56 protein-coding genes (2 of these 56 only partly in view) are annotated in these 55,212 nt (G+C 68.4%); 22 read left to right on the top strand and 34 right to left on the bottom strand.

What is annotated here, in order from left to right; genetic code table 11:
- A protein-coding gene (locus IPF36_RS08595) for an MBL fold metallo-hydrolase (RefSeq protein ID WP_133095011.1) crosses the window boundary here: on the top strand, positions 1-341 show its 3' end. Its footprint begins 736 nt before the window's first position; only the last 341 of its 1,077 coding nucleotides appear in the window; its start codon lies beyond the left edge, outside the window; the stop codon is at positions 339-341.
- A 9-nt stretch (positions 342-350) separates the two neighbouring features.
- Here IPF36_RS08595 and IPF36_RS08590 read toward each other — a convergent pair whose 3' ends face one another.
- From IPF36_RS08590 to argS, 5 genes are all read right to left on the bottom strand, one after another.
- Positions 351-1,184 (bottom strand): helical backbone metal receptor, encoded by an 834-nt coding sequence (locus tag IPF36_RS08590; RefSeq protein WP_135704155.1) that lies wholly within the window; start codon positions 1,182-1,184, stop codon positions 351-353.
- A gap of 2 nt (positions 1,185-1,186) precedes the next feature.
- Positions 1,187-1,990, bottom strand: a complete 804-nt coding sequence (locus IPF36_RS08585) for an SDR family oxidoreductase (protein WP_133095009.1) — start codon at positions 1,988-1,990, stop codon at positions 1,187-1,189.
- Positions 1,991-2,083: 93 nt separating this feature from the next.
- Entirely contained in the window at positions 2,084-2,719 is a 636-nt protein-coding gene (locus IPF36_RS08580) for a thiol:disulfide interchange protein DsbA/DsbL (RefSeq protein ID WP_133095008.1), read from the bottom strand.
- 184 nt (positions 2,720-2,903) lie between these two features.
- Positions 2,904-3,662 carry an SPOR domain-containing protein gene (locus IPF36_RS08575; RefSeq protein WP_135704153.1) on the bottom strand — a complete coding sequence of 253 codons (759 nt, stop codon included), beginning with the start codon at positions 3,660-3,662 and terminating at the stop codon, positions 2,904-2,906.
- Between the two features lie 111 nt (positions 3,663-3,773).
- Positions 3,774-5,570 carry an arginine--tRNA ligase gene (gene argS / locus IPF36_RS08570; protein WP_133095006.1) on the bottom strand — a complete coding sequence of 599 codons (1,797 nt, stop codon included), beginning with the start codon at positions 5,568-5,570 and terminating at the stop codon, positions 3,774-3,776.
- Between the two features lie 278 nt (positions 5,571-5,848).
- On the opposite strand from argS, the gene IPF36_RS08565 reads away from it, so the two are divergent.
- Positions 5,849-6,172, top strand: coding sequence for a DUF1840 domain-containing protein (locus IPF36_RS08565; protein WP_063239886.1), 324 nt, complete (start codon positions 5,849-5,851; stop codon positions 6,170-6,172).
- Between the two features lie 160 nt (positions 6,173-6,332).
- Here the strand turns inward: IPF36_RS08565 and IPF36_RS08560 are convergent, their stop codons facing one another.
- Together IPF36_RS08560 and IPF36_RS08555 are read right to left on the bottom strand one after the other, a co-directional pair.
- Complete coding sequence (locus IPF36_RS08560; protein ID WP_133095005.1) at positions 6,333-6,758, bottom strand: DUF883 family protein; 426 nt, start codon at positions 6,756-6,758, stop codon at positions 6,333-6,335.
- 49 nt (positions 6,759-6,807) lie between these two features.
- The gene (locus tag IPF36_RS08555) at positions 6,808-6,972 is read right to left on the bottom strand and encodes a DUF1328 domain-containing protein (RefSeq protein WP_029047756.1); all 165 of its coding nucleotides are present in this window, start codon (positions 6,970-6,972) and stop codon (positions 6,808-6,810) included.
- Between the two features lie 285 nt (positions 6,973-7,257).
- On the opposite strand from IPF36_RS08555, the gene IPF36_RS08550 reads away from it, so the two are divergent.
- On the top strand, positions 7,258-8,661 hold the full coding sequence (locus tag IPF36_RS08550; RefSeq protein WP_133095004.1) for a CHASE3 domain-containing protein: 1,404 nt from the start codon (positions 7,258-7,260) through the stop codon (positions 8,659-8,661).
- Between the two features lie 30 nt (positions 8,662-8,691).
- Here IPF36_RS08550 and IPF36_RS08545 read toward each other — a convergent pair whose 3' ends face one another.
- The 5 genes from IPF36_RS08545 to IPF36_RS08525 all read right to left on the bottom strand — a co-directional run bounded on the left by IPF36_RS08545 (position 8,692) and on the right by IPF36_RS08525 (position 14,630).
- Positions 8,692-9,099, bottom strand: coding sequence for a response regulator (locus IPF36_RS08545; RefSeq protein WP_135704146.1), 408 nt, complete (start codon positions 9,097-9,099; stop codon positions 8,692-8,694).
- 66 nt (positions 9,100-9,165) lie between these two features.
- Positions 9,166-9,798, bottom strand: a complete 633-nt coding sequence (locus IPF36_RS08540) for a response regulator transcription factor (protein WP_133095002.1) — start codon at positions 9,796-9,798, stop codon at positions 9,166-9,168.
- 303 nt (positions 9,799-10,101) lie between these two features.
- Entirely contained in the window at positions 10,102-10,539 is a 438-nt protein-coding gene (locus IPF36_RS08535) for a hypothetical protein (RefSeq protein ID WP_135704144.1), read from the bottom strand.
- Between the two features lie 265 nt (positions 10,540-10,804).
- A complete protein-coding gene (gene metH / locus IPF36_RS08530; protein WP_135704141.1) occupies positions 10,805-13,552 on the bottom strand; it encodes a methionine synthase in 2,748 nt (915 codons plus the stop codon).
- 16 nt (positions 13,553-13,568) lie between these two features.
- A complete protein-coding gene (locus IPF36_RS08525; protein ID WP_133094999.1) occupies positions 13,569-14,630 on the bottom strand; it encodes a homocysteine S-methyltransferase family protein in 1,062 nt (353 codons plus the stop codon).
- A gap of 208 nt (positions 14,631-14,838) precedes the next feature.
- On the opposite strand from IPF36_RS08525, the gene IPF36_RS08520 reads away from it, so the two are divergent.
- On the top strand, positions 14,839-15,231 hold the full coding sequence (locus IPF36_RS08520) for a rhodanese-like domain-containing protein (RefSeq protein ID WP_133094998.1): 393 nt from the start codon (positions 14,839-14,841) through the stop codon (positions 15,229-15,231).
- Between the two features lie 81 nt (positions 15,232-15,312).
- On the opposite strand, the gene IPF36_RS08515 is transcribed toward IPF36_RS08520, so the two are convergent.
- The 4 genes from IPF36_RS08515 to IPF36_RS08500 all read right to left on the bottom strand — a co-directional run bounded on the left by IPF36_RS08515 (position 15,313) and on the right by IPF36_RS08500 (position 18,663).
- Positions 15,313-15,570 carry a DUF3567 domain-containing protein gene (locus IPF36_RS08515; protein ID WP_133094997.1) on the bottom strand — a complete coding sequence of 86 codons (258 nt, stop codon included), beginning with the start codon at positions 15,568-15,570 and terminating at the stop codon, positions 15,313-15,315.
- A 234-nt stretch (positions 15,571-15,804) separates the two neighbouring features.
- A complete protein-coding gene (locus IPF36_RS08510) occupies positions 15,805-16,647 on the bottom strand; it encodes an alpha/beta fold hydrolase (RefSeq protein WP_135704138.1) in 843 nt (280 codons plus the stop codon).
- A gap of 128 nt (positions 16,648-16,775) precedes the next feature.
- Positions 16,776-17,771 (bottom strand): DUF3108 domain-containing protein, encoded by a 996-nt coding sequence (locus tag IPF36_RS08505; protein WP_368671128.1) that lies wholly within the window; start codon positions 17,769-17,771, stop codon positions 16,776-16,778.
- Between the two features lie 58 nt (positions 17,772-17,829).
- On the bottom strand, positions 17,830-18,663 hold the full coding sequence (locus IPF36_RS08500) for an IclR family transcriptional regulator (protein ID WP_195427779.1): 834 nt from the start codon (positions 18,661-18,663) through the stop codon (positions 17,830-17,832).
- Positions 18,664-18,916: 253 nt separating this feature from the next.
- On the opposite strand from IPF36_RS08500, the gene IPF36_RS08495 reads away from it, so the two are divergent.
- The 7 genes from IPF36_RS08495 to rfaE2 all read left to right on the top strand — a co-directional run bounded on the left by IPF36_RS08495 (position 18,917) and on the right by rfaE2 (position 26,468).
- Positions 18,917-19,879, top strand: a complete 963-nt coding sequence (locus IPF36_RS08495) for a tripartite tricarboxylate transporter substrate binding protein (protein WP_195427778.1) — start codon at positions 18,917-18,919, stop codon at positions 19,877-19,879.
- 91 nt (positions 19,880-19,970) lie between these two features.
- A complete protein-coding gene (locus tag IPF36_RS08490; protein ID WP_195427767.1) occupies positions 19,971-20,951 on the top strand; it encodes a fumarylacetoacetate hydrolase family protein in 981 nt (326 codons plus the stop codon).
- A 130-nt stretch (positions 20,952-21,081) separates the two neighbouring features.
- Entirely contained in the window at positions 21,082-21,918 is an 837-nt protein-coding gene (locus IPF36_RS08485) for an enoyl-CoA hydratase/isomerase family protein (protein ID WP_135704132.1), read from the top strand.
- Positions 21,919-21,983: 65 nt separating this feature from the next.
- Positions 21,984-22,850, top strand: coding sequence for a PhaM family polyhydroxyalkanoate granule multifunctional regulatory protein (locus tag IPF36_RS08480; RefSeq protein ID WP_133094991.1), 867 nt, complete (start codon positions 21,984-21,986; stop codon positions 22,848-22,850).
- A 160-nt stretch (positions 22,851-23,010) separates the two neighbouring features.
- Positions 23,011-24,195, top strand: coding sequence for a patatin-like phospholipase family protein (locus IPF36_RS08475; protein ID WP_195427777.1), 1,185 nt, complete (start codon positions 23,011-23,013; stop codon positions 24,193-24,195).
- Positions 24,196-24,381: 186 nt separating this feature from the next.
- Positions 24,382-25,245 (top strand): ferritin-like domain-containing protein, encoded by an 864-nt coding sequence (locus tag IPF36_RS08470; RefSeq protein WP_133094990.1) that lies wholly within the window; start codon positions 24,382-24,384, stop codon positions 25,243-25,245.
- A 728-nt stretch (positions 25,246-25,973) separates the two neighbouring features.
- Positions 25,974-26,468: a D-glycero-beta-D-manno-heptose 1-phosphate adenylyltransferase gene (gene rfaE2 / locus IPF36_RS08465; protein ID WP_133094989.1), complete on the top strand. Its 495-nt coding sequence runs from the start codon at positions 25,974-25,976 to the stop codon at positions 26,466-26,468.
- 9 nt (positions 26,469-26,477) lie between these two features.
- Here rfaE2 and IPF36_RS08460 read toward each other — a convergent pair whose 3' ends face one another.
- Genes IPF36_RS08460 through IPF36_RS08450 form a run of 3 tightly spaced genes read right to left on the bottom strand, consistent with a single transcriptional unit; the run spans position 26,478 to position 28,504 of the window.
- The gene (locus IPF36_RS08460; protein ID WP_195427766.1) at positions 26,478-26,726 is read right to left on the bottom strand and encodes a hypothetical protein; all 249 of its coding nucleotides are present in this window, start codon (positions 26,724-26,726) and stop codon (positions 26,478-26,480) included.
- A 33-nt stretch (positions 26,727-26,759) separates the two neighbouring features.
- Positions 26,760-27,626 (bottom strand): type III pantothenate kinase, encoded by an 867-nt coding sequence (locus IPF36_RS08455; protein WP_195427765.1) that lies wholly within the window; start codon positions 27,624-27,626, stop codon positions 26,760-26,762.
- Positions 27,623-28,504 carry a biotin--[acetyl-CoA-carboxylase] ligase gene (locus tag IPF36_RS08450; RefSeq protein ID WP_195427764.1) on the bottom strand — a complete coding sequence of 294 codons (882 nt, stop codon included), beginning with the start codon at positions 28,502-28,504 and terminating at the stop codon, positions 27,623-27,625. The genes IPF36_RS08455 and IPF36_RS08450 overlap by 4 nt, the downstream gene beginning before the upstream one ends.
- A 181-nt stretch (positions 28,505-28,685) precedes the next feature.
- Between IPF36_RS08450 and IPF36_RS08445 the strand changes: the two genes are divergently transcribed.
- From IPF36_RS08445 to IPF36_RS08425, 5 genes are read left to right on the top strand one after another with little or no spacing between them, the layout of a single operon-like run.
- Positions 28,686-29,816: an ABC transporter permease gene (locus IPF36_RS08445; RefSeq protein WP_195427763.1), complete on the top strand. Its 1,131-nt coding sequence runs from the start codon at positions 28,686-28,688 to the stop codon at positions 29,814-29,816.
- Entirely contained in the window at positions 29,813-30,667 is an 855-nt protein-coding gene (locus IPF36_RS08440; protein WP_195427762.1) for an ABC transporter ATP-binding protein, read from the top strand. The genes IPF36_RS08445 and IPF36_RS08440 overlap by 4 nt, the downstream gene beginning before the upstream one ends.
- On the top strand, positions 30,664-31,605 hold the full coding sequence (locus IPF36_RS08435) for an MlaD family protein (RefSeq protein ID WP_135704121.1): 942 nt from the start codon (positions 30,664-30,666) through the stop codon (positions 31,603-31,605). The genes IPF36_RS08440 and IPF36_RS08435 overlap by 4 nt, the downstream gene beginning before the upstream one ends.
- A 42-nt stretch (positions 31,606-31,647) precedes the next feature.
- On the top strand, positions 31,648-32,331 hold the full coding sequence (locus tag IPF36_RS08430) for an ABC-type transport auxiliary lipoprotein family protein (RefSeq protein ID WP_135704120.1): 684 nt from the start codon (positions 31,648-31,650) through the stop codon (positions 32,329-32,331).
- Positions 32,332-32,351: 20 nt separating this feature from the next.
- On the top strand, positions 32,352-33,650 hold the full coding sequence (locus IPF36_RS08425) for a VanZ family protein (RefSeq protein WP_133094982.1): 1,299 nt from the start codon (positions 32,352-32,354) through the stop codon (positions 33,648-33,650).
- Positions 33,651-33,680: 30 nt separating this feature from the next.
- Here IPF36_RS08425 and pxpA read toward each other — a convergent pair whose 3' ends face one another.
- The 6 genes from pxpA to IPF36_RS08395 all read right to left on the bottom strand — a co-directional run bounded on the left by pxpA (position 33,681) and on the right by IPF36_RS08395 (position 38,592).
- Complete coding sequence (gene pxpA, locus IPF36_RS08420) at positions 33,681-34,421, bottom strand: 5-oxoprolinase subunit PxpA (protein ID WP_133094981.1); 741 nt, start codon at positions 34,419-34,421, stop codon at positions 33,681-33,683.
- A gap of 76 nt (positions 34,422-34,497) precedes the next feature.
- Positions 34,498-35,517 (bottom strand): biotin-dependent carboxyltransferase family protein, encoded by a 1,020-nt coding sequence (locus tag IPF36_RS08415; protein WP_195427761.1) that lies wholly within the window; start codon positions 35,515-35,517, stop codon positions 34,498-34,500.
- Positions 35,514-36,164: a 5-oxoprolinase subunit PxpB gene (gene pxpB / locus IPF36_RS08410; RefSeq protein ID WP_133094979.1), complete on the bottom strand. Its 651-nt coding sequence runs from the start codon at positions 36,162-36,164 to the stop codon at positions 35,514-35,516. The genes IPF36_RS08415 and pxpB overlap by 4 nt, the downstream gene beginning before the upstream one ends.
- 120 nt (positions 36,165-36,284) lie before the next feature.
- Positions 36,285-37,280, bottom strand: a complete 996-nt coding sequence (gene lipA / locus IPF36_RS08405; RefSeq protein WP_133094978.1) for a lipoyl synthase — start codon at positions 37,278-37,280, stop codon at positions 36,285-36,287.
- A 40-nt stretch (positions 37,281-37,320) separates the two neighbouring features.
- Entirely contained in the window at positions 37,321-38,058 is a 738-nt protein-coding gene (gene lipB / locus IPF36_RS08400; RefSeq protein WP_135704116.1) for a lipoyl(octanoyl) transferase LipB, read from the bottom strand.
- 165 nt (positions 38,059-38,223) lie between these two features.
- On the bottom strand, positions 38,224-38,592 hold the full coding sequence (locus IPF36_RS08395) for a DUF2917 domain-containing protein (RefSeq protein WP_029047785.1): 369 nt from the start codon (positions 38,590-38,592) through the stop codon (positions 38,224-38,226).
- A gap of 248 nt (positions 38,593-38,840) precedes the next feature.
- Here IPF36_RS08395 and IPF36_RS08390 point away from each other — a divergent pair, with 248 nt between their 5' ends.
- Complete coding sequence (locus IPF36_RS08390; protein WP_133094976.1) at positions 38,841-39,797, top strand: transcriptional regulator GcvA; 957 nt, start codon at positions 38,841-38,843, stop codon at positions 39,795-39,797.
- 1 nt (position 39,798) lies between these two features.
- Here IPF36_RS08390 and IPF36_RS08385 read toward each other — a convergent pair whose 3' ends face one another.
- From IPF36_RS08385 to IPF36_RS08355, 7 genes are all read right to left on the bottom strand, one after another.
- Positions 39,799-40,848: a tyrosine recombinase XerC gene (locus IPF36_RS08385; RefSeq protein ID WP_218959527.1), complete on the bottom strand. Its 1,050-nt coding sequence runs from the start codon at positions 40,846-40,848 to the stop codon at positions 39,799-39,801.
- 49 nt (positions 40,849-40,897) lie between these two features.
- Complete coding sequence (locus IPF36_RS08380; protein ID WP_133094974.1) at positions 40,898-41,578, bottom strand: DUF484 family protein; 681 nt, start codon at positions 41,576-41,578, stop codon at positions 40,898-40,900.
- A gap of 79 nt (positions 41,579-41,657) precedes the next feature.
- Positions 41,658-42,800, bottom strand: coding sequence for a rod shape-determining protein RodA (rodA, locus tag IPF36_RS08375; RefSeq protein WP_133094973.1), 1,143 nt, complete (start codon positions 42,798-42,800; stop codon positions 41,658-41,660).
- Between the two features lie 11 nt (positions 42,801-42,811).
- On the bottom strand, positions 42,812-45,103 hold the full coding sequence (mrdA, locus tag IPF36_RS08370) for a penicillin-binding protein 2 (protein ID WP_195427760.1): 2,292 nt from the start codon (positions 45,101-45,103) through the stop codon (positions 42,812-42,814).
- A gap of 46 nt (positions 45,104-45,149) precedes the next feature.
- On the bottom strand, positions 45,150-45,662 hold the full coding sequence (mreD, locus tag IPF36_RS08365; RefSeq protein WP_029047791.1) for a rod shape-determining protein MreD: 513 nt from the start codon (positions 45,660-45,662) through the stop codon (positions 45,150-45,152).
- Positions 45,659-46,651, bottom strand: coding sequence for a rod shape-determining protein MreC (gene mreC / locus IPF36_RS08360; protein WP_195427759.1), 993 nt, complete (start codon positions 46,649-46,651; stop codon positions 45,659-45,661). Before mreC ends, mreD begins: the two co-directional genes overlap by 4 nt.
- A 196-nt stretch (positions 46,652-46,847) precedes the next feature.
- Positions 46,848-47,891 carry a rod shape-determining protein gene (locus IPF36_RS08355; protein ID WP_008648066.1) on the bottom strand — a complete coding sequence of 348 codons (1,044 nt, stop codon included), beginning with the start codon at positions 47,889-47,891 and terminating at the stop codon, positions 46,848-46,850.
- Between the two features lie 626 nt (positions 47,892-48,517).
- On the opposite strand from IPF36_RS08355, the gene gatC reads away from it, so the two are divergent.
- The 5 genes from gatC (at position 48,518) to gatB (ending at position 53,561) form a co-directional block, all read left to right on the top strand.
- Positions 48,518-48,817 carry an Asp-tRNA(Asn)/Glu-tRNA(Gln) amidotransferase subunit GatC gene (gene gatC, locus IPF36_RS08350; RefSeq protein ID WP_133094970.1) on the top strand — a complete coding sequence of 100 codons (300 nt, stop codon included), beginning with the start codon at positions 48,518-48,520 and terminating at the stop codon, positions 48,815-48,817.
- A gap of 101 nt (positions 48,818-48,918) precedes the next feature.
- Complete coding sequence (gene gatA, locus IPF36_RS08345) at positions 48,919-50,424, top strand: Asp-tRNA(Asn)/Glu-tRNA(Gln) amidotransferase subunit GatA (protein WP_133094969.1); 1,506 nt, start codon at positions 48,919-48,921, stop codon at positions 50,422-50,424.
- A gap of 2 nt (positions 50,425-50,426) precedes the next feature.
- The gene (locus IPF36_RS08340; RefSeq protein WP_135704110.1) at positions 50,427-50,885 is read left to right on the top strand and encodes a hypothetical protein; all 459 of its coding nucleotides are present in this window, start codon (positions 50,427-50,429) and stop codon (positions 50,883-50,885) included.
- 32 nt (positions 50,886-50,917) lie between these two features.
- Positions 50,918-52,006 carry a dienelactone hydrolase family protein gene (locus IPF36_RS08335; RefSeq protein WP_195427776.1) on the top strand — a complete coding sequence of 363 codons (1,089 nt, stop codon included), beginning with the start codon at positions 50,918-50,920 and terminating at the stop codon, positions 52,004-52,006.
- Positions 52,007-52,103: 97 nt separating this feature from the next.
- Positions 52,104-53,561 carry an Asp-tRNA(Asn)/Glu-tRNA(Gln) amidotransferase subunit GatB gene (gene gatB / locus IPF36_RS08330; protein ID WP_133096689.1) on the top strand — a complete coding sequence of 486 codons (1,458 nt, stop codon included), beginning with the start codon at positions 52,104-52,106 and terminating at the stop codon, positions 53,559-53,561.
- Between the two features lie 48 nt (positions 53,562-53,609).
- On the opposite strand, the gene IPF36_RS08325 is transcribed toward gatB, so the two are convergent.
- Positions 53,610-54,314 (bottom strand): tetratricopeptide repeat protein, encoded by a 705-nt coding sequence (locus tag IPF36_RS08325; RefSeq protein WP_135704104.1) that lies wholly within the window; start codon positions 54,312-54,314, stop codon positions 53,610-53,612.
- A gap of 147 nt (positions 54,315-54,461) precedes the next feature.
- Positions 54,462-55,212, bottom strand: the 3' portion of a protein-coding gene (locus tag IPF36_RS08320; RefSeq protein WP_133096687.1) for a magnesium and cobalt transport protein CorA. 221 nt of this gene lie beyond the right edge of the window; only the last 751 of its 972 coding nucleotides appear in the window; the start codon falls outside the window, past its right edge; it ends in the stop codon at positions 54,462-54,464.

Here is a 55,212-nt window from a genome sequence, read left to right as displayed (position 1 = left end):
CGCTGCAGCTCTACCTGGACTCGCTTACCCGCTACGAGCCGCTGCCGCAGGACGTGCTGATCCTGCCGTCGCACGGCCGCCCGTTCCGCAACCTGCATACCCGCATCATGCAGCTGCGCGAGCACCATGCCGACCGCCTCGCCGAAACGCTGGAAGCCTGCCGCGAGAAGCCGTGCTGCGCACACGATATCGTCAGCGTGATCTTCAAGCGCCAGTTCGACATCCACCAGATGACCTTCGCCATGGGCGAATCGCTGGCGCACCTGCATTGCCTGTGGCACCGCGGCGAGCTGGTGCGGCAACTGGATGACGACGGCGTGTACCGCTTCCGCGCCGCCTGATCGCGCAAGTCAGTTGGCGGCCGCCAGGGCCGCCAGGTAGCGCACGCCGTCCACCGCGCGGCTGCCGTACCACGACAGCATCTCGCCGTCGACCAGCAGCACCGGCTTGCCGAGCTGGCGCTCGAGCGCGTCGGCGTGGTCTTCGGCGAAGCGATAGGGTTCGGTCGACAGCAGCACCAGGTCGAGCTCGCGCACCAGCGCATCGCTCCAGCGGAAGGTGGGATAGCGTTCGCCGGGCGCGTTGGGGCGGCTGCAATCGCCGCCCGCGCACGCCTGCACGGCGCCTGCGCCGCCTGGCCAGGTCTGCCAGTTGGCCAGCGCCAGCATGCGGCTGATATAGGTGTCGCGCGACACCGTCATCCAGGGGTCCTGCCAGATCGCGTAGAGCACGCGGCGCGCCGGCCAGGCACGCGCGCGGATGGCATCCAGCTCGGCCTGCAAGGCCGCGCACAGCGATTCGGCCTCGGTATGACGGCCAAAAATGCCGCCCAGCAGCCGGTACAGCGGCAAATTATCTTCCGGCGCGCACGGATGCGTGACGATCACGTTGGGCACGAAGGCGCGGATCTCGTCGACGGTCTCGCGCCGGTTCTCGTCGATATTGACCACCACATGCGTGGGCGCCAGCTCGCGCAGCCGCGCCACCCTGACGTCCTTGGTGCCGCCGACCTTGGGCACCGCGCGCACGGCCGGTTCCGGGTGGATGCAGAAGCCGGTGCGCGCCACCATCTGCGATTCCAGCCCGAGCGCGAACAGCAGTTCTGTCACCGATGGCACCAGCGAGGCAATGCGCACCTCGCCGCTTGCGGCGGCGTGCTGCTCTCCAATGGCATCGGTCCACATCGTCAGGGCTCCTTGCTTTCCCCGCGCCGCGGCTTGCGCGGCGCACCGGTCGCCACCATGTCGTACAGCCAGCGCGGCATCACGTGCATCAGCCCCGCCACCACGCCCATCTGCCACGGGATCACGCGGAAGCGCCGGCCGGCGGCGATCACGCGCGCGGCCTTGCGCGCGAACACGTCGGCATCGGTCAGGAACGGCATCCGGTACGGGTTCTTCGCGGTCATCGGCGTGCGGATATAGCCCGGCGCGATCGTGACCACGCGGATGCCAAGCGGGCGCTGCTCCAGCCGCAGGCTCTCCAGCAGCTTGATCACAGCCGACTTCGACGCGCTGTATGCACCGGCGCCCGGCAGCCCGCGCACGCCGGCGACGCTGGCGATGCCGACCAGCGTGCCGCGCCGGCCGCCGGGCCCGGGCTCGCGCTGCTGCATCGCGTGCAGGAAAGGCTGGAACGTGGTCAGCACGCCGAACCAGTTGGTGTCCATCACCTGCCGGAAGGCGTCGAGGTCCTCGCGTTCGCTGGCGACGGTGCCGACCGAGACGCCGGCATTGGCGATCACCACGTCGGGGCAGCCGAAATGGCCGAGAAAGTCTTCCGCCGCGCGCGCCATCGCATCGGCATCGCGCACATCGGCGCCGTAGACGCGCACCGCGCCCGGGTTAGGCAGCGTCGCCACGAATTCGCGCAGCGCGTCTTCGCGCCGGGCCACCAGGCCGAGGATGGCGCCCTGCGACGCGTATTCGCGCGCCAGCGCCTGGCCGAGTCCGCTGGAGGCGCCGGTGAGGAAGACTTTGAGGGGACGCATGGATGGAAGAAGGCTGTCCGAAATGAAAAACGGCTGGTACAGGATACCAGCCGTTCGGCAAACCACCGGCCTGTTCAAGGCCGCCAGTCGGATTTACATCTTCTTCGCCTTCACCTGCTCCACCAGGTAATCCATGGCCTGGATCGCGCCCTGCTTGTTGCCGGTGATCGACGGCGAGGTCACGTACTTGCCCTGCACCACCACGGTCGGCACGCCGTCGATCTTGTAGGCGTCGGCGATCTTGTTGGCGCGCTGGGCGTTGGTGGTCACCGTGAACGAGTTATACGCGTCCAGGAAAGCCTTGCGGTCGACGCCGTTCTTGGCCATGAAGTCGGCGATCTCGTTGCTGTCGAGCAGGCGCTTGCGCTCGACGTGGATGGCGTTGAAGACCTTCATGTTCATGGCGTCGAGCTTGCCGATGGCTTCGAGCGCATAGAAGATCTTGGTGTGCGGCAGCAGGTCGTCGCGGAAGGCGACCGGCACGCGCTTGAACACGACATTGCCGCCCTGCTTCTTGACCCAGGCTTCCAGGTCGGGCTCGAAGTCGAAGCAGTGCGGGCAGCCGTACCAGAAGAACTCGGTGACCTCGATCTTGCCCGGCGTGACCGGTTGCGGCGCCTTCAGGACCTGGTATTCCTTGCCCTCGGTGGGCGCAGCCTGGGACGGCGCGGACATCAGCAGGCCGCCCACGGCGGCGAACATGGCGAACAGTGCGGCGAGTTTCTTCATCTTGGTGCGGCCTTGCGGTTGGGTCGATGAGCGTATGACCGCGGCGGCGGCGTCCGGTTCAGCCCGGGCGCCGCCGCCGCAGTGACAAGGATGTTGCGTTGGTTACGGCGTATTTATGACGCTTTCGTGGCCGGGTGTGCCCCGCCCAGGCGCATAACGCCCGAGCCGGGGTTCCCGCTGACCATTACTGCTTGGTGAAGCGGATCACGGACGCCTCGAAGCCCTGCGACTGCAGCCGCTCGCGCGTCTTGTTCATGTCTTCGATGCGATTGTATGGGCCCATGCGCACGCGGTACATCTTTACGCCGTTGACGTCGCGCTCGGTGATGCGGGCCTCGAAGCCCTGCATCGCCAGGTTGGCTTTCTGGCGGTCGGCGTCGTCGGCCGAGCGGAACGCGCCCACCTGCAGCAGGTAGCCGACCTTGTTGGCGTCGGCCTGGGCGATCTCGGCGATCGGGTCGGACACCGGCTTTTCCGCCGGCTTGGTGGCGACAGGCTTGTCGGCGGGTTTTTCGGCCGGCTTCTCGACGGGCTTCTCCGCCGGGCGGGTGACCGCCACCGGCGGCTCGCCGTTCTGGCGGCCGTTCTGGTGACCGTTCTGCTGGCTTGGCTGGCTCGGCTGGGTGCCCGGCCTGGGTTCTGGCTCGGGCGCCTGGCCCACCGGCTTGGCCGGCGTCTTGCTCCACAGCGGCTTGTTCGGGTCGCTCGGCCCCTGGTCGGCGGGCTGCGCCGGCGGCGGCAGCTGGCTGGCGACGTTGCCCGGCTCGCTCGGCCGCGGCGCGCTCTTCTGCTGGAACGGCGTCGGCGACTTGGTGATGTAGAGGGCGACCACCACGGCGATGGCCAGCCCGACGATCAGCCCGAGCACAAGGCCCAGGAACGTCCCGCCGCGCTGCTGGCTGCGGCGGGCCTTGCGCGCATCGCGCTTGCGTTGCTGTTGCATGAAGTCCTCTTAGGTGATGCCGGGATTATAGGGCCACCTCCGGGCAGCCCTGTGGGTCCCACCGGGCGCCCCGCTGGGCGCCCACCGGGCGTCCGGCTGAACGCCCGTCGATTACATGCGGCGCGGCGCCGAGACGCCGATCACCGCCAGGCCGTTGCGCAGCACCTGGCGTGTCGCGGCCAGCAGCGCCAGCCGGGCGCGCTTGACCGCCTCGTCGTCGACCAGCACGCGGTCGGCATTGTAGAAGGCGTGGAAATCGCCGGCCAGGTCGCGCAGGTAGAAGGCAACCGCATGCGGCGCCAGTTCGGAGGCAGCGTCCGACAGCATGTCGGGGAACTCGGCCAGGCGGCGGGCCAGCGCCTGCGCCTGGGCGCCGGCCTCGGGGCCGGTCACGGCCGACAGGTCGGCGCCGGCCAGCTCGGCCAGGCGGCTCTCCCAGTCGGCGCCGCCCCACGACTCGAAGATCGAGCAGATGCGGGCGTGGGCGTACTGCACGTAGTACACCGGGTTCTCGTCGTTCTGCTTGAGCGCCAGGTCGACGTCGAACACGAACTCGGTATCGGCCTTGCGCGACAGCAGGAAGAAGCGCACCGCGTCGCGGCCGCGCGTGAAGTGCGCCGGCCAGTCGGCCACGCCCTGCTCCAGGCAGCCGCGGATGGTCTCGCAGGTGTCATCCTGGCCGTTGGACCATTCGATCAGGTCGCGCACCGTGACGTACGAGCCGGCGCGCTTGGAGATCTTGACCTCCTCGCCGTTCTTCATCACGGTGACCATCTTGTGCAGCACGTAGTCGGGGTAGCCCTTGGGAATCCCCATGTCCAGGCCCTGCAGGCCGGCGCGCACGCGCGCGATGGTGCCGTGGTGGTCGCTGCCCTGCACGTTGATGACCTTGGTGAAGCCGCGCTCCCACTTGGTGGTGTGGTAGGCCACGTCAGGCACGAAGTACGTGTAGGTGCCGTCGGTCTTCTTCATGACGCGGTCCTTGTCGTCGCCGTCGTCGGTGGTGCGCAGCCACAGCGCGCCTTCGCTCTCGTAGGTCTTGCCCTTGGCGACCAGCGACTGCACCGAGGCCTCGACGCGGCCATCGCTGTACAGCGACGACTCCAGGTAGTAGCGGTCGAACTTGACGCCGAAGGCCTGCAGGTCGATGTCCTGCTCGTTGCGCAGGTAGGTCACGGCGAACTTGCGGATCGAATCGATATCCTCGACGTTGCCCGACGCGGTCACCGGCTCGCCGTCGGAGGCGCTGACGGTCTTGCCGGCGAGGAAATCGGCGGCGATGTCGGCGATGTAGTCGCCGTTGTAGGCCGACTCGGGCCAGCTGGCGTCGCCCGGCTTCAGGCCGCGCGCGCGCGCCTGCACCGACAGCGCCAGGGTCTGGATCTGTACGCCGGCATCGTTGTAGTAGAACTCGCGGTGCACATGGAAGCCCTGCCACGACAGCAGGTTGGCGAGCGCGTCGCCCAGCGCCGCCTGGCGCCCGTGGCCCACGTGCAGCGGGCCGGTCGGGTTGGCCGAGACGAACTCGACCAGTACCTGGCCCTGCACGCCGCGCTCGCGCGCTCCGTAGTGGTCGCCCTCGGCCAGCACCGCGCGCAGCACGTCGGCCTTGGCGGCTGCGGTCAGGCGCAGGTTGATGAAGCCGGGACCGGCGATCTCCATGGCCTCGACCAGGCCCTGCGCGCGCGCATCGGCCTGCACTGCGGCGACGATGCGCTGCGCCAGCTCGCGCGGATTGCTCTTGAGCGCGCGCGCCACCTGCATGGCGATGTTGCAGGCAAGGTCGCCATGGGCGGCCGCCTTGGGCCGCTCGAAAGTGACGGCGGGCAGGGTGGCATCGGCCGGGGCGAGCACGCGCACGGCATCGGTGAACGCGGCGGCGAGATTGGAGGTCTGAACAGGCAGCATGGATGTCGGAAGCCCTGTGGGCAAGTATTCAGGCGCCGCGTAAATGCGGCACCAACTGCGGCACCAACGTGCGGCACCAACGCCCGAAGCGGCATGTGACGGCAAAGGTACGCCGCACCGCTCAACAGGCATTGAAACAGGCATTGGAATCGGGAACGCGGAATTTTATCAGGTGCTATGCTGACATCATGCGCGAAGATGGCCCCGGGCCACAATCCATGCGGCTTCCCGCCCCCGGGAACGCCGTCCCCTGCATGTCCGGAAAAGGAAACCACACCATGCTGATCACCTTCAAATCCCACGCTGCGCAAGACCTGATCATGATGAAGGATCTGGCCATCACGCTGCTGGGCATCATCGGCAAGCATCTCGGGGAACGGGGGGTGATCACCGTCGAAGAACTGCCGCGCGCGATCCAGAAGCTGGAAGCGGCAGTGACCGACGCGCGCCGCGACCATCCCGCCGGCACGGCCGTGGAAGGCAAGTCGGGAGTCGATGAAGACGAGGAAGAGCCGCTGCACCTGGGGCAGCGCGCCTATCCCTTCCTGGACATGCTGCGCGCCTCGCAGCGGGAAGGGACCAACGTCCTGTGGGGGGTGTAGCCCGAAGGCAAGGCAGCCCCGGGCGCGCCGCCGCACGCGCGGCGCGCACAAAAAAAGACGCCCGGCACCGAGTTGGGTTGCCGGGCTTCCGGACGAGGGCGCCGGAAAGGGGGGAATGCTTTTCAGGGGCCCCGCCGCGCGGGGCCCGGTGCCGCCAGTCCTACTCCTCTTCGTGGTGGCGGCCGTTGGCCAGCAGAACACCGAGCAGCGCACCGATGGCAGCGGCAATCGCCACCGCCTTGAGCGGCGAATCGACGACCCGCTGGCGCGAGTGTTCGACCGCACCGTCCATCCGTTCGCGGGCGCGCATCATGCCGTCGGTGGTCTGGTCGCGCAGCCGGTGCGCCATCTCGCTGGCACGGTCGCGCAGCCGCTGGCCGGCACGCAGGCTCTCGGCCGAGCCTTCCCGCGCCAGCACTTCGATGGTGTGCTCCAGCTGGGCGATCAGCGCCTTGACCTCGCCGGAAACCGGCGCAGCGGCCTCGCGCGAATCGCGCGCTGCGTGCTTGAGATGGCGGATGGCGCTGTCGGCACTGTCGGACAAGTGGTTCAGTTCCTTCCGGACTTTGGGGTTCTGGGTCAGCATAGGGTCTCCTCAGGTTGCGATCGGCACAGGAGCCGGCGCGTGGCCGGCGCTATCGCCTGCGGACCAGTCCCATCACCGCGGCCACCAGTGCCACGACCAGGAAGATGAAGAACAGGATCTTGGCGATTTCCACGGCGCCGGCAGCGATACCGCCGAAGCCGAAGATCGCCGCGATCAGGGCGATGACGAAAAATACGAGTGCATAGTGCAGCATGGCTAGGCTCCCGAAGATGGCTGACCGGGCCGGCACTGGCCCGGAGCCCAAGTGAAGACTTGCGCCACAAGGTGCAAGCTCATAGCCTCATCGTAGGAAGCCAGCCGCCGCGCCAATACCGACAGCGAGCCGATTCCGCTGTCAGCCGAGTCCTACAGCATGGCAGTAGGGGTGCGGCACGCCCGACGCATCAAGGTTGACCCATGCGGATCGATGTGATCCCATGAGCGCTCCCTGGCGCCGCACGGGCAAGCAGCGCACCCCAACCACAGGAAAGATGCCCCCATGTTCAAGCAGTCATTTCTTCCTCACACGCTGTTGCTCGCGGGCGGCATCGTGCTGACGCTGGCGGTGCTGGTGGCGTCGGAAACCGGCAATATCCGCCTGCGCGAAAGCTACACCGACGTAATCCGCTCGCAGCGCGTGCAGACCGAGCTGGCCGCGCTCAACGGCGAGCTGGTCAACGCCGAGGCTGGCCAGCGCGGCTTCCTGCTGACCGGCAAGGAAAGCTACCTCGAGCCCTACTACAAGGGGCTGCCGCGCATCGCCGAGCTGATGGCGCAGATCCGCGCGGACTATGCCAACGACCCGGAGGGGCTGAAGATGTTCGGCGACACCTCCAAGCTGATCAACAGCAAGCTCAACGAGATGGCGCTGACGCTGGTCTATGGCAAGCGCGACCTGGAAGTGGCGCTGGACCTGGTCCGCACCGACTACGGCAAGCAGACCATGGACAACGCGCGCCGCGGGCTCGACCAGCTGCAGGCGCGCGAGGCGGGCTCGGTCTCGCACCGGCTGGAAGGCGCCGAGAACGATGTGCAGCTGTCGCGCTACGGCATCGGCCTGCTGACCGCGATCAACATCATCCTGCTGCTCGCGGTCGGCGTGGGCCACGCCAAGCGCCTGTCCATGGCCGAGGCGGTGCGCGCGCAGCTGGAAGAGGAAAGCGCCAAGCTCGACCGCAAGGTGCGCGCGCGCACGCGCCAGCTGTCTGCGCTGGCGGCTCACCTTCAGCGCGTTACCGAAGACGAGAAAACCCGGCTGGCGCGCGAGCTGCACGACGAGCTGGGTGCGATCCTGACCGCCATCAAGCTCGACCTGCACTGGGTGCGCCGCCAGATCCAGCAGGCGCATCCGCAAGGCGCCGAGCGCCTGACGCGGGTGATGCTGCACGTCGACCAGGGCATCCAGATCAAGCGCCGCCTGATCGAGGACCTGCGCCCCACCGTGCTGCTCAACCTCGGCCTGCGCGCCGCGGTGTGCCAGCTGGTGGAGGAAGTCGGCGCGCGCAACAGCTGGGAAACCGAAGTCAGCGTGCCCGAGGACCTGCCGGCGCTGCGCGACGAAGCGGCGATCGCGCTGTACCGGATCGTGCAGGAATCGCTGACCAATGCCAGCAAGTACTCGGAAGCCAGGCGCGTCGAGGTCTGCCTGGCGTGCCGCGGCGAGCTGCTGACGCTGACCGTGCGCGACGACGGCAAAGGCCTGCCGCCCGACTTCGACGCCGGCAGCATCGCCGGCCACCACGGCCTGCTCGGCATGGAGCAGCGCGTCACCGCGCTGGGCGGCAGCATGAAGATCGACTCGTCGGCGCACGCGGGCGTGCGCATCCACATCGAGGTGCCGCTGACGGCATCCGTGCTGGCGCCGGCGGAAGAGCCGGAAGGCGAAGAGCCTGCACGCGCCTGATGGGTGCTGCCTGAAGGATAGCCAGGAGGATCAGGACGCCGCCGCCGCGTGCTCCTCGATCACGCGGAACACCTGCTCCAGCTCGAGCGACTTGTCGAAGAAATAATCGGCACCCGCCTCGGCGCACTGTCTGCGGTACATCTGCACCTCGGCGTGGTTGGTATAGACGATGCGCACGGTGTCCGTGCCTTTGCGCTGCATCGCGCGCAGCACATTGATGCCGTTGCCCTGGCGCAGCTGCAGGTCGACGATGGCGACGTCGTACTTGCCGGCATCGAGCAGGCGCACGGCCATGGCCTCGGTGTCGGCCCAGTCCACGTTCTCGATGAACGGGAAATCCTTCAGGTATTCGAGCAGCATGCCTCGCAGGACCGCCGAGTCTTCGATCAGCAGTATGCTCAGCGCCCGGTAGGAAGTGTTCGAAGCCTGCTCCGACATGTTCTGGTTTGCGGGCCCGGTCCGGTGCGATCCGCCGCAGGCCGCGATGCGGCCCGCGGCCTGCCGCTACTCGACCAGGCCGTTCTTGATGGCGTAGTAAGTCAGGTCAGCGTTGGTCTTCATGCCCATTTTCTCCAGGATGCGGGAACGATAGGTACTGACGGTCTTGACGCTGAGAAACAATTCGTCGGCGATCACCGACACCGACTGCCCGCGCGAGAGCTTGCAGAAGATCTGGAACTCGCGCTCGGACAGCATCTGGTGCACCGGCTGCTCGGTCGGCTTGTCGAGCCCGCCGATCAGCAGGTCGGCCACCGTGGCGCTGACATAGCGGCGTCCCTGCGCCACCGTGCGGATGGCCTTGACCAGATCGTCGGGGGCGCTTTCCTTGGTCAGGTAGCCTGAAGCACCGGCACGGATCAGGTTGATGGCGTACTGGTCTTCCGGGTAGGTCGACAGGATCAGCACTGGCAGTTCAGGCTTGCGTTGCCGGATCAGCTTGAGCACATCGATGCCGTTGCGGTCTGGCATCGAGATATCCAGCACCAGCACATCGTATTCGGCGTCACGCAGCCGAGCCATGACTTCGTCGCCGCTGCCGGCTTCGCCAGTCACCTGGATGTCGGGCTCGTCGGAAATGAACTGTCGCAGCCCGGCACGCACAATCTCGTGATCGTCAGCGATCAGGACGCGGATCATGAGGGGCTCCACGGGGTTGAACGGACCGGCACATTGCCCGGTGCAGTCGGGTGCAGGCGGAACCGCTTGCGTTGCTGTCATTGTAGTGCCGGCCGGGCGCTGGGGCTGTCGGTGTCAGGCTGACATGATGCACGGCCACAACGCGTAGAGCGCACATGGAGGGGCCCGCGGGTCAACGGCAGGAGGCATGGCGTACAAAAGCAAAGCGGGACGGCCTGGAGTCCGTCCCGCTTTGCTGCGGCGCGTCAGGCCCTGAGAATCAGGGCATCAGAGCCTGCGCGCCTGTGCCGGCTGGCGGCGAGCTTACTGCACCTTCGCGCCGGCCTCGGCGCCCACGCTGGCGTCTGCCTTAGACTTCTTGGCCGACTTGGTGGTGTTCTTGCCGTGCTTGGCCTTGCTGCCGGCTTCGGCCTTGGCATCGGCCGACGTGCTGGCGCCCTTCTCGACCGCCGCACCGGCGGTGGACAGGCCCTTGTCAGCCGCGGAGCCCGCTGCCGACACGCCCTTGTCGGTTGCCGCACCCGCGGTCGACAGGCCCTTCTCGGCGGCGCTGGTGACGCCGGTGGCGGCGCTGCCCGCGGTATTCAACGCACCCTGCGTGGCGGCCGAGGGCGAGGGCGCGGTCACCGATGCGCCGACGTCGGCCTTCGCGCCGGCGCCCACACCAGTACCTTGTGCCATGGCCAGCGAGGAAGCGGCGGCGATCGACAGGGCGGACAGGGAGAGCAGCAGTTTCTTCATGGACAGACTCCTTTCAGGATGCCCCGCGGCGAAACATTCGTCGCGGTGTTCACGCGCTGGTGTTTGCGTGAATCGAGCCCTCAGTCTAGGGATCGCACCTGCACCGGTCTGTGAGGGATTGAAAGGCTCTGTAAGGAGTTGTGAGGCGTCGGATACGCCGCTGCAACCAGGCCGGGAAGCCGTTGCACGGGGAAATTCCCTGTGACATCAACGGGCTGGCGGCAGGATCGCGCGGCCGTGGCCGGCGCCCTGCCGTCGCACCCCGTTACAGGTTGGGCGCGAGCGCGCGCTCCAGCGTGGCGCGTTCTTCATGGCGGCGCGCCACCATGTCGTCGAGCTGGTCCTGGCCGATCTTGCCGATGGTGAAGTAGGTCGACTCGGGATGCGCCAGGTAGAAGCCGCTCACCGAAGCGGCCGGCGTCATTGCCAGAGACTCGGTGATGCCCATGCCGATCTCGGCCGCGTCGAGGAACTCGAACATCGGGCCCTTGACGGTGTGCTCCGGGCAGGCCGGATAGCCGGGCGCGGGACGGATGCCGCGGTAGGACTCGGCGATCAGCTGCTCGTTGCTCAGCTGCTCGGCCGCGTCGTAGCCCCACAGGTCCTTGCGCACGCGCTCGTGCAGGCATTCGGCGAAGGCTTCGGCCAGGCGGTCGGCCAGCGCCTTCAGCATGATCGCGCTGTAGTCGTCGTGGTCGGCCTCGAACTGGGCTTCCTTCTTGTCGACGCCGAGGCCCGCGGTGACGGCAAACATGCCCACGTAGTCGGCGATGCCGCTGTCCTTCGGGGCGACAAAGTCCGCCAGGCAGCGGTTGGGGCGGCGCACGCCATCGACCACCGGGCGCTCGCTCTGCTGGCGCACGTTGTGCCAGGTCAGCGCGACCTTGCTGCGGGTCTCGTCGGTGTAGATCTCGATATCGTCGTCGTTGACGGTGTTGGCCGGCAGCAGCGCGATCACGCCGTTGGCCGTCAGCCAGCGGCCCTGGATCAGGCGCGACAGCATGGCCTTGCCGTCCGAGAACACCTTGCGCGCCGACTCGCCGACGATCTCGTCGTTGAGGATATCGGGGAATTTGCCGGCGAGGTCCCAGGTCTGGAAGAACGGGCCCCAGTCGATGTAGTTGGCCAGTTCCGCCAGGTCGTAGTTGCGGAACACGCGGCGGCCGACGAACTTGGGCCTGGGCGGCACGTAGCCGCTCCAGTCGATCGGCGTCTTGTTGGCGCGCGCCTGCGCCAGCGTCACCATCGGCGTGGCCTTCTTGCTGGCGTGCTGGGTGCGGATGCGGTCGTAGTCGGCCTTCAGTTCGTCCAGGTACTTCGCCGCCCCTTCATCGGACAGCAGGCTCGACGCCACGCTGACCGAACGCGAGGCGTCAGGCACGTACACCACCGGCCCTTCGTAGTTGGGCGCGATCTTGACCGCGGTATGCACGCGCGAGGTGGTGGCGCCGCCGATCAGCAGCGGGATCTTCTTCACGCGGAAGTAGTCGTCGCGCTGCATCTCCGATGCGACGTAGGCCATTTCTTCCAGCGACGGCGTGATCAGCCCCGACAGGCCGACGATGTCCGCGCCCTCGACCTTGGCCTTGGCCAAGATCTCGTTGCACGGGACCATCACGCCCATGTTGACGACCTCGAAGTTATTGCACTGGAGCACCACCGACACGATGTTCTTGCCGATGTCATGCACGTCGCCCTTCACAGTGGCGATCACGATCTTGCCGCGCGCGCGCACATCGCCGCCGGCCTCGGCCAGCAGGCGCTTTTCTTCCTCGATGAAGGGCAGCAGGTGCGCCACCGCCTGCTTCATCACGCGCGCGCTCTTGACCACCTGCGGCAGGAACATCTTGCCGGCGCCGAACAGGTCGCCGACGATGTTCATGCCGTCCATCAGCGGGCCCTCGATCACCTCGATCGGGCGGCCGCCGCGCGCGGCGACCTGCTGCCGGACTTCCTCGGTGTCTTCGACGATGAAGGTGGTGATGCCATGCACCAGCGCATGCGCCAGGCGCTCGCCCACGGGCACCGGCTGCTCGGGCGTGCCGCGCCAGGCCAGGTTTTCTTCCTTCTTCGCGCCGCCGCCCTTGTAGCGGTCGGCGATTTCCAGCAGGCGATCGGTGGAATCCTCGCGGCGATTGAGCACCACATCTTCCACGCGCTCGCGCAGCTCGGGATCGAGCTGGTCATACACGCCGAGCTGGCCGGCGTTGACGATGCCCATGTCCATGCCCGCGCCGATCGCGTGGTACAGGAACACGGTGTGGATCGCCTCGCGCACCACGTCGTTGCCGCGGAACGAGAACGACACGTTGGACACGCCGCCGCTGACCTTGGCGTACGGCAGGTTCTGCTTGATCCAGCGCGTGGCTTCGATGAAGTCCACGGCGTAGTTGTTGTGTTCCTCGATGCCGGTCGCGACCGCGAAGATATTCGGGTCGAAGATGATGTCTTCCGGCGGGAAGCCGACTTCATTGACCAGGATGTCGTAGCTGCGCTTGCAGATCTCGGTCTTGCGCTCGAAGGTATCGGCCTGGCCCTTCTCGTCGAAGGCCATCACCACGCTGGCCGCGCCGTAGCGGCGAATCAGTTCGGCGTGGTGGCGGAACTGTTCCTCGCCTTCCTTCAGCGAGATCGAGTTCACCACCGGCTTGCCCTGCACGCACTGCAGGCCGGCCTCGATCACGTCCCACTTGGACGAGTCGATCATGATCGGCACACGCGCAATGTCCGGCTCTGAGGCGATCAGGTTCAGGAAGCGAACCATCGCGGCCTTCGAGTCCAGCATGGCCTCGTCCATGTTGATGTCGATGATCTGCGCGCCGTTCTCGACCTGCTGGCGGGCCACCGCCAGCGCCTCGTCGAACTGGCCGTTCAGGATCATGCGCGCGAAGGCCTTGGAGCCGGTCACGTTGGTGCGCTCGCCGACGTTGACGAACAGCGTGTCGTCGTCGATGGTGAAGGGCTCGAGGCCGGACAGGCGCATCGGGCGCGGGGGCAGTTTGTTCTCGCTCATGTTCTCGGGCTCCGGCTCAGGCGGCGTCGCGGTACTGGCCGGGCCAGGTGCGGGGTTTCTTGTCGGCCACGCGCTGGGCAATGGCGGCGATGTGCTCGGGGGTGGTGCCGCAGCAGCCGCCCACCAGGTTCACCAGCCCGGAAGCGGCGAATTCCTCGACCAGCGAAGACGTGACTTCCGGCGTTTCGTCGAAGCCCGTATCGCTCATCGGGTTCGGCAAACCCGCGTTCGGGTAGCACGACACCGCGGCGTCGCACACCTTGGCCAGCTCGGCGATATACGGGCGCATCAGCGTGGCGCCCAGCGCGCAGTTCAGCCCGAAGGTGACCGGCCTGGCGTGGCGCAGGCTGTTCCAGAATGCTTCCACGGTCTGGCCCGACAGGATCCGGCCCGAGGCATCGGTCACGGTGCCGGAGATCATCACCGGCACGCGTTCGCCGGTGTCCTCGAACAGCTGGTCGATGGCGAACAGCGCGGCCTTGGCATTGAGCGTATCGAAGATGGTCTCGACCAGGAACACGTCGGCGCCGCCTTCAAGCAGCGCCTTGCCCTGCTCGTAGTAGGACTGGCGCAGTTCCTCGAAGGTGACGTTGCGCGCGCCGGGGTCGTTCACGTCGGGCGAGATGCTGGCGGTCTTGGGCGTCGGGCCGAAGGCGCCGGCGACGAAGCGCGGCTTGTCGGGCGTACTGTACTTGTCGCAAGCGGCGCGCGCCAGGCGCGCGGCCTCGACGTTCATCTCGTACGCCAGATCCGCCATCTTGTAGTCTTCCTGCGCCACGCGCGTGGCGCCGAAGGTATTGGTCTCGATCAGGTCGGCGCCGGCGGCCAGGTACTGCTCGTGGATCTCGCTGATGACCTGCGGGCGCGTCAGCAGCAGCAGTTCGTTATTGCCCTTCACGTCCACCTTGTGTTCGGCGAAGCGCTCGCCGCGGTAGTCGGCCTCGGTCAGCTTGTAGCGCTGGATCATGGTGCCCATGGCGCCATCCAGGATCAGGATGCGTTCTTGCAGCAGCCGGGGCAGCTCGGCAGCCCGGGTGTAGGGGCGCGGTGCGGCCGCGCGGGATTCAGGGGCACTCATGGCGGGGAACTCTGGAAAGGCGGCCGGCGCGATCGTGGATCGGCGGCGGGCGCTGCTGGGGCCGATGCTGGCCAAGAGCAGCGATTTTATCAGGTGTATCAAGGCCTTGCGGTTGCCTGTCGGGCCGATGGCGGCCTACACTGAGAGGCGCAACCGTCACCATTCCGGCCATTCCGCGTCCTTTGCGCGCCCCTTGTCCCCGCCGACCATGCAACACCTGTCCCCCGCCGACGCCAGCGACCTGCTGGCGCAATCGCCCGACACGCTCTTCATCGACTGCCGCAGCGAGATGGAATACCTGTTCGTCGGCCATCCCAAGGGTGCGCACAACGTCCCCTGGAACGACGGCCCCGACTGGGAGGTCAACCCGCATTTCGTGCAGATGGTGAAGAAGCTGGCCGGGCATGTGTCGGCGCGGCCGGTGCTGCTGATCTGCCGCAGCGGCAACCGTTCGGCGGCGGCGGCGCGGGCGCTGGAGGGCGCGGGCTTTGCCAACGTCTACAACGTGCTGCACGGTTTCGAGGGGGATCTCGACGGGCAGCGCCACCGCAATACGCTCAACGGCTGGCGCCACGACGGCCTGCCGTGGGAGCAGTACTGAACCGCCGCCCAATAAAAACGCCCGCCGGGGCGGGCGCGATGGCATTGCCGCCGGCCGTGGCCGGCGGCAATGGAAAGCCGCTCAATGCATGACCAGCGGATGCGTCATCACGTTGTCGAACTTGGCGAGGAAGTCATCGACCTCTTCCACTGATGGCTCGCTTTCGATCAGGCGCTTGACGTCGGCGCGGAAGCTTTCAGCCAGGTGCCCGCCGAGGAAAATCTCGCGCTTCAGGTTCTTGTCGACGATTTCATAGCCGCCAAATTCGAGCGGCGCTTGCTCGACATCCGCACCGAACTCGACGATGCAGTAATTGTCGCTGTTGTAGATCATTTGCATGGCACACCTCCTGGGCGTCATGGTTGGGCGGCTTGCCCTTGTGATTCTTGCCTCGTCGATGTTGCCGTGAGGGGGCGCCGCGGCTTTACCTCCAAACTTGGGGTGACCCGCGCGAAATCAAGGCTTGGCAGGATTTAGCCGGTCACTGCGTTGCCACGTCATTGCTGCCTACATAGATTGGGCATCGCCCTTTGCAACAAGTTTCTTGAGCCTGGCGCATCAGTGTGTTGTCTGTCACGGAACGTCGCACTGGCCGCCGCACGCCGCATTGCCGAGGAACGCGTCCAGTGCCGCGTGGAAGCGTTCGGGCTGCTCCACATGCACCAGGTGCGCCGCCTGCGGCATCACTTCCAGCCGGGCGCCTCGGATGGCGGCCGCAATGCTCTGCGCCATTGCCACGGTCGCGCCCTGATCGTTCTCTCCTGCTACTACCAGCGTAGGACAATGGATACGGGAAAGCGCGCCGGCGAGATCGAAAGCCATGATCGCCTCGGCCACGCCCACATAGCCGCGCACCGGCGTGGCCACCAGCATGGCGTGGATGCGCGCCACCGCATCGGGATGGGCGGCGCGGAAGGCCGGCGTCAGCCAGCGCTCCAGAGTGGCATGGGCCAGGCCGGCCATGCCGTGCGCCTCGGCCTGGCCGATGCGGTTGTGCCACATCGGGTGCGCTTCCATCGGGGTCTGGCTGTTGGTGGCCACCAGCGCCAGCGACAGCAGCCGCTCCGGATGGCGCAACCCCAGCGTCTGCCCGATCATGCCGCCGACCGAAATGCCGCAGAAGTGGGCCTGGGGGATTTCCAGCGCGTCCATCACCGCGATCACATCGTCCGCCAGCCGGGTCATGGTGTAAGGGCCCAGCGGCGCCTCGCTGCCGCCATGCCCGCGCAGGTCGGGGCGCACCACGCGGTAGCGCGATGCCAGGTGGGCGGCGGTCTGGTCCCACAGCGCATGGCTGGCGGCCAGCGCATGGGCCAGGATCACCCACGGTCCGTCGGTGCCGTCGATGCGCACGTAAAGCTCGGCGCCGTCGGCATGGACGCGGTGCGTTTCGGCGGGTGGCGTGGCAACTGTCATGGCGGGGCTCCTGTCAGTAAGAATGCGCCAAACGCGGCGGCGTTGACCCGGGCGAGACGCTTTTTAACGATTGTTGACATTCGCCCGCTGGTTACCGGTGGTGATCGACCCCGGCGAACGGCCCGTGGCTATTGCCCGCCGTTGCCGCGGTACACCAGTTCGATCTGGGTGCCGTCGGGCTCGGTCTGCCGCAGCCGCACCGGCATCCAGCCCAGCGATTGCGCAAGCCACAACTCGACCCGGCGACGGTCATTGGCGCGGCGCGGCAGCCGCACGAAGTGCTTCGCACGTACCATGCCATTGCCCGTATCGAAATCCTCTTCTCCAACATACTGCACTTGCATCGGTTCCACATCGCGCGTATCGGCAACCTGGAACGTTTCCGTCACACCAGGGGTGACATAGCGTTGCGGATTGCCACGCACCAGGCCGACCAGCTGCAGGAACACGCTGAAGCGATCCTGGGCCCCGGGCGGGAATGGCGACTGCGCGCCGTTGCGCAGCGTGGCGATGCCGGCGGCGGTGTCAAAGCGCGATGACTCGGCCTTGTTGCGCCGGTGCTCTTCGTAGCGTTCCGGCAACAGTCCCTGCTCGGACAGCGCACCGTTGCTCTGGAACGCGAAGCGGAACCACAGCACGCGCGTTTCCACCGCGAGCCGGTAGCGGCGGCCGTCGTGCTCCCAGCGGATCAGGCCATCGGGGTTCTGCACGCCGTTGACAAAGCTGGCGTAGTGGTACGTGGCGGGCGGCGGCGCGCTGTAGACGACGCCGTCGACGCCGCCCTGCGGACCGCCGGAAGGCGCCGGCGCGGGCGCGGCAGGTGCTGTTGGCGCCGCTCCGGTGCCGCCTGGACCGGTTGCCATCTCGGCCGGGCCTTGCGGGCTGGTCGCCAAAGGCGGGGCCGGCGCTTCAGGCTCGGGCTGGGGCGCCGCGGCCGGCGCCGCGGCTTTCGGACGCGGCTGTGGCGCGGGGCGCGGCCTGGGCGGGGCCGGTGGCCTGGGCGGCGGCAGCAGGACCGCCTCCAGCGTGGGTGTGTTGCTGGTGTCGAACGGGATCAGCGGCCCCGGCATGCGGAGGAATCCCACCACCGCCAGCACGTGCACCAGTACGACCAGCGCAACCACGATCACCCAGCGCCGGCGGCGCCAGACGGGGGTATCCGCGCCCGGGCGGGCGCGAGGACTAGGGCTGGCCGGTTTCTCCGGCCGGGGGGACGGCACCAAGGTAGCCGAGTTCCGATGAGAGCTGTTGGGCGATATCGCGTACGCGACGATCCATCGTACCGCCCCATTCTGCATCGAACAGGCTCTGCGCGCCCAGTACGATTAACCCCATGGCGAGGTGGCCGTTGGCATCGAACACCGGCATAGAGAATGCATTGATGCCCGGCAGCACGCCGCCGAGCGTGCGCGCGGCGCCGTGCGCGCGGACTTCGGCGCAGATCGCGTCGTATTCGGACAGCGACGCCGGCATGTCCGGCACCGCGCCGTTGCCGCGCGCGCCCAGCTCGCGCTCGATCAGCGGCAGGGTCTGCTTGCGCGGCAGGTAGGCGCCGTAGAGACGGCCGGTGGCGGAATTGAGCATTGGCATCACGTCGCCCAGGCGCAGGCTCACGGTGACGGGGTGGCTGGATTCCTCCCAGTGCACGATAGTCGGGCCGTGGTTGCCCCATACGGCGATGCCGGCGGTCAGGTCCATCTCGTCGCGCAGCTGCGACAGGATCGGCCGCGCCTTCTTGACCGGATCGAGCCGGTTGAGGCCGGCCAGCCCCAGCTGCAGCGCGAACGGGCCCAGGTCGTAGCGGCCGCTGACGGGGTCCTGCGCCACCGTGCCCAGCCGCATGAAGCTGACCAGGTAGCGGTGCGCCTTGGCCGGGTTCATGCCGGCGGCGGCGGCGAGGTCGCGCAGCATCATCGCGCGCGGCGACGCCGCGAGGGCCTGGAGCAGCTTGAAGCCCACTTCGATGGACTGGATGCCGGAGCGCAGCTTGGCGTCGTCTTCTTCGTTTTCAGCAATGCGTGACATGGCCGGCGGCAGGGGGGCAGAGGGAATTGGGGCCAGGAAATCGGCGCCCGGAGACCCGGGCAAGTTCGTAGGTAAATTTACTATAGCGAAATCGATTTACCAATTTTTAAGCCATCGGTAGACTTCCTTCGCAACAGACCCGGCGGCGCGCGTGTCGATGCCCGCCAAGCCGGGCCCCTTTTTAACACGGAGACTACCGATGCGCCCCCTGCGTCCCTTCCCTGGGCGTCGCCATGCCCATTTCATGCTCGCCGCCATGGCTGCCGCCGGCGCCCTGTTCACCGCCAGCGCGCCCGCGCACGCCGATGACTGGCCCGCCCAGCCGATCCGCTGGGTCGTGCCCTACCCGGCCGGCGGCGGCACCGACGTGGTGGCGCGCACCGTCGCCCAGGCGATCACGCCGGGGCTGGGCAAGCAGGTGGTGATCGACAACCGCCCGGGCGCCGCCACCATCGTCGGCGCCGATGCCGTCGCGCACGCCAAGCCCGATGGCTACACCGTGCTGACCGCCGACACCGCCACGCTTGCGGCCAATCCATCGCTGTACAAGAAGCTGCCGTACAACCCCGACAAGGACTTCGTCTATATCGGCCAGCTGGCGCGCTTCCCGCTGGTGCTGGTGGCCACTCCCAAGTTCCCGGCGCGCACGCTGAAGGAAGCCATCGAGTACGCGCAGAAGAACCCCGGCAAGGTCAACTTCGCCTCGCCCGGCGCGGGCAGCCCGCACCACCTGGCCATGGAGCTGTTCATGGACCAGGCCAAGGTCAAGATGACGCACGTGCCCTACAAGGGCGCGGCGCCGGCGGTGCAGGACCTGCTCGCCGGCCAGGTCGACCTGATGTTCCTGGACCTGGCCTCGGGCCAGCAGAACGTCAGCGCCGGCAAGCTGCGCGCGCTGGGCGTGGCCACGCCGAAGCGGCTGGCGGTGCTGCCCGGCGTGCCGACCGTGGCCGAAGGCGGCGTGAGCAACTTCGAGGCCTACGCCTGGCAAGGCCTGGTGGCGCCGGCGGGCACGCCCAAGGCGGTGGTCACGCGGCTGAACGCCGAGCTGGTCAAGGCGCTGAAGTCGCCCGAGGTGCAGAAGAAGCTGGAAGGCGTGGGGGTCGAGGCGGTGTCGGGCACGCCCGAGGAATTCGCTGCCTACGCGCGCGCCGAAGCCGAGCGCTGGGGCAAGCTGATCAAGGCCAAGGGCATCACGGTCGACTAAGCCATCCGCAGGGGCGCGCAGCGTGGCGCGGTAGACTAGCGGGCGCTGCGTCCGCCGCGCGGGCGCCCCGCTCTCTACCGCATCGCATCCCATGAAACTCGCAACCCTGAAGGACGGTTCGCGCGACGGCCAGCTGGCGGTCGTGTCGCGCGACCTGAAGCAAGCCCACTTCGCCACCGACATCGCCGGCAAGCTGCAGACCGCGCTGGACGACTGGCATTTCTACGCGCCGCAGCTGCAGGACCTGTACGACGCGCTCAACACCGGCCGAGCGCGCCATCCGTTCGCGTTCAACCCCAAGGACTGCATGGCGCCGCTGCCGCGCGCCTACCAGTGGGCCGACGGCTCGGCCTACGTCAACCACGTCGAACTGGTGCGCAAGGCGCGCGGCGCCGAAATGCCGCCCGAGTTCTGGACCGACCCGCTGATGTACCAGGGCGGCTCGGACGACTTCCTCGGCCCGCACGATGACATCGTGTGCGCCAGCGAAGCCTTCGGCATCGACTTCGAGGCCGAGGTCGCGGTCATCACCGGCGACGTGAAGATGGGCGCCACGCCCGAGCAGGCCGGCGAAGCCATCCGCCTGGTGCTGCTGGCCAACGACGTCTCGTTGCGCAACCTGATCCCCGCGGAACTGGGCAAGGGCTTCGGCTTCTTCCAGAGCAAGCCGGCGACCGCCTTCTCTCCGGTCGCCGTCACGCCCGACGAGCTGGGCGAGGCCTGGCGCGAGCGCAAGGTGCACCTGCCGATGACGGTGCACTGGAACAGCAGGAAGGTCGGCCAGCCCGACTGCGGCACCGACATGGTGTTCGACTTCGGCCAGCTGATCGCGCATATCTGCAAGACCCGCAACGTGCGCGCCGGCAGCATCGTCGGCTCGGGCACGATCTCCAACGTCGACCGCAAGAAGGGCTACTGCTGCATCGCCGAGAAGCGCATGCTCGAGACCATCGACGACGGCAAGCCCGCCACCGAGTTCATGAAGTTCGGCGACGCGGTCAAGATCGAGATGTTCGACGCGCAGGGGCATTCGGTGTTCGGGGCGATCGACCAGCTGGTGGCCGCGCCCTGAGCCGGCAACTGAGCCGGCCGCGCCTGTCGGCAAGGGTGCGCCGGATGTGCATATAATTGACCGACCGATCGGTTGGTAAATCCACGATGCACCCGGCGCGGCCGCGCGCCACTCACCTGACAGGCCCCCCATGACTGCCCCGAACGACGCCTCTTCCACCGAACTTTCCGAACGCTACGCGCGCTACCGCGCGCTGACGCTGCGCCGCCACGGCCCCATCCTCGAGGTCGTCATGGGCGCGGCGCAGTCGGCCAACCAGAAGCTGGCCACGGCCGACGCCAACATGCACCGCGAGCTGGCCGAGATCTGGCGCGACGTCTCCGCCGATCCCGACATCCGTGTGGCGCTGATCCGCGGCGAGGGCAAGGGCTTCTCCGCCGGCGGCGACCTGGCGCTGGTGGAAGACATGGCCAACGATTTCGAGACCCGCACGCGCGTGTGGCACGAAGCGCGCGACCTGGTCTACAACGTCATCAACTGCGACAAGCCGGTGGTCTCGGCGATGCATGGCCCGGCCGTCGGTGCCGGCCTGGTGGCAGGGCTGCTGGCCGATATCTCGATCGCCTCGAAGACCGCGCGCATCGTCGACGGCCATACCCGGCTGGGCGTGGCCGCGGGCGACCATGCCGCGATCGTGTGGCCGCTGCTGTGCGGAATGGCCAAGGCCAAGTACTATCTGATGCTGTGCGAGTCGGTCAGCGGCGAAGAGGCCGAGCGGATCGGCCTGGTCTCGCTGGCGGTGGAAGAGGACGAACTGGTGGCGCGTGCCTTCGAGGTAGCCAACCGGCTGGCGGCGGGGTCGCAGACAGCGATCCGCTGGACCAAGTACGCCCTCAACAACTGGCTGCGCATGGCCGGTCCCGCTTTCGATACCTCGCTGGCGCTCGAATTCATGGGCTTTGCCGGCCCCGACGTGCACGAAGGCATGGCGAGCCTGCGCCAGAAGCGGCCGCCACAATTCAGGTAACGACGACGCAGCCGCGCGGCCCGCATCCGGGCGCGAGGGCTGCGCCGCACACGGAGCACGCGACCATGTTCGGACAGATTCCCGATTTCACCAACGGCTTCGACTTCATGCGCCGCCTGTGGGGTGGCAGCGCTGGCATGTCCGGCGGCCTGATGCCCGGGCTGCAGGCGATGACGCCGCCGATGGACCTGGATGACCTCGACAAGCGCATTGCCGACCTCAAGGCAGTGGAGAGCTGGCTGCAGCTGAACACCAACCTGCTGCGCACCACGATCCAGGGCCTGGAGGTGCAGCGCGCCACGCTGGTGGCGCTGCAGACCTTCGGCAACGCGCTCTCGCCCGACGCCATGCAGTCGGCAATGGAAAACGTGGCGCGGGCCGCCAATGCGCCGAGCGCAGCGCCACCGCAGCGCGCCGGCGCCGACACCGGCGCAGGTTCCGGCACCACCAGGCCCCGCGAAGAAGCACACGCGGCGCAGGCCGGCGCCGAGCCGGAGCCGGCTCCCGAGCCGTCGGCCGAGGCAGCGCCAGACGCTGCACCCGAAGGCGCACCCAACGCCGCGCTGTGGTGGGACCTGCTGCAGCACCAGTTCAGCCAGATCGCCAGCAGCGCAGCCGCGGCCAGCATCGCGCCGTTCAACATGGGCGCCTTCGGCGCCGGCGGCATGCCGGCACAGCCGGGGGCCGCGCCGGACGGCGGGTCCGCGGCCAAAGCCACCTCACGCAAGGCCGCTGGCAACGGCAACGGCGCCAGGGCGAGCGCCACGGCAAAGAGCGGCGCCACGAGTGCGGCCAAGTCGGGGACCAAGGCTGCGGCCAAGCCCGCTGCAAAGAAAACTGCCGCAAAGAAGCCCGCTGCAGGCAAGACGGCCAAACCCACGCCCACCGGCAACCACGCCGCCAAGGACGACGACAACGGCGGCGACGAATGACGCAACTGCGGACGCAACTGCGCACCGCCTGACCTGTCGCTACGCAGCGCCTTCCCCCATGCACCGCGAGCCCCTGCCGGGACACCATCCGACCCCGCACAGCGGCCCTGGCGTCCCTGGCGCGCCTAACGGCCCCAATCCCAACGCCACCGCGCTGATCATGATGGGCGGCGGCGCGCGCGCCGCCTACCAGGCTGGCGTGCTGTGCGGGCTGGCGCGCATTGCCGCGCGCCACGGCAAGGCCCATGGCGGGCTGCCGTTCGGCATCATCGCCGGCACCTCGGCGGGCGCGATCAACGGTGCCGGGCTGGCCATCAATGCCGGCGATTTCCAGGCCGCCACGCAAAGCCTGGGCGCGCTGTGGCACGGCATCCATGCCGACGACGTCTACCGCACCGACGTGCTGCGCGTGGGCATATCGGGCGCACGCTGGCTGTCGACGCTGGCGCTGGGCTGGGCCACGCAGCGCCGGGCACCGCGCGCGCTGTTCGACAACACGCCGCTAGGCGGCATGCTGGGCGAGCTGTTCGATCCGGCGCGGGTGCAGGCCAGCCTGGACAGCGGCGCGCTGCAGGCGTTCGCGGTCACCGCGCTGTCCTACAGCACCGGCCGCCACGTCACCTTCTACCAGTCGCACCACCGCATCCATCCGTGGCACCGCAGCCAGCGCATCGCTGTGCCGGCGCCGATCACGGTGGACCACCTGCTGGCCTCTGCATCGATACCGTTCCTGTTCCCCTCGGTTCCGCTCGAGATCGACGGCCATCACGAGTGGTTCGGCGATGGCACCATGCGGCAGATGTCGCCGCTGTCGCCGGCGATCCACCTGGGCGCATCGCGCATCCTGGCGATCGGCGCAGCCTCGCGCCAGCGCTCGGGCTGGTTCGACACCGTGCCCGCCGGCGGCTACCCGTCGCTGGCGCAGGTGGGCGGCCAGGCGCTGGCCAGCATCTTCCTGGACGGCCTCAATGCCGACCTGGAGCGGCTGCTGCATATCAACCGGCTGCTGGCGCGCATGCCCGAGATCGCCGGCGACCGCGAAGGCTGGCGCCCGGTGCAGGTCATGACGATCTCTCCCAGCGAGCCGATCGAGGCGCTCGCCGCCGAACAACAGAAGCAGCTGCCGCGCACCGTGCGCGCGCTGCTGGCGCCGCTGGGCGGTACCGAGGCGCGCGGCGCCGCCTTCGCCAGCTACCTGCTGTTCGAGCCCGAGTTCACCCAGGCGCTGATGGCGCTGGGCGAGCGCGACGCCGAAGCGCAGGCCGCCGAACTGGCCGCGTTCCTGTATGGCGTGGTGCCGGGCACTGCACCTGCCGCCTTGCGCGAGGGCGCGGTTTCGCCCTGAGCACCTGCCCGCCAGGCGCCGTTGCTGGCACCTGTGCCGTCCGGCGCGCCGCTGATCGCCCGCAATATGCAGTCGGCTGCGCCAAAGCTCCGCAAAAGTCGTTGCATTTGCCCCTATCCGCCCTAAAAAAGGAGAAGAGAATAATTCGCATCTGGTAGAATCTGCCCGTAATTTCAAAGGCTTACCATGCTCTACCCCGAACTGTTCAAATCGTTGGAAGCCGTCCGCTGGCACATGGACAAGGACATCCCCTGGGATACCTTCGACGCCAGCCTGCTGACGGACGACCAGGCCAAGACCATTCGCATGAACGCGATCACGGAATGGTCCGCCCTGCCGGCGACCGAGATGTTCCTGCGCGACAACCGCCACGATTCCGACTTTTCGGCGTTCATGAGCATCTGGTTCTTCGAGGAACAGAAGCACTCGCTGGTGCTGATGGAGTACCTGCGCCGCTTCCGCCCGGACCTGGTGCCGACCGAGGAAGAGCTGCACGCCGTGCGCTTCGAGTTCGACCCGGCGCCGCCGCTGGAAACGCTGATGCTGCATTTCTGCGGCGAGATCCGCCTGAACCACTGGTACCGCCGCGCCGCCGAATGGCACTCGGAACCGGTGATCAAGCATATCTACCGCACCCTGTCGCAGGATGAAGCCCGCCACGGCGGCGCGTACCTGCGCTACATGAAGAAATACCTGGCGCAATTCGGCGACAGCGCGCGCGCCGCGTTCGCCAAGATCGGCGTGCTGATGGCATCGGCACGCCGCACCGAGAAGCCGCTGCACCCGACCAACCTGCACGTCAACAAGGCGCTGTTCCCCAACGACACCGTGCAGTCGCGCCTGCCCGACCCGGACTGGCTGGAGAAATGGCTGGACGAGCAGATCCGCTTCGACGAAGGCTGGGAGAAGAAGGTCATCGAACGGATCCTGCACAATATGTCGCTGCTGTTCGAACGCACGTTTGAGTCGGTGCAGGACCTGAACCGCTACCGCAAGGAACTGAACGCCCGCCTGCCCGGCGCCGGCGGCGCCCAGCCGGCACAGGCCTGATCCGGCGGCTCGCTGCCAAACCGACAGAAACCCCGCTACGGCGGGGTTTTTTCCTTGGCGCGCCAGCGCCGCCAATTCCCGCATACTTGACCGTCAGCACCGGCGCCTGCCAGATTTCCCGGCAGGCCGGGTGGTATACGGTTAGCACAGGAAAATCACCGGCTTATCCGGACGCCCGCACCCGCATTGGCCGCAGCGCCAATCCTGGCGCGACATTCCTAAATTTCTTAATTCGGAAAATAGAATACTTAAATCACATGATGCGATTATCTTTTTCGCTTCATGTGTTATTGACCGGACTTTAGTTATTGGCGCAAATCATTTTGTGATAGACAGTAACTCCGATAACATCCCCCGGAAAATCCGACCGTCGCAGCTGGCGATTATCCAAAGCGCTGCTCGGCCTCGCCGGCAAGGTGCCACCGGAATTCCCGGTGCGCCCTCGCCGCGCTCCCGCAACGCACGGGCATGGGGCCAATGACGACTGCGCGCGACAACGTCTTGGCAGGGGTGAAAGATTGCGTCATATCGACGCGGTGCGCGAGGCGCTGGTCTCGGTGATGCGCGGCATTGCCGCCGCCACGGTGCCGCTGCCCGCCAACGACGCGGCGGTGGCGCTGGTGGGCTAGGCAGCGCTGAACGGACGGCGAACCCCGGCGGACGGGGTACCATTCGGACAAGCGTGCCGGCGCCGCCAGCGCCGGCCTCCACCATCCGATCCCTGACCCATGTCCGTACCCGCCTTCGAATCCAAGCTGACTCCCGCCGACAACCACGCCGAGCTGGCCGCGCGCATCGCCGCGCTGCCGCGCCCGCTGGTGTTCACCAACGGCGTCTTCGATATCCTGCATCGCGGCCATGCCACCTACCTGGCGCAGGCGCGCGCGCTGGGCGCGAGCCTGGTGGTCGGCGTCAACAGCGATGCCTCGGTCAAGATGCTGGGCAAGGGCGACGACCGCCCGCTCAACCACGAATCGGACCGCATGGCGCTGCTGGCCGCACTGGCGTCGGTCGACCTGGTGGCGATGTTCCGCGAGCAGACGCCGGTCGAGCTGATCCGGCTGGTGCGCCCCGACATCTACGTCAAGGGCGGCGACTATGACATCGATACGCTGGAAGAAACCCGGCTGGTGCGCAGCTGGGGCGGCCAGGCCTACGCCATCCCCTTCCTGCACGACCGCTCCACCACCAAGCTGCTGACCAAGGTGCGCCAGGCCGGCTGAGCCGCGCGCTCAGTCCTGACGCCGCGCCACCGGCAAGGTGCCACGCGGCGCGGCGTCTGCCGCGCGCGCAGGTGCCGGCGGCAGCTGCTGCAGGCGCTCGGCGCGCACTTGCTGCCCGAGCCGGTGCGGCTCGCGCGGCGTGCCGAACCAGCCGCCAAGCGGATTCGCGCCGAACAGGCCGGCCAGCGCCGCCACCAGCAAGGCGTTGGCAAGCAGCAGCAACATCAGGGCAATGCGCAGGGTGCGTGGGGCGGACATGGAACGGCGGCAGAGCGTGCGGGGATTACGTGGTCAAGGCGATGGCCGCCAGGCCTCGGCCGACGCCATCGCATGCAGGCCGAGCAACACCAGATTATCGTGCATCTCGAAGGGCACCGCGAGCGCGCCGGCCAGCGCGCTGCGAGCGCCGCCGGACAGCAGGCAGCGTGTCGGCCCGCGCTCTCCCAGCGCGCGCCAGGTGCGTTCGATCGCGCCCGCCTGCGCGGCCAGGCAGCCGGCGGCGATCGCGTCGTGGGTGTTGTCGGCCCAGCGCAGATGCGCGCCGGCCCCGATGCCGGCCACGGTGCCGGCCTCCTGCACCTCCTTCACCTCCAGCGCCGGCAGCTGCGCGGTATTGCGCGCCAGCGTGCCCAGCATCAGCGCCAGCCCCGGCAGGATCAGGCCGCCCTCGAAGCGCGCTCGGCCATCCGCGCCGACGGTGACGATATCGAGCGTGGTCGCGGTGCCCGCGGTCACGACCAGCAGCGTGTCGTGCGGCAGCCAGCGGTGCGCGCCGATCGCGCCGACCCAGCGGTCGACTCCCAGCTGCGTGGGCTCGCGATAGCCGTTGGCCAGGTTGCCGTACGCCGCGCTGCTGCGCACCCACTGCACCGGCGCGCAGCCGCCGAAGGCGTCGGCCAGCGCCGCATCGACGGCGGCGGCGATCACCGGGCCGGCGACGTTGGTGATCCAGACCGCCGGCATCGGGCCGGTGCCGCGCAGCGCGCGCAGGTCGGCGGCCAGCGTCTTCAGCGCGTTTTCATCGGCATGCGCGACCGCGCCACCGTGCTGCCACGGCGTGGGCAAGCCCGCCCCGGCCGGCAGCGGCGCGCCGGCCTCGCACCACGCCCATTTCAGGCGCGTATTGCCGATGTCGATCAGCAGCTGCGGCACGCTCATGCGCCATCCTCCTGCCCCGGCGCCGGGCGCAGCGACAGCTCGCCGCTGGCCACCCGCTCCAGCCCAGTCGGGGTTTCCAGCAGCAGCTGGCCGGCCTCGTCGACGCCGCGCGCCATGCCCTCCGCGATCACCTTGCCGTCGTGCAGCAGCCGCACCGGCTGGTCGCGGTAGGCATCGGCGGCGGACCAGCGCCGCGCCATCGGCCCGAAGCCATGGGCCAGGAACGCGGTGCGCATCGATGCCAGCCGCTCCAGCACCGCAGCCAGCAGGCGCGCCGCGTCGCGGCTGGCGTCGAAGCCCGGCACGGCCTCCGCCACGCCGGCCAGCTCGCGGCCCAGCGCGGCTTCCATCTGCGCATCGCGCACCAGGTTCAGGCCGATGCCGATCACGGCCCAGATCCGGTTCTGCCCGGCGCGCACCGATTCGATCAGGATGCCGGCCAGCTTGCGGCCATCGATCTGCAGGTCGTTGGGCCATTTCAGGCCGACGCGCGCGCCCAGGCGCGGGTCGACATCGCCGAGCGCCTCGGCCAGCGCCAGCCCCACGGCCAGGCTCAGGCCGGTGAGTTGTGCCGGCGCCAGCGCGAGCGGCAGCGCCACCGAGAAGGTCATGCCCGCCTGCCCCTGCCACGGCCGTCCCAGGCGCCCGCGCCCGGCTGTCTGGCGGTAAGCCAGGCGCAGCCAGCCGGCATCCGACCAGGGTGCGTGGCGGCACGCGGCGGTCAGGTCGGCATTGGTCGAGCCGGTTTCTTCGACAAGCTCCAGCTTCCAGTCGCGCAGTGCCGGCGGCAGCGCGGCGCGCAGGGCAGCGGGATCGATGCGCCAGGAGTCGGACGGGCCCGAGGCGGGCGTGAGGGAGGTGTCAGGGGCGTCTGGCATGGGAAGCTGCTCTGGTGGCAATCTGCGGTGCAAGGGCACGCAGGCACGGCGCCTGCGTGACTGCCGCATTGTAGCCGCGCAGGAGGTCTGCGCCGCGCCGCCCCTTGGCCGGTCATGGCCGCGGTCGCGCCAGCCGGGCGGGTGGCTTAGAATCGGGACTCGGCCATCACATCGCTAGCCCTTGGAACGACAGACGACGCCAGACTTCCATATCACGCGCGGGGACGGGACCGTCAGCGTAGCGCTGAGTGGCGACTGGACCGCGCTCGCGCTGGCCGGCTGCCACCACGCCCGGCAGCTGCGCACGCAATTGCACGAACTGGCGCAGGCGCCGGAGCATGCGCAATGGTCGCTGGCCGAAGTGCAGCGGCTGGACCATATCGGCGGACAGCTGCTGTGGCAGGCGTGGGACGGCAAGATGCCGCAGCAGATCGAGGCCAGCGAGGGCCAGCGCCGTGTATTCGAGCGCATCGCCGCGGTGCAGGACGAAGGCTGGAAGAAGCACATGGTGGACCGCTTCAACCCGATTACGCTGTTAGGCGCCAACGTGATGTCGTTCGGCGTGCAGCTGGCCATCGGCATCACCATGCTGGGCCAGCTGGCGTTCGACCTGCTGCGCTTCGCGCGCATGCCGCAGCGCGGCCCCTGGCGCGAGGTCTCGGCAAATATCTACAACGTCGGCTACAAGGCGCTCGGCATCACCGCGCTGGTCGGATTCCTGATCGGCATCGTGCTGTCGTACCTGTCGGCGAACCAGCTGCGCATGTTCGGCGCCAGCACGTTCATCGTCAATATCCTCGGCATGGCGGTGATCCGCGAACTGGGGCCGGTGCTGGCGGCGATCCTGATCGCGGGCCGGTCCGGCTCGGCCATCACCGCGCAGATCGGCGTGATGCGCGTCACCGAAGAACTCGATGCCATGCGCGTGATGGGGATCTCGCACGGCTTCCGGCTGATCATGCCGCGCGTGATCGCGCTGGCCATCTCGATGCCGCTGCTGGTGGCGTGGACCGACGTGATGGCGCTGGCCGGCGGCATGGTGGCCGCGCGCATGCAGCTCGGCATCAGCGCCGCGTTCTTCCTGCGCGAACTGCCCGACGCGGTGCCGGTGGCCAACCTGTGGCTGGGGCTGGGCAAGGGCGTGGCATTCGGCATCCTGATCGCGCTGACGGCGTGCCACTTCGGGCTGCGTATCAAGCCCAATACACAAAGCCTGGGCGAAGGCACCACCGCGTCGGTGGTGACCTCCATCACCATCGTGATCCTGGCCGACGCGGTGTTTGCCGTCCTGTTCAAGGACGTGGGGATATGAACGCGCCAACGGAACCGTCCGCGCCCTCCGTGCCGCCCGCGCCGGCGCAGCGTACCGCGGTGATCGAGGTGCGCAACCTGGTCAAGCGCTTTGGCAAGGCCGTGGTGCACGACCACGTCGACCTGGACGTGTGGCGCGGCGAGGCGCTGTCGATCGTGGGCGGCTCGGGCAGCGGCAAGACCGTGCTGCTGCGCCAGATCGTGGGGCTGGAGCGGCCGACCTCGGGCAGCATCAAGGTGTTCGGCGAAGCGCCGGCCAAGTTGCGCCCGGCGCAGCTGCAGGCGCTGCGCAACCGCTGGGGACTGCAGTTCCAGCGCGGCGCGCTGTTCTCGGCGCTGTCGGTGATCGACAATATCGCACTGCCGCTGCGCGAGTTGCGCGCGCTGCCGGACAACCTGATCTGCCGGGCGGCGCTGCTCAAGCTGCAACTGGTGGGCCTGTCGGCGCGCGATGCGGACAAGATGCCGTCGGACCTGTCCGGCGGCATGATCAAGCGCGTGGCGCTGGCACGCGCGCTGGCGCTGGAGCCGGAACTGCTGTTCCTCGACGAGCCTACCGCCGGCCTCGATCCGATGGCTTCGGACGACTACGTGGCTCTGATCCGGGAACTTCGGCGCGAGCTGGGCCTCACGGTAGTGATGATTACGCACGACCTCGACACGCTGGTGGCGCTGTCCGACCGCGTCGCGGTGCTGGCCGACCACAAGGTCGTCGCCGCCGCGTCGATCCCTGAAGTGGTAAAGGTGGACCACCCCTTCATCCGCGAATATTTCCTGGGCGAACGCGCCCAGCGCGCCTTGCAGGCGCTGCCGCAAGCGGGGCAACCCGCGGCGCCTCCCGGAGAAGCATGATGGAAAACAAGTCACACGCGTTCCTTGCCGGCGTGTTCACCATCGGCCTGGCAGTGCTGGTGCTGTTCGCGCTGTTCTGGTTCAGCAGCGACCACGCCGTGCGCGTGCCGTACGACCTGATCACGCGCTCCACCGTGAACGGGCTCGGGCCGCAGGCCGACGTCAAATACCGCGGGTTGGCGGTGGGCAAGGTGGAGTCGATCAAGTTCGACCCGCAGGTGCCGGGCCAGATCATCGTGCGCATCAGCGTCAACCAGGACACGCCGATCACGCGCACCACCTACGCCACGCTGGGCTTCCAGGGCGTCACCGGCATCGCCTACGTGCAGCTGGACGACACGGCCGCGCATGCGGGCGCCGATGCCTCGCCGCCGCTGCGCACTTCGCCCAAGGCGGTCGCGCGCATCGCCATGCGCCCGGGCTTCTTCGAAGAGCTGGAAAAGCGTGGCGATTCACTGCTGACGCAGACCGAGACGCTGATGGCCTCGCTCACCGACATGTTCCAGACCGCCAACCGCAATGAACTGATGGCCGCGATCCGCTCGGTGCGCAAGACCGCCGAGGACTACTCGAAGCTGTCGGACGCGCTGGCGCCGGCGGCCAACCGCCTGCCGCGCGTGGCCGAGAACCTCAACGCCACGCTGGAATCGACGCGGCGCCTGACGCAGGAGCTGGCCAGCCCCAACGGCACGGTGCTGCGTACGGTCGACAGTGTCGGGCACGACCTGCAGGGCGCGGCGGCGTCGGTGCAGACCGCGGCCGGCAACTTCAGCCAGGAGACGCTGCCGCAGCTCAACGGGCTTGCACGCGATGCGCGCCAGACCGCGCGCAGCTTCGAGCGTGCCGCCGGCCAGTTCAACGACAGCCCGACCAGCGTGCTGTTTGGCGCGCCGGCGCCGGTGCCGGGGCCGGGCGAGCCGGGCTTCAGCACGCCCTGATGTAACAGACGACATGACGACGACGAACCGACGACCATCGCCATGCCAGACAACGACAACCGCCAAGGCCTCGCCGTGATCCCTGCCACCGACAATTCACGCCGGACCATCCGCCCCCGCACCGCCGCCACACTGCTGGCGCTGGCCGGCGCCGCGCTGGTGCTGTCCGGCTGCGCGCTATCGCGCGGGACGCCGACCGTCACGTACGACCTGGGGCCGTCCGCCGCGCTTGCCGGCACGGCAGGCAATGCTGCCGGCGCAGCGCCCGCGCCGCTGCCCAGGCTGCGCGTATCGCAGACCGACGGCCCCGACTGGCTTGAAGGCAATGCACTCTACTACCGCCTGCTGTACGCGCAGGCGCAGCGGCTGCAACCCTATGCCACGCAGCGCTGGGTGATGTCGCCGACGCGCCTGTTCGACGAGCGCCTGCGCGAGTCGGTGGCGGCGCGCGGCGGGCTGGCCTGGGCCGGCGATACCAGCGTGCCGGGGCTCAAGGTCGACCTGCTGGCCTTCGAGCAGGTGTTCGACAGCACCACCACCAGCCAGGGCGTGGTGCGGCTGCGCGCCACCGTGTTCCACCGCGGCCAGCTCGGCCAGCAGACCTTCGAGGTGCGCCGGCCCGCGCCCAGCGCCGACGGCGCCGGCGGGGTCAAGGCGCTGGCCGAAGCCAGCGACGCCGCCATCGCCGCGCTGCTCGACTGGACCGCCACGCTGCCGCTAAAGTAAGACAGACAAGGAGATTTGCCATGGAGCCGGCTGCCCCGCCGCCCTCCGCACCGCCCCCGGCGCCGGCTGCGCAACCGGCGGCGCCACCGATGGCGCAACCGGCGGAAACTGCGACCGTGACCGAACCCTCCGGCCCGCAGTATTCGCCGCTGGCCCGCGTGGGGCTGATTTGCTTCACGCTGCTGGTGGTGTATGCCAGCCTCTACCCGTTCTCCGGCTGGGTCGACAACGGCATCTCGCCGTTCGCCTTCGTCACCGCGCCCAAGCCGCGCTATATCACCGACTTCGACCTGATGACCAATGTCATCGGCTATGTCCCCTTCGGGGCGCTGGTGGTGCTGTCGCTGCATCCGCGCATGTCGGGCGGGCGCGCGACGCTGGTGGCGCTGTGCGCCGGCGCGCTGCTGTCGGCCTGCATGGAGGCCTTCCAGACCTGGCTGCCGAACCGGATCTCGTCCAACATCGACCTGATCACCAATGCGCTGGGGGCGCTGCTGGGCGGCGCGGTGGTGGCGCCGTTTACGCACGCGCTGATCGACGATGGCCGGCTGACGCGGCTGCGCCATGCCTGGTTCGAGCCGCATGCCAGCTTTGCCATCATCCTGCTGATGCTGTGGCCGTTCGCGCAGATCTTCCCGCAGGAGCACCTGTTCGGCATGGGCGGCATCGTGCGCGAATGGCTGACCGATCCCGAATCCTGGCCGATGCAGGTGCTGCAGATGCTGTTCCCGCGGCTGGAGGCGTGGCAGGTCCACATCGGCCTGCGGCCCGAGGACATGCAGAGCCAGCAACTGCTGGAATCGCTGGTGACCGCCAGCAGCTGGATCGGCACCGGCCTGTTCGCCTCGATCGCCATGCGCCGCAACGCGCCGATGCTGCGCATCCTGGCCGGCCTGCTGGCTGCCGCGCTGCTGATCAAGGCCACCGCGGCCGAGTTGCAGTTCCCGGCCGACAGCGCCTTCAACTGGCTGTCCGAAGGCGGCCGCTTCGCGCTGCTGACCAGCTCGCTGGTGCTGGCGCTGCTGTTGTACCTGCCGCGCTGGTTGCGCGCGGTGCTGGCGATGGTAGCGCTGCTCGCGCTGGTGGTGCTGACCAACGTGCTGCCGTCGAATCCCTATGCATGGATTTCCGAGCAGGGCTGGCGCATGGGCCGCTTCATCCACTTCAACAGCCTGGCGCAATGGCTGGGGTGGCTATGGCCGTTCCTGGCGTTCTGCTATGTGATCTGGCGCTTCGAGCAGGTCAGCCTGCGCCGCCACGCCATGAAGAAGGCCGCGGCGCGCCGCGAATCGGCCGCGGCCGGCACGCAGGAACCGTGACTGCGTGATTGCGGGGGGCGCTGTCAGTTGTCAGTTGCCGGCGCGGATGGCAATGCCCTCGGCAGTGAGCCGTTCGCGGATGCGGCGCGCAAAGGCCAGCGCATGGGCACCGTCGCCGTGCAGGCACACGGTCTCCGCCTGGATCGGCACCCAGGTGCCGTCGATGGCGCGCACGCGCTTCTCGCGCACCATGGTCAGCGTCTGGTTCAGCGCGACTTCCTCGTCCTCGTGCAGGGCGCCGGGCGTGCCGCGCCTGACCAGCGTGCCGTCGGGGTTGTAGCCGCGGTCGGCAAACACCTCCTGCTTGACGCGCAGTCCGGCCTCCCTGGCGATGTCGATCATGTGGCTGCCGGCCAGGCCGAAGAACACCAGGTCGGCATCGAAATCCCGCACCGCGCGCACGATGGCGCGCGCCAGCACCGGGTCGCGCACGGCCTGGTTGTACAGCGCGCCGTGCGGCTTGACGTGGTGCAGCTCGCCGCCCTGCGCACGCACGATCGCCTCGAGGGCGCCGATCTGGTACAGCATGTCGGCATAGACGTGCTCGGGGTCGCGCTGCATCTCGGTGCGGCCAAAGTTCTCGCGGTCCGGATAGCTCGGGTGCGCGCCGATGGCGACCCCATGCTCCAGCGCCCACTTCACCGTTTGCACCATGGTGGCGGCGTCGCCCGCGTGCCAGCCGCACGCTATGTTGGCGGAACTGATCAGCGCCAGCAGCGCCTCGTCGTTGCCGCAGCCTTCGCCGAGGTCGGCGTTCAGGTCGATCTGCATTGCCGTTCTCCCGGGCGGTGCGGTGACGGGGCCGCGATACCGCCTTCTGTCGATGTGTACAAATACCGCGGACGGCTCAGGCCGCCGCGCGGGTCAGCGTGCGCCGGCGCGCGGCGATGGCCATGCCGTCGCCCTGCCATTGCAGCGCCTGTTCGATCTGGCGCAGGTAGCGGTCCAGCTCCGCCTGCGCGGCAGCGGCCTGTGCCAGCGTCACCGGCACGAAGCGCACGGCCGCGCCCAGCGGCACCTGCGCCAGCCGCCACAGGTCGGCGCCGATCACCACGCCGATCTTGGGATAGCCGCCGGTGGTCTGCGCATCGGCCATCAGCGCGATCGGCTGGCCGGCCGGCGGCACCTGCATCACGCCCGGCACCACGCCGTGCGACAGCAGGTCGGCGCTGCGCTCGGCGCGGCGCGCCAGCGCGGGGCCGTTCAGGCGCAGGCCCATGCGGTTGCTGTTGGGCGTGACAACCCAGTCGGACTGCCACAGCGCCTGCTGCGATTCCGCCTCGAAGTCTTCATACTCCGGGCCTGGCAACATGCGCACCGGCATGGCCTTGCCGCTGACGTCCGCGGGCAGCGCCCACGCCGGCGCCTGCACGCCGATCCAGTCGCCATCGGCCGCCAAACCCGCGCGTCCCACCGGCAAGCGGTCGCCCTCCTGCAGCGCGCGGCCATCCAGGCCACCAAAGGCGGCCTTCAGGTCGGTACTGCGCGAGCCCATCACCGGCTCCACGGCAATGCCGCCTGCCACGCACAGATAGGCATGTGTGCCGCCACGCGCCGGCGGCAGCACCAGGATCTCGCCGGCGTGCGCGTCGAAGGCATGCCAGGACCAGACCGGCGTGCCATCCAGCGTCGCGCCGCACTCCGCGCCAGCCAGCGCGACGCGCATGTCCGCATGGAAGCGGACCGCGGCGCGTCCCAGCGCGAACTCAATGGCGGCGCACCCGGGCGCATTGCCCAGCAGCCGGTTGCCGACCGCCACGGCCAGTGTATCCATCGCCCCGCAACTGCCCACGCCAATATGGCGGAAGCCGGTACGGCCCAGGTCCTGCACCGAGGCGAGCGCGCCAGGTCGGATGATTTCGATCACGCGATGATTTCCTCGGCGACAAAGCGCACGGTATCGCCGGGCGCCAGCAGGGACGGCGGATCGCGATCCGCGACGAAGAGTGCGATATCGGTGTGGCCGATCAGCTGCCAGCCGCCCGGCAGCACCGCCGGATAGATGCCGGTCTGCTCGCCGCCGATGCCGACCGAGCCGGCCGGCACCGCCAGCCGCGGCTCGCGCCGGCGCGGCGTGGCCAGCTCGGGCACCAGCCCGCCCAGATAGGCAAAGCCAGGCTGGAAACCCACGAAATAGACAACATACTCGCCGGCGGCATGGCGGCGCGCCACTTCACGCGGCGACAGCCCGGTGTGCGCGGCCACGTCGGCCAGGTCCGGCCCATGCCCACCGCCATAGCGCACCGGGATCTCGACCACCTTGCCGGTGGTGTTGCGCGCCTCGCCGGAGGCCCAGGCCTGCTTCAGGCCGCGCTCCAGCCCTTCGACATCGGCGCTGCCGTCGAAGATCACCGTCAGGTTGTTCATGCCCGGCACCACGTCGACCACGCCGCGCCACCCTTCGGCCCGCGCCGCCATCGCCCAGATGCGGCGCTGGACCTCGAGCGATGCGGGCGGCGCCACGCTGTAGAGCAGCGCTCGTTCGGCGAGGCGGTGGATGGTGCAGGGGCTCATGGGATTCCTGGTAGCGCACTTTTTACCAGTGTAGGCTGGCAGCCCGGGGAATGCGATGCGCAAAGCAAAACGGCCGGGATTAGTCCCGGCCGCTCTGACAAGTCATGAACCCGATGCTGCTCAGGCAAACCCCGCCTGATGCGCCTGCTGGTCAGCATGGTACGAGCTGCGCACCATCGCACCCACGGCAGCGTGGGTGAAGCCCATCTTGTAGGCCTCTTCCTCGAACATCTTGAAGGTGTCCGGGTGCACGTAGCGCAGCACCGGCAGGTGGTGGTTCGACGGCGCCAGGTACTGGCCGATGGTCAGCATGTCGATGTCGTGCGCGCGCATGTCGCGCATGACTTCCAGGATTTCCTCGTCGGTCTCGCCCAGGCCGACCATCAGGCCGGACTTGGTCGGAACGTTCGGATTGCGGCGCTTGAATTCCTGCAGCAGCTTGAGCGAGTGCGCGTAGTCCGCGCCCGGGCGGGCCTGCTTGTACAGGCGCGGCACGGTTTCCATGTTGTGGTTCATCACGTCAGGCGGGCAGGCCTGCAGGATGTCCAGCGCCTTGTCCAGGCGGCCGCGGAAGTCGGGCACCAGCACTTCGATGCGGGTGTCGGGCGACAGCTCGCGCGTCTGCGAGATGCAATCCACATAGTGCTGGGCACCGCCGTCGCGCAGGTCGTCGCGGTCGACGCTGGTAATCACCACGTAGTTCAGCTTGAGCTGGGAGATGGTGCGCGCCAGGTTGCCGGGCTCGTTCACGTCCAGCGGATCCGGGCGGCCGTGGCCGACGTCGCAGAAGGGGCAGCGGCGCGTGCACTTGTCGCCCATGATCATGAAGGTGGCCGTGCCCTTGCCGAAGCATTCGCCGATGTTCGGGCAGCTGGCTTCCTCGCACACCGTCACCAGGTTGTTGGCGCGCAGGATGTCCTTGATCTCATAGAAACGCGAATTGCCGGTGGCGGCCTTCACGCGGATCCAGTCCGGCTTCTTGAGCTTTTCGGCCGGCACGATCTTGATGGGGATGCGTGCGGTCTTGTCGGCCGACTTTTGCTTGCGGGTCGGGTCGTACGCCTCCGCGGGGGACTGCGGGGCTTCGCTGGAAGTGGCGATCAGGGCGTCGCTCATACATTTCTCCGCACGCGCTCAGCGTGCATTTCGCTTTTGACTAGGAGGCCAGGGCCGGGTCGGCATTCACGTCGGCGGCTTCAGCCGCCAGCACGCGGGATTCGTGCGCTGCCAGCACTTCGCACAATGCAGCCGCCAGGCGCTGTGCGATGTCGGTTTGTCGTGCCGCGGTCACGGGCATGGGGGCGCCATCGGCATCCGCCACCGGGCAGGTGGCGCCCGCGGTCGCCATGTCGACCGTTTCCAGTCCGGCATAGCCGCAGGGATTGATGCGCAGGAACGGCGACAGGTCCATCTGCACGTTGAGGCTGACGCCGTGGTAGCTGCAGCCGTTGCGGATCTTGAGGCCGAGCGCGGCAATCTTGGCGCCCTGGTGCGGCCCGTCGGACAGGTAGATGCCGGGGGCGCCGGGCTTGCGTTCGGCTGCGAGATTATACGCCGCGAGCGTGTCCAGCACTGCCTGCTCGATGGCGTGGACCAGCTCGCGCACCATCAGGTGCCGGCGGCGCAAATCGAGCAGCAGGTAAGCCACTACCTGGCCTGGACCGTGATAGGTGATCTGGCCGCCACGATCGATCTGCACTACCGGGATGTTGTCGTCAGGCGACAGCAGGTGTGCGGGATCGCCCGCCTGGCCCAGCGTGTAGACCGGCGGATGCTCGACCAGCCAGATCTGGTCGGGTGTCTCGGGGGAGCGTGCGGCGGTGAAGGCGCGCATCGCGTCGAAACACGGCTGATAGTCCTCGCGGCCGCGTTCGATGATCTGAATCGGATGCATGGCGAGAGTGTAACGAAAAGGGCCGGCTTGCGCCGGCCCTGCTCTGCTCCCGTCAGTCTTGCCGCACCGAGGACTTGCCGCTTGCGTCACGCGGCCAGGCCAGGCGCAGATGCGCGTGGCGCCGGTGTAACGCGGACGAATCCCCGCCCGCTTCCCGCGTCGGCTTCAGGATGCGGCCGCCTGGTCCTGGTTAGGCGTCCATTCCGTGCCTCGAACCAGCCGGCGCAGGCTGCGGTACACCAGGTGCGGCACATCCGCCAGCGCCAGCGCCGGACGGCGCGCCTCGGCGATCAGCGCCAGGCGTACCGGTTCCTGCGCGCGCGGGTCGATGCTGACCACCACCTCGTCGCCGGAGCGGAGCAACAGGCTGCCGCCACAACGCAGCCAGTAGTCTTCCGAATCGCCTTCGCGCGTCAGCCACACGTCCATGCCATTGGCTTTCTCGACATGCAGGCGCTGGGCGGCGTGCACCGACAGCGCGGTGACTTCGCCAGGATTCAGGGTGAACACGGTCGTTGTGAGCACGGTTTTCATCGAAGTTCTCCGTTCAGCCGGCCGGGGGCACTTGCGCCACGCTATCGCGATGCGGCAACGAATCCACTGAAATTGGCCCGGCAAGGGGACCAGGCCAGTTAAACCTTGTGGAATTCGCTGTTAAGTAAGTCGCTACAGCGGGGGCCGGTGATGGAATATTAGTGATTGCCCTGACACTATCAAAACGATATATTTTCTTTGTTCTTGTTAGTCAAACTCACATACACCCGACTTCACCGGAGGCAGCCATGGCCTGGAAAAGCGCCTGGGAAAAGGACCTGCCGCGCGGCTGGCACCGCGAGCTGCCGCGCCTGCCGGCACTGACCGCCCTGCGCGCGTTCGAGGCGGCGGCGCGCCACGAGAGTTTTTCGCGCGCGGCGACGGAGCTGTTCGTCACCCACGGCGCGGTCAGCCACCAGATCCGCGCGCTGGAAGACGAGCTGGGCCTGCCGCTGTTCGAGCGCCACGGCAAGCGCGTGGCGCTGACCCCCTCGGGCCGCATCTACGCCGAACGCGTACGCGACGCGCTGCTGCAGATCGCCGATGCCACGCGCGTGCTGCAGGCCGGCAACCGCGACAAGCGCCTGACCATCAGCACCATGCCCTCGTTCGCCGCGCGCTGGCTCACGCCGCGCATCGGCAGCTTTATCGAGCGTCATCCGGAGCTCGACGTCGAGCTGCTGTCGTCGAACACGCTGGTCAACTTTGCCCATGAGGAAGTCGATATCGCGCTGCGCATGGGCAGCGGCGACTATCCCGGCCTGTATGTGGAAAAGCTGCTCGACGACGTCTTCTTCCCGATGTGCAGCCCCAGCTTCAACGGCGGCCGGCTGCCACAGAAACCGGAGGAGATGGCCGGCCTGCCGCTGCTGCGCGGCGAGGGCGATCCGTGGAAACCGTGGTTCGAGGCCGCCGGGCTGGACTGGCCCGAGCCGCGCAAGGGCCTGCTGATGGAGGATTCGTCGCTGCTGCTGCAGGCCGCGTCGGAGGGCCAGGGGATCGCGCTGATCCGCTCGTCGCTGGCCTACAACGACCTGCTGGCGGGGCGCGTGGTGCGGCTGTTCGACGTCAGCATCCCGTGTCCGTGGCTGCTGTACTTCGTCTGTGCGCCGGGCTCGCTCAACCTGCCCAAGGTGCAGGCCTTCCGCAGCTGGCTGATGCCGGAGATCGAGCGCTTTCGCGAGGTGCTGGCGCAGTGGGAGTGAGCTAGTCCTCGGCTTCGTCCGCTTCGTCCGCTTCGTCCGCTTCGTCGGGCGGTGGCGCCGAACGCCGTCCCGCGCGCGGGTGCGCCTTGTCGTAGACGCGCGCCAGGTGCTGGAAATCCAGCGCGGTATAGATCTGCGTGGTCGAGATGCTGGCGTGCCCCAGCATCTCCTGCACCGCGCGCAGGTCGCCCGACGACTGCAGCACGTGCGTGGCAAACGAGTGCCGCAGCATATGCGGATGCACGTCGGCCGGCACGCCGGCGCCCAGCGCCTGCTGCTTGAGCCGCAGCTGCACCGTGCGCATCGACAGCCGGCGCCCGCGCGGTCCCAGGAACAGCGCGTGCGCGTCGTCGGGTGCCGCGCCGGGGCGCAGCAGCGTGTCGCGTACCGCGATCCAGGCGCGCAGCGCCTCCATGGCCTTGCTGCCGACCGGCACCGTGCGCCGGCGTGCGCCCTTGCCGGTCACCGTCACTTCGGCGCCAGCCAGGTCGAGCCAGCCGCTGGACCGGTAGCCGTCGGCGTCGGCATAGCGCAGGTCCAGCTGCACCAGTTCCGACAGCCGCAGCCCGCTGGAATAGAACAGTTCATACACCGCATGGTCGCGCAGGGCCTGGGCATCGGTGCCGGCGCTGTGGGCAACCAGCGCCACCGCATGCTCGACCGACAGCGCCTTGGGCAGTGCATGGCCGGAGCGCGGCGCGCGCACGCCTTCGACCGGATTGACCGTCACGCCATGGCCATGCCGCGCCGCCCACTGGTAGAAGCCGCGCCACGCCGACAGCGTGCGGGCGATGCTGGTGCCCACCAGCCCGCTGCCATGCAGCCTGGCGGCGAAGTTGCGGATATGGTGGGTCTGCAGCGCCAGCAATGCGACGCCGCTCGCGTAGCGCGTGGCATGCGCCTGCAGCACGCGCAGGTCGCGGCCATAGCTGGCGAGCGTATGGTCGGCGAGCTTGCGGCTGCCGCGCAGCCAGTCGAGATACTGTACGACCAGCGGATCGGCCGGCCGATCTGACGACGGCGACGGCGGCGGCGCGCCGTCATCCGCCAACGCGGGAGCGGGCTGGCGCGGCGGCCGGCGTGCGCTCACGGCATTGGCCTCAGTCGCGCAGGCGGTTCAGCGCGGCGCCGGCGACTTCGCCGATCTGCGCCAGGTAGGCGGTGCCCATGCCTTCATGGAAGCGGCGCGGATCGGGAGATCCCAGCACCAGCAGGCCGAACGCCGTGCCCTGCACGTCCGCGCCGGCATCGGCCGCGCGCACGGGCACGCGCAGCGCGACCATCGCCAGCGAAACGATGTCGTCGCGCTCCAGCAGCGCTGCCGCCTCGAAGCCGCTGTTGGCGCCGCAATACGGCGCGCGCAGGCCCTCGGCAAACAGGCGCATGTCTTCGCTGGCATCCTGCGCGACTTCCATGTGGGCGTATTGTTCGGCCACGTTCCACAGGCGCAGCGCGACCGCGGGCACGTCGAACGCCTGCTGCAGGCCGTCCTGCACGGCATACGGCAGCGCGTGCGAATCGGCCTCGGCCAGCAGCCGCAGCTGCCAGTCGTGCAGGCGCTGCTGGGTACGGTCGTTGTCGTGGCCATGGCGTACCAGGTCGGCCAGGCGCAGCTCCAGGCCCTTGTTCTTCTCGCGCAGGATTTCCATCTGGCGTTCCTGCAGCGACACGGCGCGATGGCTGTGCGGGCTGGTCAGCTGCACGGTGGCCAGCAGCTCGGCGTGCTCTTCGAAGAATTCGGGATGGCTCTGCAGGTAGGCGGCAACGTCTTGGGCGTTCATGGGGCTTGGACCGGTAGAGGAAAATTGGGTGGCAGTTTAGCAAAGGGGAGCCGCGCCCCCCTTTCCTGTGCCGCCCGCGCTACGTCTGTATCAACCGCTTCTGCCGCGAAATACTCAGCAGGAGCCCAACCCCCGCCCCCAGCGTCACCAGCGCCGTCCCGCCATAGCTAATCAGCGGCAGCGGCACGCCAACCACCGGCAGGATTCCGCTGACCATGCCCATGTTGACGAACGCATAGGTAAAGAAGATCAGCGTGATCGACCCGGCCAGCAGCCGCGAGAACAGCGTCGGCGCGTTGGCGGCGATGAACAGCCCGCGGAAGATCAGCAGCAGGTAGAGCACCAGCAGCAGCGCATTGCCGATCAGGCCGAACTCTTCGGAGTAGACCGCGAAGATAAAGTCGGTGTGCTTCTCGGGAATGAATTCGAGGTGGGTCTGCGTGCCCTTGAGGAAGCCCTTGCCCTCGACCCCGCCCGAGCCGATCGCGATGATCGACTGGATGGTGTGGAAGCCCTTGCCGAGCGGATCGCTGGTCGGATCGAGCAGCGTGCATACGCGGTGCTGCTGGTAGTCGTGCAGCACCGGCCAGTTCACGCCCGGCGCGCAAATGTCGTTCTGGAACGTGATCAGCAGCGTGATCGCCACCACCAGCAGCCCCAGCAGCGGCAGGATCAGCTTCCACGACAGCCCGGCGAAGTAGATCACATACAGGCCGGCGGCCATCACCAGCAGCGCGGTGCCAAGGTCAGGCTGCTTGGCGATCAGGCCAACCGGGATCAGCAGCAGCCCCAGCGCGACGATGAAGTCGAACCACCGGATCACGCCCTCGCGCTTCTGGAAGTACCACGCCAGCATCAGCGGCATCGAGATCTTCATGATCTCGGACGGCTGGATCACCATGCCGACATAGAGCCAGCGGCGCGCGCCCTTGCGGATCAGCCCGAACATGGCCACCGCGATCAGCAGCGCCACGCCGACCGTGTACATCGGCACCGCCACCCGCATCAGCGTCTGCGTGGGCAGGTAGGCAATCACGAGCATCACCACGTACGACAGCAGGATGTTGCGCAACTGGTCTTCGACGCGGCCCGGCATGTCGATGGCGGCCGAGTACAGCGCGACGACGCCGGTGGCAAACAGCAGGAAGACGATCAGCGAAAGCGGCTTGTCAAAACCGGTCAGCGCGGTCTTGATCAGGGACATGACGCGGCGGCGATCCATGCGCGTCTCCTTCAGCGGGTGGCGTCGGCACCGCTGGCCGCCTTGGCGGACACGGGCTTGACGCGAGGTTTGGGCGCGGGCGCCCTGGCGGGCTGCACGGCGGGGGCGGAGGCCGGCTGCGGCGCGGGCTTGCTGTGGCCGAGGGCCTGCAGCATGCGCTGGTCCAGCGTCTCGACGGCCGAGGCCGGCGCGATCGCCTCGGCGTTCAGCGCGGCGGCAATGGCCTCCGGCGTCACCGGCTGCGCGCCGGAAGCCGCGGCCACGGCGCTCGCGGGCGCGGCACCGGAGGACATCACCGTGGCACTGGCAATGCTGGCGGTCTGGCCGGTGGTGAACACGCTCGGCGTATCCACGGGCGGACGGCCGGCCACGCGCTCGCTGGCCGGGGGCGCCATCGCCTCCAGTTCGGCCGGCCACTTGCCGGTCAGGTAGTAGTCCATCAGCTTGCGCGCGATCGGCGCGGCCACCGCGGCGCCGAAGCCGGCGTTCTCGACGATCAGCGCGATCGCGATCTTCGGCTGGTCGGCCGGCGCGAACGCGGTGTACAGCGAGTGGTCGCGCTTGTGCTCGGCCAGCGCGTGGTGGTTGTACTTCTCGCCCTTGGACAGGCTGTAGGTCTGCGCCGTGCCGGTCTTGCCGGCCGACTCATAGGCCGCGCCGGCGAACACGCGCGCCGCGGTGCCGGCATGCGTCACCGCCACCATGGCGCGCTTGATCACGTCGATGTCGGCCTGCTTGAACGGGATCGTGTAGCTTTCCTTGGGCACCGTCAGCGTGCGCTTGCGCGTGACCGCGTCCTCGACCGCCTTGACCAGGTGAGGCTTCATCACCTTGCCGTTGTTGACGATCACCGAGGTCGCCTGCGCCAGCTGCAGGATGGTGAAGCTGTTGTAGCCCTGGCCGATGCCCAGCGAGATGGTCTCGCCGTCATACCACTTCTGCTGCTCGGGCTTGCGGTAGGCGCGGCGCTTCCACTCGGTCGACGGCAGGATGCCGCGGCTTTCGCCCTCGATGTCGATGCCCGTGATCTGGCCGAAGCCCAGCGGCTTCATGAAGTCATGGATGCCGTTGACGCCCATGTCGCGCGCCAGCGCGTAGTAGTACGTGTCGCACGAATGCACGATCGAGCTGTGCATGTCGACCCAGCCGTGCCCGCCCGGCTTGTCATCGCGGAAGGTGTGGTTGCCCAGCGTGAAGAAGCCCGGGTCCGACATGCCCCACGCCGCGGTGCGCTTGCCGGTGCTCAGCGCCGCCAGCGCCATGAACGGCTTGTAGGTCGAGCCCGGCGGATACGTGCCACGCAGCGGGCGGTTCAGCAGCGGCTTGTCGGGCGAGCCGTTGAGCTCGTTCCAGGTATTGGTATCGATGCCCTCGACGAACAGGTTGGGATCGAAGGTCGGCTTGGAAACGAACGCCAGGATGTCGCCGGTGGTCGGTTCGATCGCCACCAGCGCGCCGCGGCGGTCGCCGTAGAGCGCCTCGGCCAGCTGCTGCAGGCGGATGTCGAGCGACAGGATCAGGTTATTGCCCGGCGTGGCGGGCGAGGTCGACAGCGTGCGGATCGGGCGCCCGCCGGCGCTGACTTCCACTTCCTCGAAGCCGGTCAGGCCGTGCAGCTCGGTCTCGTAGCTCTGCTCCAGGCCGATCTTGCCGATGTAGTTGCTGCCCTTGTAGTTGTCGGCGTCCTTGCGCGGATCGTACTTGGCGCTGTCGGCATCGTTGGCCTCGTCCATGGCCTCGATGCGCTCCTGGTCGCGCTGCGAGATGCGGCCCAGGTAGCCGATCACGTGCGAGGCCGACTCGCCCAGCGGGTACTGGCGGAACAGCCGTGCGCGCACGTCCACGCCGGGGAAGCGGAAGCGCTGCGCGGAGAAGCGCGCCACTTCGGCATCGGTCAGCTGGCTGCGGATCGGCAGGCTTTCAAAGCTGCGCGACTCTTCCATCAGCCGCTTGAAGCGGCGCCGGTCGCGCGGCTGGATCTCCACCAGCGTCGACAGGCTTTCGATGGTGTTTTCCAGCGTATCGGTCAGCTTGGACGGCGTGATCTCCAGCGTGTACGCCGAATAGTTGCGCGCCAGCACGATCCCGTTGCGGTCCATGATGATGCCGCGGTTGGGCTCGATCGGCGCCACCGAGATGCGGTTGTCCTCGGCCTTGGCCGAGTACTGGTCATGCTTGTACCACTGCAGCCACAAAAAGCGCGCGAACAGCAGGCCAAAGCAGATCACCGTGAACAGGGCCGCGGCCGCCACGCGGATGCGGAAGCGGCCGATTTCCAGTTCGACGTTGCGGATTTCGGTCATAGTACTGCGCGGGGCCTGTTAGGGACGGGTGGCGTCAAATCTGGCGTCAGATCGGACGCGTCTCGTCGACATCGCTCGAACGGCGCTGCGGCGCCAGCAGCAGGCTGGTCGCCAGCGGCCACAGCAGCGCCTCGATCGCCGGCGCCAGCAGCAGCGGCCAGCCGGGCAGCGGCGCGCCCATCGCCAGGCGGATCAGCACCGGCACCGCGTGCGCGATGAACAGCAGCGGCAGCACGTGCAGCGCCTGGGTGTAGACCGTGAACCACAGCACGCGGCGGTGGATGGTGATGGCAAAGTAGGCCAGCAGCGTATAGGCCAGCGCATGCTCGCCCAGCAGGCGCGCATCATGCACGTCCATCAGCAGGCCGAGCGCAAAGGCCACGCCCATGCCCACCTTGCGCGGCTGGTGGATGTTCCAGAACACCAGCACCAGCGCCACCATGTCGGGGATCCACAGCGTGTCGCCCCACGGCATCAGGTTGAACAGGAACGCCAGCACGAAGCTGAGCGCGATAAAGGCGGGATTGACCGGCCGCAGCAGGTATTGGGGGTTGGTCACCGTTGGCCCTCCCTGGCGTCCCTGGCGTCCCTGGCCTCTCTGGCGGAAGGCGCCTTGGCCGCCGCGGCGCTGGCCGCTGCCGCGCGTGCGGCGGCGGACTTGGCGCCCTTGACCGGCGCCTCGGGCTTGGACTCGACGGTCTCGCGCGGCGGGATCGCGGAGTCGTAGCGCACCACCAGCAGCTGCCGGTGCGCGCGCACGCCTGCCACCGGCTCGCAGTAGATGCGCGAGAACGCGGTGTCGGCCTTGCGCTCGATATGGACGATCTTCGCCACCGGCAGCCCCGGCGGATAGATGCCGTCCAGCCCCGACGTCACCAGCAGGTCGCCCTGCTGCAGGTCGGCGGCGGCGGCCATGAAGCGCAGGTCCAGCTGGCCCGCGCGCGCGCCGCCGAAGGCGACGCTGCGCAGGCCGTTGCGCACCACCTGCACGGGGATCGCCTGGTCCTTGTCGGTCAGCAGCGTCACTTCGGACTGGAACGGCGACACGCGCGTGACCTGGCCCACCACGCCGCGCTCGTCGATCACCGGGTAGCCGGCGCGCAGGCCCTGCTGGCTGCCCTTGTCGATCACGATGCGCTGGCTGTAGGGGTCGCGCGCGTCATAGAGGATCTCAGCCGCCGTCACCGGCGTGGCCGATTGCTGGGCCAGGCCCAGCAGCTTGCGCAGCTGGTTGTTCTCGGCCTCAAGCTGCGCCTGGCGCACCGAGGCCTCGGCCTGCTGCACGGCGATCTGGCGCAGTTCGCGGTTCTCGGAGGCGAGGATCGCCGAAGACTGCGCGTAGTCGAACACCGTGCGCAGCGCGTCGCGTGGCACCAGCACCAGGCGTTCGACCGGCATCAGCACGGTGGCGGCCACCTGCCGGCCAACGCTGAGCGCGTTGAAACGGGCGTCGATCACCAGCAGCGCCAGCGCGATGCCCACGTAGAGCACCAGCCTGGCGACAGCGGAGGAGCCTTGCTTGAAGAGCGGCGGAGGAGAGTAATCCATTTACCCGAACGCAGGCCGGTGCACGCATGCGAATGCCGCAAACACCGCGCCGCCCGCGGTGCCGCGCCCGGGGTGGGCACGGCGCCGCAGGGCGGCGGGCGTTGCCGGGGCGATCCCCCGGCGGATGCGGCGCCGCGACACCGCCCTGATCCAACGATCCGGCAGGCCGCGCATCGCCACGTGCAGTTCCTGGTGCTTACTCGTAGGAGAAGATGCTGCCCAGCTTGTCCATGCGTTCCAGCGCCATGCCGGAGCCGCGCACCACGCAGGTCAGCGGGTCTTCGGCGACCAGCACCGGCAGGCCGGTTTCCTCGGCCAGCAGGCGATCCAGGTCGCGCAGCAGCGCGCCGCCGCCGGTCAGCATCATGCCGCGCTCGGCGATGTCGGCGCCCAGTTCCGGCGGGGTCTGTTCCAGCGCGATCTTCACCGCCGACACGATCTGGTTCAGCGGGTCGGTCAGGGCTTCCAGGATTTCATTGGACGAAACGGTAAAGGCGCGCGGGATGCCCTCGGAAAGGTTGCGGCCCTTGACTTCCATCTCGCGGACTTCGGAGCCCGGGAAGGCCGAGCCGATTTCCTTCTTGATCGCTTCGGCGGTCTGCTCGCCGATCAGCATGCCGTAGTTGCGGCGGATGTAGTTGACGATGGCCTCGTCGAACTTGTCGCCGCCGACGCGCACCGAACCCTTGTAGACCATGCCGCCCAGCGAGATGATGCCCACCTCGGTGGTGCCGCCGCCAATGTCCACCACCATCGAGCCCGACGGCTCCGACACCGGCAGGCCGGCGCCGATCGCGGCCGACATCGGCTCCTCGATCAGGTACACCTGGCTGGCGCCGGCGCCCAGGGCGGATTCACGGATGGCGCGGCGCTCGACCTGGGTCGAGCCGCACGGCACGCAGATGATGATGCGCGGGCTCGGGCGCAGCAGCTTGCTGTCGTGCACCATCTTGATGAATTGCTTGAGCATCTGCTCGGTGACGGTGAAGTCGGCGATCACGCCATCCTTCATCGGGCGGATCGCCTCGATGTTGCCCGGCACCTTGCCCAGCATCTGCTTGGCTTCCTTGCCCACCGCCGTGATCGTCTTCTTGGCGTTGGGGCCGCCTTCCTGGCGGATCGCGACGACCGAGGGCTCGTCCAGCACGATGCCCTTGTCGCGCATGTAGATCAGCGTGTTGGCGGTGCCGAGGTCGATCGCCAGGTCGTTGGAGAAGTAGCTGCGGAGAAATCCGAACATCAGGAGTCCTGTCTGTGATGGTGTTCGCGGGTAGGCGAAGCGGCCGGCGCCGCGGGCGGCCCGGCCACGAATTGCTTGGGTGTTGAATACGGAATGGTTCTCGGCTTCCCGGCCCGCCCACGCTCCGGCGCGGTGGGCCCGGGCCGGGTGCTGGATTGGAGTCGGGTTCGGCACCGCCGCCGTCATGCCGCGCAGGCCGGCCCTACGGGAACCTTTGATTAGACCTCGCGAGAAAGTTCGCGACGATGCGCACGAAAATGTGCAGGCACCGGCGCGTCATGACCCGTTGCATTCGGGCGTGTCGTGGCCGGTGGCAAAGGCCTAATCAGAGGACCCAGGTTCGCCCTTCGGGCACCTTCGGCCGCCAGGCACGGCGGGCCAGCCGGGGACCGGCTTGCGGCAAAGTGACGAAGGCGTTGCCAAAGGTCGGGAGCACGCAATGATACCTTATAATTCCTGCTGCTTCGGGCGTTTACGGCCTGAAAAACCCTGTAATTCCGATGGCTCCGTTGCGCCGTTGCAGCGTCCCGGAGCCGCCCTGTCCGACCGCGCGACGCCACCGCCGCACGGCCGGCCGCCGGCCGCTGCCGGCACCTTCCGCATCCGAGCATCCGAACCACCACGCCATGGCCCTCGACCTATCCGACGTCAAGCGCATCGCCCACCTGGCCCGCATCGAAACCAGCGATGACGAGGCCGAACAGACGCTTGCGCAGCTGAACAACTTTTTCTCGCTGGTCGAGCAGATGCAGGCGGTCGACACCACCGGCATCGAGCCGCTGGCGCACCCGCTGTCGGCCGTACGCGACATGGTGCAGCGCCTGCGTGACGATGCAGTCACCGAGAGCGACCGCCGCGACGACTACCAGCGCCCCGCCCCGGCCACCGAGAACGGGCTGTACCTGGTGCCCAAGGTCATCGAGTGACCTGCGCCGGCCGCGCGCTGCCAATCCTTGTCGAAGCTTGCAGGATCTTGCCGCCCGGCCGACCCAGCCAGTACGCCACCCCGAATGCCAACCCGACTGTCATGCCCTTTTCCGCTGATTCCGTGACCTCCCTGCGCCAGCTCGCCGACGCCCTGGCCGCGCGCACCGTCTCCGCCGAGGAACTCGCGCGCGAGTACCTGTCCCGCATCGAGCAGGCCGCCGCGCTCAACGCCTTTATCCACGTCGACCCCGAGCGCACCCTGGCGCAGGCGCGCGCCGCCGACGAGCGCCGCGCGCGCGGCGAGGCCGCGCCGCTGACCGGCGTGCCGGTCGCGCACAAGGACGTGTTCGTCACCCGCGGCTGGCGCGCCACCGCCGGCTCGAAGATGCTGGGCAACTATGAAAGCCCGTTCGACGCCACCGTGGTCGAGCGCATGGCCGCCGCCGGCATGGTCACGCTGGGCAAGACCAACATGGACGAATTCGCGATGGGCTCGTCCAACGAGAACTCGCATTTCGGCCCGGTGCGCAACCCGTGGGACACCAGCCGCGTGCCCGGCGGCTCGTCGGGCGGCTCGGCCGCGGCCGTCGCCGCCGGCCTGGCGCCCGCCGCCACCGGCACCGACACCGGCGGCTCGATCCGCCAGCCGGCGTCGTTCTCGGGCATCACCGGCATCAAGCCGACCTACGGCCGCGTGTCGCGCTACGGCATGATCGCCTTCGCCTCGTCGCTGGACCAGGGCGGCCCGATGGCGCACTCCGCCGAGGATTGCGCGCTGCTGCTCAACGCCATGGCCGGCTTCGACCCCAAGGACTCGACCAGCATCCCGCCGGAGCAAGGCGGCGTGGACGAGGACTACACGCGCCTGCTGGGCCAGCCGCGCGCCGGCGCCAGCGCCGAGCGCCCGCTGGCGGGCCTGCGCATCGGCCTGCCGAAGGAATACTTCGGCAAGGGCCTGTCGGCCGACGTCGAACAGGCCGTGCGCGCCGCGCTGGCCGAGTATGAAAAGCTGGGCGCCACGCTGGTGGAGGTGTCGCTGCCCAAGACCGAGCTGTCGATCCCGGTGTACTACGTGATCGCGCCGGCGGAGGCTTCGTCGAACCTGTCGCGCTTCGACGGCGTGCGCTATGGCCACCGCGCCGCCGAGTACCGCGACTTGCTCGACATGTACAAGAAGAGCCGCGCCGAAGGCTTCGGCCCGGAGGTCAAGCGCCGCATCCTGGTGGGCACCTATGTGCTCTCGCACGGCTACTACGACGCCTACTACCTGCAGGCGCAGAAGATCCGCCGCATCATCGCCGACGACTTCCAGCGCGCCTTCGCCCAGTGCGACGTGATCATGGGCCCGGTGGCGCCGACGGTGGCGTGGAAGCTGGGCGAGAAGACCTCGGACCCGGTGCAGATGTACCTGGCCGATATCTTCACGCTCTCGACCAGCCTGGCCGGCCTGCCCGGCATGAGCGTGCCGTGCGGCTTCGGCGATGGCAACATGCCCGTGGGCCTGCAGCTGATCGGCAACTACTTCGACGAGGCGCGCCTGCTGCAGGCCGCGCACGCGTTCCAGCAGGCGACCGACTGGCACCTGCGCCGCCCCGCCAAGGCCTGACCATGAACCCGACCTTCCTCCGGCTGCTCGCCGCCCTGGTATTCGCCACGCTGGTGGCGGGCTGTATCCAGCTGCCGATCATCGGCAAGCCCACGCCCATCGCCAGCCGCGACATCGACCTGGCCGGCGACTGCCGCCGCACCGAGGAAGACGGCTTCCGCGAGGACGCCCAGCTGCGCGTTTCCGACAACACCGTGCAGCAGCTATCGTGGAAGCTGTGGGTGGGCCGGCGCGGCTCGTGCACCTTCAACCTGGCCGACTTCCGCCAGGTCCAGAGAAAGCCGCATATCGAGCTGCGCGCCAACGACGGCAGCGGCTGCAAGCTGATGGTCTGGCAGGACCCGCGCCGCGTCACGCTGGCGCATGCCAACTGCCAGCAGCGCTGCACGCCCGGCATCTATGAACAGGCCTGGCCCGTGATGTTCGAGCCCGGCAGCGGCGGCTGCGCCGCCACGCGCTGATAACCGCAGATACCGCAACCGACATGCCGCGCATGCCCGCCTTCCGGCCCCACCCTGCCAGCGCCAGCCGCGCCGCGCGCCGCGCTGCGGCGGTGATGGCGCTCGGCCTGGTTGCGTGGTCGGGCGGCGCCGCGGCGCATGCACCCGACCTGCCGCCGCCGGCGCTGGTACAGCCGCCGCTGCTGTCGCCGGCCGGCGCGCTGGCGCCGGGCACGGTGACGCGCCAGGGAGCCGGGCCGGCGACGGCAGCCACCAGCGCGGCGCCGGTGCCCGCGCAGCGCGTGCTGCTGCGCGGCGATGCCGCCACGCCGGCGCTGACCGCCTACTGGTTCGTGCCGCGCGAAGGCGCCACGCCGCGCGCATTGCCGGTAGTGGTGGCGCTGCATGGCTGCGGCGGCCTGCTGTCCCCGCGTGACCCCATGGCCACCAGCGACGGCGCCGACGCCTCGGCGCTGCTGCAGCAACGCTACCGCGAATACGCCCAGTGGCTGACCGCGCGCGGCTACGCCGTGCTGATGCCCGACAGCTTCAGCGCCCGCGGCAAACCGCACGGCATCTGCACCGAGCCGATCGACAACCGCGGCATCGACGACCGCACGCGCCGCGCCGATGCGCTGGCCGCATTGCGCTGGCTGGGCAGCCAGCCGGGCGTCGACCCCGCGCGCATCGTGCTGCTGGGCTGGTCCAACGGCGCGCAGGCGGTGCTGGCCACCGTCGACGCCAGCCGCCCGTGGCCGGCCGGCACGCCGCAGGTGGAACGCGCCGTCGCGTTCTATCCCGGCTGCAAGCGCGCGGTGCGCCAGCACGATTACCGGCTGCGCACCCCCATGCTGCTGATGATCGGCGGCGCCGACGACTGGACGCCCGCGACGCGCTGCGCCATGCTGCAGTCCGCCGTGCTGGCGCGCCAGCCCAACGCGCGCTTCCGGCTCGAGATCTACCCCGGCGCCCATCACGGCTTTGACGGCACCAGCGAGCTGCACGTCCGCCACGACGTGCCCGCTGCCGGCAACGGCGGCGGCGTGCGCAAGGCGCGCGCGGTGACCGTCGGCGGCGACGCGGTGGCGCGCGCCGCGGCGCTCGCGCAACTCGATTCCTGGCTCGCCAGCCCCGACCCCTGAGGCGCACCGAGGGCCCGCAGCCAGACAGACCCAACCCGGGGCGGCCCGCCGCCCCGCCGTAACAGACAGAACGAAAGAACCGAACAGGAATACCGCCATGCAATGGGAAGTGGTGATCGGCCTCGAAACGCACGCGCAGCTTTCGACGGCCTCCAAGATTTTTTCTGGCACGTCCACCGCCTTCGGGGCCGAGGCCAACACGCAGGCCTCGCCGGTGGACCTGGCGCTGCCCGGCGTGCTGCCGGTGCTCAACAAGGGCGCGGTCGAGCGCGCGATCCAGTTCGGCCTGGCGATCGGCGCTACCATCGCGCCGCGCAGCATCTTCGCGCGCAAGAATTACTTCTACCCCGACCTGCCCAAGGGCTACCAGATCAGCCAGTATGAGATCCCGGTGGTCCAGGGCGGCACCATCACCATCCAGGTCGAAGGCAAGAAGGGCGAGTTCTACGAGAAAACCGTCAACCTGACGCGCGCGCACCTGGAAGAAGACGCGGGCAAGTCGCTGCACGAGGACTTCGCCGGCATGACCGGCATCGACCTGAACCGCGCAGGCACGCCGCTGCTCGAGATCGTCACCGAGCCCGACATGCGCAGCGCCGCCGAAGCGGTGGCCTACGCCAAGGCACTGCACTCGCTGGTGGTGTGGCTGGGCATCTGCGACGGCAATATGCAGGAGGGCAGCTTCCGTTGCGACGCCAACGTGTCGGTGCGCCCGGTCGGCCAGAAGGAATTCGGCACGCGCCGCGAGATCAAGAACCTGAACTCGTTCCGCTTCCTGCAGCAGGCCATCGAATACGAAGTGCAGTGGCAGATCGCAGAAATCGAGGACGGCCGCAAGATCCAGCAGGCCACCGTGCTGTTCGATCCGGACACCGGCGAGACCCGCGCGATGCGCACCAAGGAAGACGCGCACGACTACCGCTACTTCCCTGACCCGGACCTGATGCCGCTGGAGATCGAACCGGCCTGGATCGAGCGCGTGCGCAATGCGCTGCCGGAGCTGCCGGCCGCGATGCAGGCGCGCTTTGTGTCGCAATACGGCTTGTCGGCGTATGACGCGACCACGCTGACCGCGACCAAGGCATTTGCCGCCTACTACGAGGCCGTGGTCGCCGATGCCGGCGCCGCCAACGCCAAGCCCGCCGCCAACTGGCTGATGGGCGACGTGGCCTCGCAACTGAACCGCGAAGGCATCGCCATCGACGACGCACCGGTCAAGCCGGCGCAGCTGGCCAGGCTGCTGGCGCGCATCGCCGACGGCACGGTCTCGAACAACACCGCCAAGAAGGACGTGTTCCCGGCCATGTGGGCTGGCGAGCACGACGGCGATGCCGACGCCATCATCGCCGCCAAGGGCCTGAAGCAGATGTCGGACAGCGGCGAGCTGGAGAAGATCATCGACGACGTGCTGGCGGCCAACGCCAAGTCGGTCGAGGAATTCCGCTCGGGCAAGGAAAAGGCGTTCAATGCGCTGGTCGGCCAGGCGATGAAGGCGACCAAGGGCAAGGCCAATCCGGCGCAGGTGAACGAGCTGCTGAGGAAGAAGCTGGGCTGATCCAGGCCTGCCAGCTGTTTGCTACCTCTCCCGCGATGCGGGAGAGGACTACATCCCCGCCCTCCCCTTCACCGTCTCCTCCAGCAGCGACCTCAGCTTCGCCAGCGCACCCGGATCCCCGCGTGCCGCCGAGCGCGCATACCAGATCTTCGCCTGCTCGATATCGCGGTCGACCACGCCAGGCTCGCCGTGCTCATAGAAGCTGCCGACGATGTACTGCGCCCCGCCATCTCCCGCACTCGCCGCGCGCCGGTACCACGCAAACGCCTGCGCATAGTCGCGCGGCACGCCGCGACCGGTGAAGTAGTTCGTTGCCAGCTCCATCTGCGCCTGCACGTGCCCGCCTTGCGCCGCGCGCTCATACCAGCGGTTCGCCTCTTCGAGCGATTTCGGCACCAGCTGGCCGCGCTCGTACAGATCGCCCCAGGTGTATTGCGCATGCGTCATGCCGTTGTCGGCCGCCCTGCGCAGCCACACCAGGGCCTCTTGCGGCCGCGCAGCGGTGCCCTCGCCACGCAGCAGCATCATCGCGTAGTTGAATTGCGCCAGGCGGTTGCCCTGGCGCGCGGCGCTGGAGAAGCCCTGCAAGGCCTCGTCGAAGCGGCCCGACTCATAGGCAGCAACGGCGTCGCGGGTCTGCGTCTGTGCGGGGGCGGGCGGCTGGGGTGCGGCGGCGGCGGGCGGCAGGCACAGCCATGCACAGCAGAGGATGCCGGCCAGCACGGCGGCATGCGGGGAACGGGCTTTCGACATGGCGGACTCCGGGCGCGGCGCCTTCTTTGCTCCAGTGTAGGAGTCAGCGGGGGCACCCGGTAGGCGGGCCAGTTTATCGATGCGAATAATCAATCATATGAAAAATAATGATCCGTCATTCTTAGCATCAATAAATTAGCGATCGGATCATATCCATCCCGCGCGGTGGAGCCGCCGCCATAGCAGTCCGCACGCCACCGCCGTCACGCCGATCACTGCCGGGTAGGCGTAGTGGAGAGTCAGCTCCGGCATGAAATCGAAGTTCATCCCGTACAGGCTGAACACCACCGTCGGGAGCGCCAGGATCGCGCCCCAGCCGGCAAGCCGCTTGACCACCTCGTTCTGGCCCACCGTCACCAGTGCCAGGTTGACCTGCACCGCGGTGGTCAGCATTTCGCGGATCACGTCCAGCGTGCGCACCAGCCGGCTGGCGTGGTCCTCGATGTCCCGGAAGTAGGCGCGCAGTTCCTTCGGCACCAGCTCCTCGTGCAGGCGGATCAGCTGGCTGCACATGTCTTCCACCGGGCTGACCGCATTGCGCAGGCGCAGCACCTGGCGCTTGACCCGGTACAGATTCTCGATCGCCCCGCGGTCGAACTCGTCGCGGAAGATGCCCTGCTCCAGGTCCTCCAGCGTGTCTTCCAGCCGCGTGACGATCGGCAGGTAGTGATCGACCACGAAGTCCATCAGCGCGTACAGCACGTAGCCGGGTCCGTTCGCCAGGCCTTGCGGGTCGCTTTCGCAGCGCTCGCGCACCGGAGTGTAGGCGCTGCTCGCACCATGGCGCACCGAGACCACGTAGTTGGGACCGACGAACAAATGCGTCTCGCCGACCACCACTTCGTCCTCGGCCAGCTGCGCCGTGTTGAGCACGACGAACACCGAATCGCCATAGGCC

Source organism: Cupriavidus sp. IK-TO18 (assembly GCF_015549295.1).
Classification (GTDB): Bacteria; Pseudomonadota; Gammaproteobacteria; order Burkholderiales; family Burkholderiaceae; genus Cupriavidus; species Cupriavidus oxalaticus_A.
Note: the sequence above shows the minus strand (reverse complement) of the source record. Positions and strands in the feature narration are given on the sequence as shown.

Bases quoted from the DNA above. Each gene is read 5' to 3' on its own strand.
- IPF36_RS08590 (WP_135704155.1), bottom strand. From the start codon at position 1,184: ATGTGGACCGATGCCATTGGAGAGCAGCACGCCGCCGCAAGCGGCGAG.
- IPF36_RS08585 (WP_133095009.1), bottom strand. From the start codon at position 1,990: ATGCGTCCCCTCAAAGTCTTCCTCACCGGCGCCTCCAGCGGACTCGGC.
- IPF36_RS08580 (WP_133095008.1), bottom strand. From the start codon at position 2,719: ATGAAGAAACTCGCCGCACTGTTCGCCATGTTCGCCGCCGTGGGCGGC.
- IPF36_RS08575 (WP_135704153.1), bottom strand. From the start codon at position 3,662: ATGCAACAGCAACGCAAGCGCGATGCGCGCAAGGCCCGCCGCAGCCAG.
- argS (WP_133095006.1), bottom strand. From the start codon at position 5,570: ATGCTGCCTGTTCAGACCTCCAATCTCGCCGCCGCGTTCACCGATGCC.
- IPF36_RS08565 (WP_063239886.1), top strand. From the start codon at position 5,849: ATGCTGATCACCTTCAAATCCCACGCTGCGCAAGACCTGATCATGATG.
- IPF36_RS08560 (WP_133095005.1), bottom strand. From the start codon at position 6,758: ATGCTGACCCAGAACCCCAAAGTCCGGAAGGAACTGAACCACTTGTCC.
- IPF36_RS08555 (WP_029047756.1), bottom strand. From the start codon at position 6,972: ATGCTGCACTATGCACTCGTATTTTTCGTCATCGCCCTGATCGCGGCG.
- IPF36_RS08550 (WP_133095004.1), top strand. From the start codon at position 7,258: ATGTTCAAGCAGTCATTTCTTCCTCACACGCTGTTGCTCGCGGGCGGC.
- IPF36_RS08545 (WP_135704146.1), bottom strand. From the start codon at position 9,099: ATGTCGGAGCAGGCTTCGAACACTTCCTACCGGGCGCTGAGCATACTG.
- IPF36_RS08540 (WP_133095002.1), bottom strand. From the start codon at position 9,798: ATGATCCGCGTCCTGATCGCTGACGATCACGAGATTGTGCGTGCCGGG.
- IPF36_RS08535 (WP_135704144.1), bottom strand. From the start codon at position 10,539: ATGAAGAAACTGCTGCTCTCCCTGTCCGCCCTGTCGATCGCCGCCGCT.
- metH (WP_135704141.1), bottom strand. From the start codon at position 13,552: ATGAGCGAGAACAAACTGCCCCCGCGCCCGATGCGCCTGTCCGGCCTC.
- IPF36_RS08525 (WP_133094999.1), bottom strand. From the start codon at position 14,630: ATGAGTGCCCCTGAATCCCGCGCGGCCGCACCGCGCCCCTACACCCGG.
- IPF36_RS08520 (WP_133094998.1), top strand. From the start codon at position 14,839: ATGCAACACCTGTCCCCCGCCGACGCCAGCGACCTGCTGGCGCAATCG.
- IPF36_RS08515 (WP_133094997.1), bottom strand. From the start codon at position 15,570: ATGCAAATGATCTACAACAGCGACAATTACTGCATCGTCGAGTTCGGT.
- IPF36_RS08510 (WP_135704138.1), bottom strand. From the start codon at position 16,647: ATGACAGTTGCCACGCCACCCGCCGAAACGCACCGCGTCCATGCCGAC.
- IPF36_RS08495 (WP_195427778.1), top strand. From the start codon at position 18,917: ATGCTCGCCGCCATGGCTGCCGCCGGCGCCCTGTTCACCGCCAGCGCG.
- IPF36_RS08490 (WP_195427767.1), top strand. From the start codon at position 19,971: ATGAAACTCGCAACCCTGAAGGACGGTTCGCGCGACGGCCAGCTGGCG.
- IPF36_RS08485 (WP_135704132.1), top strand. From the start codon at position 21,082: ATGACTGCCCCGAACGACGCCTCTTCCACCGAACTTTCCGAACGCTAC.
- IPF36_RS08480 (WP_133094991.1), top strand. From the start codon at position 21,984: ATGTTCGGACAGATTCCCGATTTCACCAACGGCTTCGACTTCATGCGC.
- IPF36_RS08475 (WP_195427777.1), top strand. From the start codon at position 23,011: ATGATGGGCGGCGGCGCGCGCGCCGCCTACCAGGCTGGCGTGCTGTGC.
- IPF36_RS08470 (WP_133094990.1), top strand. From the start codon at position 24,382: ATGCTCTACCCCGAACTGTTCAAATCGTTGGAAGCCGTCCGCTGGCAC.
- rfaE2 (WP_133094989.1), top strand. From the start codon at position 25,974: ATGTCCGTACCCGCCTTCGAATCCAAGCTGACTCCCGCCGACAACCAC.
- IPF36_RS08460 (WP_195427766.1), bottom strand. From the start codon at position 26,726: ATGTCCGCCCCACGCACCCTGCGCATTGCCCTGATGTTGCTGCTGCTT.
- IPF36_RS08455 (WP_195427765.1), bottom strand. From the start codon at position 27,626: ATGAGCGTGCCGCAGCTGCTGATCGACATCGGCAATACGCGCCTGAAA.
- IPF36_RS08450 (WP_195427764.1), bottom strand. From the start codon at position 28,504: ATGCCAGACGCCCCTGACACCTCCCTCACGCCCGCCTCGGGCCCGTCC.
- IPF36_RS08440 (WP_195427762.1), top strand. From the start codon at position 29,813: ATGAACGCGCCAACGGAACCGTCCGCGCCCTCCGTGCCGCCCGCGCCG.
- IPF36_RS08435 (WP_135704121.1), top strand. From the start codon at position 30,664: ATGATGGAAAACAAGTCACACGCGTTCCTTGCCGGCGTGTTCACCATC.
- IPF36_RS08430 (WP_135704120.1), top strand. From the start codon at position 31,648: ATGCCAGACAACGACAACCGCCAAGGCCTCGCCGTGATCCCTGCCACC.
- IPF36_RS08425 (WP_133094982.1), top strand. From the start codon at position 32,352: ATGGAGCCGGCTGCCCCGCCGCCCTCCGCACCGCCCCCGGCGCCGGCT.
- pxpA (WP_133094981.1), bottom strand. From the start codon at position 34,421: ATGCAGATCGACCTGAACGCCGACCTCGGCGAAGGCTGCGGCAACGAC.
- pxpB (WP_133094979.1), bottom strand. From the start codon at position 36,164: ATGAGCCCCTGCACCATCCACCGCCTCGCCGAACGAGCGCTGCTCTAC.
- lipA (WP_133094978.1), bottom strand. From the start codon at position 37,280: ATGAGCGACGCCCTGATCGCCACTTCCAGCGAAGCCCCGCAGTCCCCC.
- lipB (WP_135704116.1), bottom strand. From the start codon at position 38,058: ATGCATCCGATTCAGATCATCGAACGCGGCCGCGAGGACTATCAGCCG.
- IPF36_RS08395 (WP_029047785.1), bottom strand. From the start codon at position 38,592: ATGAAAACCGTGCTCACAACGACCGTGTTCACCCTGAATCCTGGCGAA.
- IPF36_RS08390 (WP_133094976.1), top strand. From the start codon at position 38,841: ATGGCCTGGAAAAGCGCCTGGGAAAAGGACCTGCCGCGCGGCTGGCAC.
- IPF36_RS08380 (WP_133094974.1), bottom strand. From the start codon at position 41,578: ATGAACGCCCAAGACGTTGCCGCCTACCTGCAGAGCCATCCCGAATTC.
- rodA (WP_133094973.1), bottom strand. From the start codon at position 42,800: ATGGATCGCCGCCGCGTCATGTCCCTGATCAAGACCGCGCTGACCGGT.
- mrdA (WP_195427760.1), bottom strand. From the start codon at position 45,103: ATGACCGAAATCCGCAACGTCGAACTGGAAATCGGCCGCTTCCGCATC.
- mreC (WP_195427759.1), bottom strand. From the start codon at position 46,651: ATGGATTACTCTCCTCCGCCGCTCTTCAAGCAAGGCTCCTCCGCTGTC.
- IPF36_RS08355 (WP_008648066.1), bottom strand. From the start codon at position 47,891: ATGTTCGGATTTCTCCGCAGCTACTTCTCCAACGACCTGGCGATCGAC.
- gatC (WP_133094970.1), top strand. From the start codon at position 48,518: ATGGCCCTCGACCTATCCGACGTCAAGCGCATCGCCCACCTGGCCCGC.
- gatA (WP_133094969.1), top strand. From the start codon at position 48,919: ATGCCCTTTTCCGCTGATTCCGTGACCTCCCTGCGCCAGCTCGCCGAC.
- IPF36_RS08340 (WP_135704110.1), top strand. From the start codon at position 50,427: ATGAACCCGACCTTCCTCCGGCTGCTCGCCGCCCTGGTATTCGCCACG.
- IPF36_RS08335 (WP_195427776.1), top strand. From the start codon at position 50,918: ATGCCCGCCTTCCGGCCCCACCCTGCCAGCGCCAGCCGCGCCGCGCGC.
- gatB (WP_133096689.1), top strand. From the start codon at position 52,104: ATGCAATGGGAAGTGGTGATCGGCCTCGAAACGCACGCGCAGCTTTCG.
- IPF36_RS08325 (WP_135704104.1), bottom strand. From the start codon at position 54,314: ATGTCGAAAGCCCGTTCCCCGCATGCCGCCGTGCTGGCCGGCATCCTC.